We start from the raw sequence: 57,671 nt of genomic DNA on the forward strand, positions 1-57,671 counted from the left end.
TCAGATTCCTGGTTTATTAGGAACCACTCAAGATCCTGATGATTTTAACGTTACTTTTCACCATACTCAAGCAGATGCAGCTACAGGGAATTTACCGATAAGTTCTCCATATACAAACTCAAATACTACGGAAACCATTTTTGTAAGAATTCAACACAAAGCTACTTTCTGTGTAAATGACGATGCTACTTTTGATCTCATTGTAAATCCGTTACCAGACTTTACGGTCACTTCTCCTCAAATTTTATGTTTAAACGATACTCCTTTAACCATTGCTGTTGAAAACCCTGCAGCTATATATACCTATGAATGGAGAAATGCTGCTGGAAATTTAATCAGTACCAATGCAACTGCAGCTATCACCACGGGTGGAAATTATACAGTAACGGCCACCACCACAAACGGAACCAATTGTACAAGAACAGAAACAGTTGTGGTTACTGAATCGAATCCTGCAGTTTTAAATGCCAGTTTTGTAACGATTGTTGACGAAGGAAATAACATTGGAAGTGAAAACAACTTGTCTATTTTAGTAGATACAGTAAACAACGATTTAGGTTTGGGAGACTACCAATTCGCCCTTAGAAATGATGATGAGAACACCACGACTCCATTTCAAGATGCACCCATTTTTGAAGATTTAGAAGGCGGTATTTACACCATCATTGTAAATGATAAAAATGGTTGTGCGCCAGATGCTACTTTGCAAGTTTCTGTCATTCAATTCCCAAAATTCTTTACTCCAAATGGTGATGGAAAAAACGATACTTGGATTATTAAAGGCGCTAACAAAACATTTTACCCAAATGCGAGTATCAATATCTTTAATCGATTTGGTAAATTAGTGGCACAACTTCCAATCGATGGGCAAGGTTGGAACGGAACCTACAACGGAAAAAGACTTTCTTCTGATGATTATTGGTTTAACATCACACTAATTCCCGCAGATACCTCTAAACCAACCGTTCACAAAAAAGGAAATTTCTCGCTGTTGAGAAGGTAGTTTATTAGCTGTAACTATCTTATTTTAAAAACTCAAAATTTTAGCTTAATAAGAAAATAAAAATACAATTACAATCCGTATTTTTACACTATGGAATTTAAATTAGTCTCAGAATTTTCTCCTACAGGAGATCAACCACAAGCTATCAAAGAACTTTCTCAAAGTATCAATGATGGTGAAAAATTTCAAACCTTATTAGGTGTTACGGGTTCTGGTAAAACTTTTACGGTTGCAAATGTTGTAAAAAATGTAAAAAAACCAACCTTGGTTTTAGCCCACAATAAAACCTTAGCAGCACAATTATATTCAGAATTTAAACAATTTTTTCCTGAAAATGCAGTGGAATATTTTGTTTCTTATTATGATTATTACCAGCCAGAAGCTTACATTCCAGTGACAGGAACTTTTATAGAAAAAGATTTATCTATCAATGAAGATATCGAAAGACTTCGTCTAAGCACCACTTCTTCCCTACTTTCAGGAAGAAGAGATGTTTTGGTGGTTGCATCCGTTTCTTGTTTGTACGGTATTGGAAATCCTACAGAGTTCAAGAAAAATGTAATTCCAATCCAAGTCGGACAATTAATTTCAAGAACGAAGTTTTTACATCAACTAGTGCAAAGTTTGTATTCTAGAACAGAGCATGAAATAAAAAGTGGAACCTTTAAAGTAAAAGGAGATGTGGTGACAATTTATCCTTCTTATGGTGATAATGGCTATAGAATTCACTTTTTTGGAGATGAAATCGAAGAAATCGAATTGTTTGATTTAGAGAGCAATGCAGTAATCAATACCTTTAAAGAATTGAGTATTTATCCTGCAAACCTATTTGTTACTTCACCAGATGTATTACAAAATGCCATTCATCAGATTCAAGAAGACATGATGAAACAAGTCGATTTTTTCAATGAAATGGGAAAACACTTGGAAGCAAAAAGAATCAAAGAACGTACAGAATTCGATTTAGAGATGATTCGTGAATTGGGGTATTGTTCAGGAATTGAAAACTATTCTCGCTATTTAGACGGCAGATTGCCAGGAACAAGACCTTTTTGTTTGTTAGATTATTTTCCGAATGACTATTTAATGGTAATTGATGAAAGTCATGTTACAGTTCCACAAACCCATGCAATGTATGGTGGAGACAGAAGTAGAAAGGAAAATTTGGTTGAGTATGGATTCCGATTGCCTGCTGCTATGGACAATAGACCTTTAAAATTTGAAGAGTTTGAAGCCATTCAAAATCAGACCATCTTTGTTTCTGCAACGCCAGCAGATTACGAATTACAGAAAACAGAAGGTGTTTTTGTAGAGCAAATTATTAGACCCACAGGTTTATTAGATCCACCCATAGAAATAAGACCCAGTTTGAATCAGATTGATGATTTGATTGAAGAAATTCAGATTCGTGTAGAAAAAGACGAACGTACTTTAGTAACTACTTTAACCAAAAGAATGGCAGAAGAATTGACAAAATATCTTACAAGAGTAGATATTCGTTGTCGATATATTCATTCTGATGTAGACACTTTAGAGCGTGTAGAAATTATGCAAGACTTGCGTAAAGGTTTGTTTGATGTGTTGATTGGTGTAAACTTACTACGAGAAGGTTTAGACTTACCTGAAGTTTCTTTGGTTGCCATTTTAGATGCTGACAAAGAAGGTTTTTTAAGAAATGTAAAGTCTCTAACACAAACCGTGGGTAGAGCTGCGAGAAACGTGAATGGTTTGGCCATATTGTATGCTGATAAAATTACAGCAAGTATGCAAAAAACAATGGATGAAACAGATCGAAGAAGAGAAAAACAAATTGCATACAATACAAAACACAACATTACTCCTACTCAAATTAATAAAAAAATAGACGATACGTTAACAAAATCGGCAGTTTCTAGTTATCATTATGACAATGCAAAACAAGTGGCTGCAGAACAAGACTTACAGTATTTACCTAAAGAAGAGATAGCACAACGCATTCGTAATAAACGCAAACAAATGGAGGCTGCTGCTAAAGGTTTAGATTTTATTGTGGCTGCAAAATTACGTGATGAAATTGCTATTTTAAAGGAGAAAGCATAAATATTTAATTTGTTTTTTCTATTTCTTTTTATGAAATTTGCCAATGCTAACTATGCACTTAGTAACCATTTTTAGAATGTTATAAAACCAACTTAAAGTCTTTTAAAATGAAAAATAAAGTAGTTGATTTATTCGGAAATAAAGTAGTTCAGAATGCAGGTGTAAAGTATTCTGAATTATTAGAACAATTTATGGCACCGTTTTCAAATGACTTTAGGGATATGGAGTATCTTGAAGACATTTTTGAATTTGCAATAAATGCTTGGAATTTTGGAAATATGAAAGTTCTTGTACCACAAGAAAAAATTCAAAAGCCAACTGATTTAATAGAAGATATTGATATTGTTTTACTAAATAAAATGATTGATTATAAGGTGTCTGAATTTAGAGAACACACCAATTTTATTGTTGATTATGAATTAACTGAAACAAGTGCAGCCCCAATATTAAAGGTTCTTACACAAATTGAGGAAGATTACTTATCTAGTATGATAAATGCTTTGGAAAATGAAGTTTCTCAAAATGATTTTGAGGAAAATTATATCAATCGTGATGCTATTATTCTAAAACCAAAACAGCCATTTTTAGATTGGTATAATGGTTTGTATCCTGATGATGACTCTTCAGAAGAGGTTAAAGATCCTATTATTTATTTAATTGACGAAAAAAATGATGATGTAGAAAAATGGTTGAAAAAGAAATTTGATAAATTTTTTACGATGGTCTTAGGAGATTGGCATCTCAATAAAAAAGAATGGCCTCAAAGACGAAATTACAAAATGTTTAATCTTTGGTTTCGAGTTGAAACTGTTGAAATGATTTATGATTTAGAAAAAAGGCCCGTTTTAAAATAACAAGGCATTTCTTAAAACCTACACCTTCTTCATCCTCAATTGAATAATACTATCAATGAGTTTGCCTGCTTTTTTTTCATACAGAGCGTTGTCTTTTTTTGACCAAGTTTTTTTTGCATTTTTATTTACTCTGCTATTATTTAAATATTTTAACTCTTTTTGGAGTTTTTTAATGAGAGCATCAATATTTAGTTTTTTTGCAGTGGTTACTCCAAGTTTTTCTAAGTTTTTAGTTAAATTTTCAACATTCAATAAATAGCTTTTCTCTTTGGAATCAGACCATTTTTTTAAAATTTTTAATTTTTCTCGTTGCATTTCTAAAGCATTCAGTTTTGCTTTTATCTTTTTGATTAAAATGGTTTTATCCTGAGAAAATGTACTTATTTTAAAATCTTCCTTAAGAAAAACATCTGAAGCAGGTAAAGAGTTGGTTCCAAAAAAGAATAGGAAAATTGATAAAAATTTAAAAGTGAATTTCATAATATCTAAATATACTATTTTCAAGTCAAAAAATTAACCAAAAAAATACCTCACTATTTGCGAGGCATTTATTAAATATATTTTAAAGAAAACTTTAAGAAGCTTCTAGAACTTCTTGTACTTTATCAGCAGCTTCTTGAAATTCTGTAGCAGAAATAATTTCCATTCCAGAATTATCTATCAATTCTTTTGCTTCTTTAGCGTTTGTACCTTGTAAACGACAAATAATTGGCACATTAATTTTGTCTCCCATGCTTTTATAAGCATCTACAACACCTTGTGCAACTCTATCACAACGAACAATACCACCAAAAATATTTACTAAAATTGCTTTTACATTTTTATCTTTTAAAATAATCCCAAAAGCAGTTTCTACTCTTTGTGCATCTGCGGTACCACCAACATCTAAAAAGTTAGCAGGCTCACCACCAGATTCTTTAATCAAATCCATCGTTCCCATTGCCAAACCAGCTCCGTTTACCATACAACCAACGTTTCCGTCTAAATCTACATAGTTTAAACCCGCAGCTTTTGCTTCTACTTCAATTGGATTTTCTTCACGTAAATCGCGCATTGCTGCATAATCTCTATGTCTAAATAAAGCATTTTCATCTAAAGAAACTTTAGCGTCTACCGCCATAATTTTAGAATCTGAAGTTTTTAAAACTGGATTGATTTCAAACATTGAAGAATCTGAACCAATGTATGCTTTGTATAAGTTCGTAACAAACTTTGTCATTTCTTTAAAAGCAGTACCAGATAACCCTAAATTAAAAGCAATTTTACGTGCTTGAAAAGGCATGATCCCTAATAAAGGATCTATTTCTTCCGTAAAAATTAAATGTGGCGTTTCTTCAGCAACCGTTTCAATATCCATTCCGCCTTCCGTAGAATACATAATCATATTTTTTCCTGTTGCTCTGTTTAACAACACTGACATATAATATTCTTCTGGCTCAGAATCTCCAGGATAATAAACATCTTCACAAACTAAAACTTGATGTACTTTTTTTCCTTCGGCAGAAGTTTGTGGTGTAATCAACATCATACCAATAATATCATTGGCAATATTTTCTACTTCTTGTAGGTTTTTAGCCAACTTTACGCCTCCACCTTTTCCACGACCACCTGCATGCACTTGTGCTTTTATAACATGCCAACCTGTACCCGTTTCTGCGGTTAATTGTTTTGCTGCATCTACAGCTTCTTTATGATTACTTGCCACAATTCCGCGTTGTATGCTAACCCCAAAACTGTTTAAAATTTCTTTTCCTTGATATTCGTGTAAGTTCATCCTATAAATGTTTTAAAACGGTCACAAAAATACAAATTCAGAAGTTATTTACTGCCATCTTTCGAATAAAAAAAATTAGAAGTCTTTTGAAATTCCTTTAAGAAATCTTTAACACTCTTTTTTTGTAACACTTCAAAAATTAAGATGTCTTTCATACAATTAACACAATTTTGTGAAGTGCCTTTTACAAGGTTAAATACTTTCGCAAGGTATTTACATACAACCAACCCAAATTACATGTTTAAACGAATTTTATTCCTACAATTTGTCATATTGACTGCATTTCATACCCAAGCTCAAAACAATAAGAATCGAAAAAAAGTTGCCACAACCAGAATTGCTAAAACCCCAAAAATAGACGGAATCTTAAATGACGATGCTTGGAAGAATGCAGAAAAATTAACAGATTTTGTTATTTTTAGACCAGACAATGGTGTTGCTGTTAAAGGAGCATACCAAACAACGGTAAAAGTTATTTATGATGATAATGCCGTTTATATTTCTGCAGTTATGTTAGATCCAGATGCTGTCAATATTCCTCAAGAATTTGCTGTAAGAGACAATTTTAGTCAGGCAGATTTCTTTTTAGTAACTATAAATCCAAATGATGACGGTCAAAATCCGTTTGAGTTTATCGTTCAATCTACGGGGAACCAAGCAGATGCAAAAGTTTCTAATGGAAATGAAGATTTTAACTGGAGTGCTGTATGGGAAAGTGCGGCTAAAATAACAGACAATGGTTGGAATGTTGAAATAAAATTACCTTACAGAGCCATTCGTTTTGCAAACAGACCTATACAATCTTGGGGATTCAATTTTCATAGAAGGTTAGAAAGATTGAATGAACAACACACTTGGACGCATATAGACAATGCTGTTGGAAGATGGACGCAGTATGATGGTTTGGTAGAAGGTTTTACGAATCTAAAGCCACCAACAAGATTAAATTTATACCCTTACGCATCAGCAACAGCTGTTTCTTTTGACGGTGAAACAAACTATGATTATAGTGTTGGTATGGATTTAAAATATGGAATAACAGACAACTTTACGTTAGATGCAACTTTAATTCCAGATTTTAGTCAAGTAGGTTTTGACAATGTAGAATTAAATTTAGGTCCTTTTGAACAACAATTTACAGAACAACGTCAGTTTTTTACGGAAGGTACAGAGCTATTTAATAAGGGTAATTTATTTTATTCTAGAAGAATTGGAGGTTCTCCTATAGATCAGTTTTCAAGCGAAAGAAGAAATGATGAAGCATTTGATAACAATACAAAAATAAACGATGAACTTGTAAATCCGCCTGAAAAAGTAACCATGTTAAATGCAATAAAAGTTTCAGGTAGAACAAAAGGTGGCTTAGGCATTGGTTTTTTTAACGCCATCACAGAAAAAGCAACTTCTAATATAGAGAGAACAACACAGACCATTGTTGGTTTAGACACCATTGCTACAAAAAGTAATTACCAAACTGTTTTAAACCCTTTTACCAATTACAATATTGTAGTATTAGATCAGCAATTTAATCAAAATTCAACTGTATCTCTTATCAATACAAATGTTACCAGAGATGGTCGTTTTAGAGACGCAAACGTAACTGCATTAGATTGGCATATAGAAACAAAGGACAGCAAATACAATGCAGATGGTTCTTTTAGAATGAGTGCTATTTCTGATGATGTAAACGACCAAAATACGGGTTATACGTTCGATAATAGTTTTGGTTACAATTCTGGTCATTGGAGCTGGGAACTTGGCTATAATTTTACAAATAAAGACTTTAATCCGAATGATTTAGGAATTCAATTCGGTAATGACCAACAGACCATTTATGGGAGCGCAGGTTGGCGAACACTACAGCCTACAAAAAGGTTTAATAGGTACCGTTTTAACTTTTACAATCAAGCAAACTTTCAACATTTTTCTGGAGCTTTTACGGGCTACAATGCTGGTTTTAGTGCTAGTGCACAAACGAAAGAACGTTTTACATTTGGTGGAAATTTAAATTATGGCACCAGAAAAAGAGATTATTTTGAACCAAGACAAGGCACCACGAGTGGTATTTATTTTAAAAGACCAGAAAGGATGAACGTAAATGGCTGGATCTCTACAAACTCACAAAAAAAATTAGAAGTAAATGCAGATGTTTATTTTACAGGATATACAAATCATCCGCAAGAAGGTTATGGTTTTGGTGTAAGTCCAAGATATCGATTTACAAATAAATTTTCTTTACAATACAGATTGAGTTATAACAAGACCTACAATGACCAAGGGTATGTAGATGAAGATGCGAACAATGTTATTTTTGGTCAAAGAGATCGAAAAGACTATTCAAATATCATTTCTGGTACCTATAATTTTAGTACGAATTCATCCTTGTCATTAAGTTTTAGGCATTATTGGAGTGATGTCGCTTACAACGGATATTACAATCTAAATGATGATGGATCTTTAGCCAAAAATGCAAACTATACTGGTGAAGATGTTAATTTTAATAGTTGGAATTTAGATTTAAATTATTTTTGGCAATTTGCACCAGGAAGCCAATTGATTGTTTTTTATAGAAATTCTATCTTTGATGCAAACAATAACTCAGGTTTAGATTTTTACGAAAATTTAGAAAACTTATTCAATCAACCAAATCAACATACTTTTTCTGTAAGATTTGTCTATTTTATAGACTACAATAGCCTAAAGAATATTTTTTAAACAATCGTTGATACATTTTTTTAAATTTGAATTTGAAATCAGAAGCACATCTATGTGTTTCTGATTTCTTTTTTATACTTTCGTCTACAAATTTAAAAGTATGATTGTTTGTAAGAATATTCACAAATATTATGGTGATGTAGAAGTTTTAAAAGGGGTCGATTTACATATTAAAAAAGGTGAAATTGTTGCCATTGTTGGTCCTTCTGGAGCAGGAAAAACAACACTTTTACAAATTCTAGGTACTTTAGACAAACCTTTAAAAGAACAAGATTTTGAGCTTTCTTTAAATACTATTTCATTAAAAAACTTATCCGATAAAGAATTATCTTCCTTTAGAAACAATCATATTGGTTTTATTTTTCAGTTTCATCAATTACTACCAGAGTTTACCGCTTTAGAAAATGTGTGTATTCCTGCGTTTATTGGTAAAAAATCGAAAACAGCAACGGAGAAAAAAGCCTTAGAAATTTTAGAATTCTTAGGTTTGTCTCACAGGATTCATCACAAACCAAATGAGCTTTCTGGCGGTGAACAACAGCGTGTAGCCGTTGCTAGAGCTTTAATAAACAATCCTTCGGTTATTTTAGCAGATGAACCCAGTGGAAATTTAGATAGCGAAGCTGCTAAAAATTTACATGAATTATTTTTTAAACTTCGTGACGAATTTGGCCAGACGTTTGTTTTGGTGACTCACAATGAAGAACTTGCAGCAATGGCAGATAGAACATTAACCATGAAAGATGGTAAAATTATTTAATTAAAAAATCTTCCAAACTCTGCCCCGAATTTTTTATTGTTTTCTTAAAAAATAAAAGGTTCTATTTGTGTAACAAAAATTGCTTTTATACAACTAATGTGTAAACTTTATTATGAAGAAAACTTTCCAAAATTTATTAGCATACTTAAAAAATCCTGTTTTAGAAAAAGACACAACTACAGATGTAAAGTATCGATTTAAAATATTTTTAAACATTCTTGTCATTAGTATTTTAACAGGCATCATTATCTCTCCTATTTTTGCACTTTTCGAAGAACTAGATTGGATCAGTATGGATAACCACAAGGTAGAAGCCATGTTTGAAGGAATGAGTAAACTTCAAGTCATTTTACTAGGTGCAGTAGTTGTGCCTATTATTGAAGAAGTTATTTTTAGAGGCCCCATTACTGCTTTTAAAAAACCAAAACCCTTTAAAATAGCCTTTTACTTTTTTGCTCTGTTATTCGGTTTTGTGCATATTACAAATTTTGAAATGACCACAAGCATCCTTTTATTAGCACCCATATTGGTTTTACCTCAAATACTGGTTGGTGGTTATTTTGGTTATATTAGAGTGCGATTTGGACTGCAATGGTCTATGCTTTTGCATGGTACTTATAATCTTTTCTTTATAGCACTTAGTTTTATTCCAGAATTTTAAAATATGAAAAAATCTGAATTGAAGGAATTTTTAGATGAGAAAGTAATTCTTTATAACAATCCTAAATTTATTGAATCAGATCCTATTCAAATTCCGCATTTATTTTCAAAAAAAGAAGACATTGAAATTGCTGGTTTTTTAACGGCAATTATTTCTTGGGGAAACCGAACGATGATTATTAGAAATTCATTGAAAATGATGGAATTACTAGACCATTCTCCGCATGATTTTATTTTGAATCATCAAGAAAAAGATTTAAAAAGTCTAGAAAATTTTGTACACAGAACTTTTAATTATATTGATTTACAGCAATTTATAAAATCGCTGCAACACATCTACACAAATTATGGTGGTTTAGAAAAAGTACTTTTAATTGAAGACAATTCTAAAACCTATCAAACTGCTATTCATCAATTTAAAAAGTTGTTTTTTGAAGTTGAACACCAACCGAGAACACAAAAGCACATTTCTGACCCTTTAAAAAACTCTGCAGCCAAACGTATCAATATGTTTTTACGTTGGATGGTAAGAAACGACAAAGCGGGTGTAGATTTCGGAATTTGGAAATCCCATCATCCAGCAAACTTATCTTGTCCATTAGACGTGCATTCTGGCAACGTAGCAAGAAAGCTAAAGTTGCTACTGAGAAAACAAAACGACTGGAAAGCAGTTGCTGAATTGGATAAAAATCTTCGAAACTTAGACAAACTAGATCCCGTAAAGTACGATTTTGCTTTATTCGGTTTAGGTGTTTTCGAAAAGTTTTAATTAGAAGTTAACAACAGTTTTTAAATCCTTTTTTTTGTGATAAATTAGATTTCTTAAAATCATTTATTATGAAAAAAATAGTGTTTATTTTTTTACTCTTTTTTGGAATATCTTTAACCGCACAAGACCATAGAATCCCTTTAGACACAATTGTTGTCACTAAGAATGCTGTAGTAATCAAAGGAAAAACAGTTCCTTACAAAGTCATAACTGGTATGCAACCTGTGTGGAATGATGTTGGAGAAATTATCGCTTCACTCTATTATACATATTACAAAAGAACAGATGTAAAAAACACGGCTAAAAGACCAATAATCATGTCTTTTAATGGTGGTCCAGGTTCTGCTTCTGTTTGGATGCATATCGCATACACAGGTCCAAAAGTTTTAAAAATTGATGAAGAAGGATTCCCAATTCAACCTTATGGCGTGAAAGACAATCCGAATTCAATTTTAGATGTTTCTGATATTGTGTATATAAATCCAGTAAACACTGGATATTCAAGACCTGTTGTTGCAAAGGGAAAAAAATTAGACAAATCACTTTTTTTTGGAATAAATGCCGATGTAAATTATCTGGCAAGCTGGTTAAACACCTTTATCACAAGAAATAATCGTTGGGAATCTCCTAAATATATTATTGGTGAAAGTTACGGAGGTACAAGAGTAATGGGTTTGGCTGCCGAATTGCAAAATAAACAATGGATGTACTTAAACGGAGTAATTATGGTTTCTCCGGCAGATTATAAAGTATTAAGAACTGGTAGCTCTATAGATTATGCTTTAAACCTTCCTTATTATACAGCTGCTGCTTGGTATCATAAAATGTTACCTGAGAAATATCAACAACTAGATTTAAGTGAAATACTTCCGAAAGCAGAAGAATTTGCCATTAATATCTTGCTCCCCACAATTGCTAAAGGGGGTTTTATTAATGAAAGTGAAAAAATAGTGATTGCAAATTTATTTTCAGAATACTCTGGATTGAGTACTAAAGTAATTTTACAAAACAACTTAGAAGTTTCTCCAAGTTTCTTTTGGAAAGAGTTGTTAAGAGATAAAACAGGACAAACGATTGGTCGTTTAGACTCTAGATATTTAGGATTAGACAAGCGTGAAAGCGGTAACAGTCCTGATTACAATTCTGAATTAACCTCTTGGTTACATTCTTTTACACCAGCGATTAACTATTATATTAGAGAAGAATTAAACTTTAAAACTGATGTAAAATATAATGTTTTTGGATCAGTTTCACCTTGGGATAACAGAAACAACAATGTAAGAGAGGGTTTAAGGCAAGCAATGGCTCAAAACCCTTACCTAAAAGTATTAATACAATCTGGCTATTATGACGGTGCAACCACTTATTTTAGTGCAAAATATACGATGTGGAAAACAGATCCTAGTGGTAAAATGAAAGATCGATTCTATTTTAAAGGATACAGAAGTGGTCATATGATGTACCTTAGAAATGAAGATTTACAAAAAGCAAATAACGATTTAAGAACTTTTATAGAGAATAGTTTGTCGAACGGAAAATCTGCAAAATATTAAATAAATGCAATTTAAAAACCCTGAAGTTTTATACTTTTTAGCGCTACTAATCATCCCTATTTTAGTACATCTTTTTCAACTACAGAAGTTTGTAAAAATTCCTTTTACCAATGTTGCTTTTTTACAAAAATTGCAACAACAAACCCGCAAGAGTTCACGTATAAAAAAATGGCTAATTCTAGCCACAAGAATACTGTTATTTTTAGCGATACTTTTTGCTTTCGCTCAACCTTATTTTAGTAACAAAAACAGCAGTAAAAAACAACATAATTTTATATATTTAGACACTTCTTTAAGCACCAACACGAATGGCGAAAAAGGAAATTTATTAAAAATAGCCGCGCAAGAAATAATAGAAAATTCCGATTCTGAAAATGAATATTCTTTATTAACGAATACAGATTTCTATCAGAACATTCGTAAACCAGTATTAAAAAACATACTTTTAAATTTAGAAAATACCGCTAAAAAACTACCTTTAGAGACTGTTTTGTTAAAAATAGCGCAAGAGAATAAAAACAAAACTAACACTTTAAATAAAAATATATTAATATCTGATTTTCAGTATAATTACAATAAAAAGTTTACAAATGTAACACCTGCTATTTCTGCTATAAAACTCACATCTTCGCAAAAAAGTAATCTTTCTATCGATAGCGTTTTTATCAACAATACAAACACCAACAATTTTACTGTAAATGCAATCATTAAAAATCAAGGTGATAAAAAAGACAATGTGCCCATTGCTATTTTTAATGGAGAAACACTAATTAGCAAGCAATCCTTCCCTATTGATAAAGATACAGAAAAAACAATTCAATTTACAGTTCAAAAAACCTCTAATTTTTTAGGGAAATTAGAAATTTCTTTTAGCGACATTTTCTCATTTGACAACACTTATTACTTCACCCTTAATAACAAACAAAAAACAAGCGTATTAGCGATTGGAAATGATGCTGAGTTCTTATCAAGAATATACACTAAAAATGAGTTTGATTTTACAAGTTCATCACCTCAAAACATCAATTATAATTCCATACAAGAACAACAATTAATTGTATTGAATGGCTTAGAAACTATTCCTGAAATTTTATTGAAAAGTTTGGTAAATTTTGCTAAAAATGGAGGAAGCATTGTTTTAATTCCGAATGAAAAAATAGCTCTAAATTCTTACAATTTATTGCTTAAAAATCTAAATCTTGGTAAAATTGAAGCCCTAAAAAGAGATACTTTAAAGATTACCACAATCAACTATAAGCATCCTATATTTAAAAATGTGTTTTCTAAAAAGGTGACCAATTTTCAATATCCAACAGTGCAAAGCCACTACCCTATTTTAGGAAATATCTCCAAAATAGTTTCTTTTGAAAATAATACACCATTTATAAGTCAACTAGCAAATAGCAATGTGTATTATATTGCGAGTGCTTTAAATAAAAAAAATAGTAATTTTTTAAACTCTCCTTTGATTGTGCCTGTTTTTTATAATTTTGGAAAAATGAGTTTTCAATATCCAAAATTATCCTACAGCATAGACAAAGAAAATATCATTGAAATTGAAACGGCTTTAGGGAAAGACGATATTTTAAGAATTACCAATCTAGAAACCTCTTTTATTCCTTTACAACAAACTTTTCAAAATAAAGTAGTAATTACAACACAAGAACAACCTTTAAAAGCTGGTTTTTATGCTGTTTTAAAAGAGAATACAAACATTCAAGATATCGCTTTTAATTACCCCAAAGAAGAAAGTTTGTTACATTTTTTAGATTTAAATATCTTAAAAGAGACAAATGAAAACATCAGCATTGCTACCTCAATAAAAGATATTTTTAAAGAAATAGATAAAAATAATGAAGTTCATTGGCTTTGGAAATGGTTTTTAGCCTTGGCAATTGTATCTTTGTTATTAGAAATTTTGATTTTAAAATTCTATAAACCATGAGTACGCTTATAAAATCGGCAAAAATTATAGACCCTTCTAGCCCTTTTCATCAACAAACAAAAGATATTTTAATTCACGAAGGTATCATCAAAAAGATCGATACCAATATTCCATCAAAAAAAACATACACCATTGTAGAAAGAGAAAATCTACATGTTTCTTGTGGCTGGTTTGACACCAGCGTATCTTTTGGTGAACCTGGTTTTGAAGAACGTGAAACGATTAAAAACGGCTTAAAAGTTGCTGCAAAAAGCGGATTTACCGCAGTTGCAGTAAACGCAAATTCAAACCCAGTAATTGATAACAAATCTGCTGTGGAATTTCTAATTAACAAGGCGAATGGTTTTGCCACAAAACTGTTTCCTATTGCTGCTTTAACGAAAGAAAGTAAAGGTGTAGAAATGGCCGAATTGTATGACATGCAACAATCTGGTGCGATTGCTTTTGGCGATTATAAAAAACCAATTAGTGATGATAATTTGATGAAAATTTCATTATTGTACACTCAGAATTTTAATGGTTTAATTTTAAGTTTTCCTAAAAACAAAGCGATTGCTGGCGAAGGAATTGCACATGAGGGAGTCAACAGTACAAGATTGGGTTTAAAAGGAATTCCTGCATTGGCAGAACACATTCAAATTGCTAGAGATTTATTTTTATTAGAGTATACAGGAGGAAAACTACACATTCCCACCATTTCTACAGCGAAATCTGTCGCGTTAATTAAAGAAGCAAAGAAGAAAGGCTTGCAAGTTACTTGTAGTGTTACTGCGCATCACCTAACAATAACCGATAACGAATTGCATGCTTTTGATGGAAATTACAAAACGAATCCGCCATTAAGAACAAACACAGATTGTAAGGCCTTGCAAAAAGGAGTTAAAACAGGTGTCATCGATATAATTACTTCAGATCACAATCCGATGGACATTGAACACAAAAAAGTAGAATTTAGCGAAGCTAAAAACGGTACCATTGGCTTAGAATCTGCTTTTGGAGCAATCCATTCGGTTTTAAAATTAGAAGATTTTATTGAAAACATCACCTCAAAACCCAGAACTATTTTTGGGTTAGAGAACAGATCTATTTCCGAAGGAAGCAGCGCAGACATCTCACTTTTTAATCCTAAAGAAAATTATGTCTTTACAAAAAAACATATCTTATCTACTTCAAAAAACAGTGTTTTCATCAATAAAGAAATGAATGGGAAAGCTTATGGAATTTTTGCGAATAATCAATTGATATTAAATTCTTAAAACTATGGAAAACTATACTGCTAAAGAAGGTAAAACAGCTGCAATCATCAGTTATATTAGTATTATTGGAACTTTAATTGCGTTTGTTTTAAATAAAGATAAAAGAAACTATTTTACTAGTTTTCACATTCGTCAGAACATTGGAATCAACATTTTATATTTTGCCAATCAATGGATTGTGTATGAATATATTGGTAAAACTGTAGGTTGGATTTTTGGCGTTTTTATTTTTGTTCTTTGGATTGTTGGTTTTATTGGCGTACTAAAAAGTGAAGATAAATTAGTTCCTGTTTTGGGAGAGAAATTCCAAGAATGGTTTAAAAATATTTAAATAGATTTTATTTAGCATGAGTGACTTATATTATTTGGTTAGAACACCAAAAAAAGCATCAGAAAATCCACCTTTATTAATTTTATTACATGGTTATGGTAGCAATGAGCAAGATTTATTTTCTTTTGCAGAAGAATTACCTGAAGAATTATTAATCGTAAGCGCACAAGCACCTCTTTCTATGGGTTTTGGCAGTTATGCTTGGTATTCTATCAATTTTGATGATAAAGACGGTAAATTCTCTGACCTAAAAGAAGCTAAAGAATCTATTGATAAAATTGCTCTTTTTATTGACGATATCAAGAAAAAATACAATACCGATGCTACTAAAACCTTTTTGTTAGGTTTTAGTCAAGGTGCTATTTTAAGTTATTCTTTGAGTTTTTTCTATCCAAATAAAGTACAACATGTAATTTCTTTAAGCGGTTATATCAATACCGAATTACTGCCAAAAAACATCTCTAAAGAAATTACAACAGATTATTATTGCTCTCATGGCGCTGTAGACCAAGTGCTACCTGTAACTTGGGCAAGAAACTCAAAACCATTCTTAGATGATTTAGGTTTTGATAATGTGTATTCTGAATACAATGTGGGGCATGGTGTTGCACCACAAAATTTTCACAGCTTTAAAACTTGGATTCAAGCGCGGTTATAATTTGGTAACTTCGGAACTGATATATTTATAAAAATCGTAGATTTTTCAGTAGCTACCAACATGCAAAAAAAGAAAAATCAACACTTAACACATAACAATGAATACTTTCAATGACATAAAAGAATTGGTTACCGCTTTGAAAAGAGAGGAAAAACTGATATCTGAAATGTTTAGTAAAAGAAAATCCATAGACTACAGATTGAGTGATGCACTAGAACTGGTTGATTACGAAGAAAGTCGTATTGATAAGTTAATAGAAAAATCTGTAATAAGAGAAAACGGAGGCTTATTAGAGCTGGATGGTCAATTTTTGGAATTCTTTGAACAAGTACTTTATGTGAGTGAAGAAATTAACTTGTCATATATTGATGATAACATCAAGAAAATTAAGGAAAACATAGACTATTTTTTAAATGAGAATAACGAGAACAGAAAATATAGTTATCTGAGATTTATAAAAAAGACGTTCAGGAAAATGGGCATTATCACACTAAGAAGTGTGGTTGACTTAAGACGAAACATAGAAAACACCTTTAAAAACGAATCAAATTACAAAAACAAACAACTAAAGCTAGAAAACCTAGATGAAAAGAGAACGATAGTAACAAATTTGATACAGCAAACATTGACTCTAATCAACGAAGAAGAAATCACTTTTTTTAATAGAGCCTTAGATGAAGAATTGAGCAGAATTATTATTGAGTTAAAACATCAACTAGGAGAATGCTCACACAACCTAATTGAAATAGAAAAACAGATAATTGATTATTTAAATCAAATTAAACAGCAAGGGAAATTTTTAGAAAAATTACGAAAACTAAAATATTTGAAGGACAATTTTACTATCGAAGCCGAAACTGACGTTAGACAAATTATATCGAATAAAAATCACGTGATTTTTGAGGCAAGAGCAATTCAACCTTTAAACTTATCAATCGATTTTCTTAGAGAAAGTGAGAAAGCTTTTGAAGCAATTAAAAGAATTACTAAAAATCATAAAGATAGATTACTCTTAAAACCAGAAATAGCAGAGCGTATTTCTAACGAATTTCTTGAAAACAATATTGAGGAAGAAGTAATGATAAATCTTGAAGAAGTAAGAAATCGTTTCATTGCTACAAGTGATAATTTATTCAATTTTATTTTAAACTATGATTTTTTAAAAGATGTAGATTTTAATGAAAGAGTGACAATATTTTGTCAAATCATTTCACAATATGAGCAGGAACTACAAATAAAAGACAATTTCCAAATTACCAATGATGTTGAATACGCTATGGTATTTTCAAAATAAAATTTAATGTTTACAAAATATACATCAGAAATTTTTGACGTACTTCGCAAAGGACAATTCATCTGTTCAAACAGTCCTGATGATGAAATTCAAAAACTCTATAAGGTTTTAGAAGATTATGAAACCTTTGAAAATTTACACGAGTATTTTTATCAAATAAACTACATTTTAGAGCAAGGCAATGAATATTTCTATTTCAGTCGGGTAGAAAATAATGCAGACCTAGACAGAAAATTAGAAAAAGCATTTAATTGGATTGATATCTTAGATTTTTTTAAAACTTTTGATTCCTCTTTTGATGTAGGTTTTAGGTTCTCACCATCAGACATTGCCAATCAACTAAAAAACAATGCAGATTTAAAAACGAAACTAGAAAAATTAAAAAAAATAGGTGTTGATAAAAAAAGTTACTTGGATAGAATAAAAAAATTAATTGAAAAGCTTGAAAAGGATAATTTTATAACATTGGAAAACGAAATTTCAGAAACTTACAAAGTACTGACCTCTTTAAATTATTTAAAAGACATTATAACAACTATTAATATTCCAGAAGAAATAGATAATGAGATACCTGAATAAGATAGTTTTTATAAATAGTGCAAGAATTAAGTATTCCGAAATTGAAATAGATGGAAATGTTCATTTAATAGGAGACCAAGGAGCTGGAAAAAGCACATTACTTCGTGCAATTTTGTTTTTTTACAATGCAAATAAAACCAAGCTTGGTATACCTAGAGAGAAAAAGGGATTTGATGATTATTACTTTGAATTTGAGAACTCATATATAATCTACGAAATAATAAAAGACAACATTCCTTTTTGTGTTTTAGCTTACAAAGTAAATGGGAAAGTTGCATTCAGGTTTTTCAATTCTGAATATAAGAGACAATTTTTTATTGATAAAGATAATAGAGCTTTTGAAAGTTGGGATAAAATCAGAAATGCTTTTGGCAGAGACATATACTATACCAATTTAATAAAGAGTTATGAAGAGTTCCGTAGAATTATTTATGGAGATAATAATGGCTTAAAGCCTGAATTTAAAAAGTACGCTATAATAGAAAGCAAGCAATTTCAAAATATACCAAGAACTATTCAAAACGTACTTCTCAACACTAATTTAGAAGCAAAATTCATCAAGGACACCATCATAAATTCTATAAATGAGGAGGAATTTGTGATAGATATCGAAAACTACGCTAAGAATCATTTACGTGATTTTGAAACTCAAATTAACGACATTAAGATATGGTTCAAGGAAAATAGAAAAGGGCAGATTGTAATCAGAAAACAAGCCGACAAAATTATTGATAAATTTAGATTTTTCAATTTTCTAAAAAGAGAAAAGAAAGAATTAGCGTACGAACTGGCATCAAGATTGAATTACATAGAAAATGAAAAGCCAATTTTACATTCTAGTTTTTCAAAAGAAAATAATGAGCTTACCGAGCTTTCTAAAAAAAGAGAAAACTTGGCAAAAACGCATAGAAGAAGAGAACAAGATATTGTTTCTGATATAAAATTAATCACCACAGAGTTAGCAAAAGCTAAGCAAAAAAAGGAGGAATATGATAACCAAAATATCAATCAGATAATTTCAAAAGTTGCAAAGAAAGATTCTTTATTTAATGAGCAAAAGACTTTAGGAGAAGAAAAAAATCTACTAACCTCTAAATTCACAGAAATTAGCCAAAGATTCCAAGCGCTAATTTCCCAAATTCAAAATCGACAACAAGAGTTTGCCAATACAAACAATGCAGAAATCAACAAAATAAAAAGTGTTTTTGCAGATAATAAGACTGGAATTTCCGATGCTTATCAAAAGTTGATAAATCAAATTAAAGAAGAAAACAAAGATGAAGTAGGTAAAGGCTATAATAAGTTAGAAAAAATAAAAGAAAATGAAAATAGAGTTAAGAGAAGCAAATCAGAATTAAAACATAAAACCTTTTTTTCTTCGGAAATTAAAAAATGTGAAAACGATAAAAAAACTCTTGACGGCAAAACTTCAAGTTCAAAAATCATCATTGAAAATGCCACGAACCAAACGGCCACAATTCGAAAAGAATGGGAATTAGAAGCAAAGGAAGTAGAAAGAATTTATAACGCATCCGTTCAAAAAGAAAAAGAAAAAATTGAAAAATTAGCTTTAAAAATTGAGACCATTGATAACAAGATTCAACAAAGTAAATCTTCGCTCTATGGCTGGCTAAACGAGAATATTGATGATTGGCAAAACACTATAGGAAAAGTAATTGATGAAGACAACGTATTATTTAATACAGAGCTAAACCCTAAACTAATTGATAGCACTTCCACTACTCTATTTGGCATAGAGTTAAACTTAAACAGTTTAAAAAACAGTATTAAAACCGTCAAAGAATACAATCAAGAAATTGAGGAATATAAAAGTAAGATTGATGAAGTTAAAAATACTATTCAGCAACTTAATGTAAATAAAGACGATAGTTTACAAAAGCTAAAAACAAAGTTTAAGAAAAAACTAAACAGTCTTAAAGAACTTATTGCAGAAAATGAATACACAGTATCGCAAACTGAAGAAAAATTAAAGAAAAATAAGATTGATTTAGATGAATGGGTTTCAAAAGCTAAGTTGGAAAAAGAAGCTGTTTTACAAAAACTAGAAAATGACTTAGACGAGATTGCGTCAAAAAAGTTAAAAGCTCACGACAACCTTGAAGCTATTAAAAACGGAATAAAGCGTAAAATTAGTTTAAAAGAAAAGGAACGAGACTCTGAAATCAAATCTTTAGAAGATATTAAAAACAATACTATTTCCGAAATAAACACTTCTATTTCTAATGGTAAAGATGAATCAGATAAACGAATTCAAGAGTTAAAAAGAGAACAAACCTCAGAATTAGACAACAAAGGAGCTGACACGAAAAGACTCAATATTATTGATGATAGATTAAATAATATAGTAAAGGACTTAGATTACATAAAAGATAACGAAACCATTGTTATTGAATACAATAAAGATAAAAGAGAACTCTTTGATAATGTCCCTAAATTAAAAGTTGATAAAGCGAGTTTAGAAAAAAAGCAAGCTTCAATAATTAATGAACATAAAATTGAGTTGAATAAAATCAATACAAAATATTCTAAACAAGAAGATTTTGTGAAATCAATACAATCTAAAATTGATGAATTTGATGCTGACGAAAATAAATTTATTGAGTTTAAAGAAAAGTCAGAAACTTATAAAAGCGTTCAATTTTATTTTTCTGAGCCAATTATAAAAGTTGATGAGACAAAAACAGCTATCTCAATTATTGCAGAAATAAATGAGAAACACTATAAAGGAATTGAGACATTTAAAGAATTACAACAATCTACAAATGCCTTTATTGGTAATTTTGGCGAACAGAATATATTTAGTTTTAAAGTAAAACTAAATGATGACAAAGAGTTTTTGGACTTTGCATCTGACCTTAAAGAATTTATTGAAGAAGATAAAATTAACGAATATGAAAAACGTGTAAATGACCGATTCGCACATATCATTCACTTAATAGGTAGAGAAACAACTGAACTAAATTCTAAAAAAGGAGAAATTGAAAAAATAATTAAAAAAATTAATGATGATTTTGCTGGTAAAAACTTCGTTCAAGCCATCAAGGGAATGGAAATGAAAACTTTAGAAAGTTCTAATCCAATAGTGAAGTTATTGATTCAAATAAAAGAGTTTAATGACGAAAACAGTATTGCTCTAGGAGAAACAAATCTTTTTACTTCATCTGAAAGCAATTCCAAAAATCAAAAAGCTGTAGAGTTATTGAAACAACTAGTGAAAGAATTGATAAAGTCAAAAAGTACAATGTTAACGCTCTCAGAGTCTTTTGATTTGCAATTTAGAATAATAGAAAATGACAATGACTCTGGTTGGGTAGAAAAGCTTTCAAATGTTGGTAGCGAGGGAACAGATGTTTTAGTAAAAGCTATGATAAACATTCTACTTCTCAATGTTTTTAAAGATAGTGCGTCTAAAAAGTTCAAAGACTTTAAATTACATTGTATGATGGATGAAATAGGAAGACTTCACCCTAATAATGTGAGAGGGATTTTAAGATTTGCTAACGAAAGGAACATTTTACTAATTAATGGTTCACCAACAAGTCAAAATGCCACAGATTATAAATACACATATAAGCTTGCGAAAGAACAATCCAAAAGCAACACTAAAAAATACATCACAAAAATTAATCGATTGGTTAAAGTAAATACCAAAGTTCTTAATTAATGAAATTAACGTTAAAAATAGCGAAAGTATTAGTCCAATTAATCAATGGAGAATCCATTCCTAATCATTCTGCTAAAAGTAGGTTAATTGACCTTTTAGTTTCTGAGAACATCATATACAGAAAAGGAAAGCACAAAAAATCATTAGAATTAATAAATGAAAAGCATTTACACACCTATCTAGCAAATCAATTGCAAATTAATGACTTGAACAATTATATTTCAGCTTTAGTAAATGAAAGTTCAACTCGTGCTGAACTTGTAAAAATTACAACAGATTCCAAAAAATCAAAAGAGAGAGCTTTTAAAGGCTTTTTAGTGAATAGTTATAATAATATAAAAGCTAAACTAAATAATGAAGATATAATCATCAATCCAACTAAAGGAAGCTTTGTTTTTATATATGACTTTGAAACTTTCAAAATTCCAAAAGAGATAACGGTTATTGGAGTTGAAAACGCTAAAAATTTTAGTCAGATTCAAGAACAGAAATACTTGTTTGAAAATATAAACCCCTTATTCATATCACGTTATCCACAAAACCAAAATAAAGATTTTATTAAATGGATGAAATCTATCCCAAATAATTATCTGCATTTTGGAGATTTTGATATTGCAGGAATTGGGATTTACTTAAATGAATATAAAAAGCATTTGAGAAACAAAGCATCTTTTTTTATTCCAGAAAATATAAAAAGCGATTTAAGAATTAATGGTAATAGAGAACGATTTGACAACCAAAAAATCAACTTTAAAGTTAGCGATATAAGGGAATCGAACGTTTTAAAATTAATTGAAATAATCAAATTAGAAAAAAAAGGTCTAGACCAAGAATATTACATTTAAACGAATAGCCAACGCTGAAAGCCATACGCATCTATCAACAAAAAACTCAAAAATCTATTTTTTAAAACCAAAATTCAATAAAAACGCTATCTTCTTTTAAACTATCTTTGCATTAAAAATAAACAATGCAGTTTTCTGATTTTCCTTTCAACAAATCTATCTTAAAAGCTGTTGCTGAAGAAAGGTTTCAAACCCCCACTTTAGTTCAACAAAAAACGATTCCTTTAGTTTTAGATAAAAAAAATGTGATTGTTTCTGCACATACAGGAACAGGAAAAACGGCTGCTTTTGCATTGCCAATTATTCATTTGTTATTAGCAAATCAAGAAGCAGATAAAACCAAAAAAAAGATAAGATCTTTAATCATTACACCTACACGTGAGTTGGCGATTCAGATTTTAGAAAACTTTAAAAGCTTTAGCAAACATACAGAATTAACTGCTACTGCCGTTTTTGGTGGTGTCTCTTTAGAACCTCAAAAAGAAATCTTAGCGGCAGGCGTAGATATTCTAGTGGCAACTCCTGGAAGATTGATCGACTTACAAATGCAAGGAAACATAGACCTAAGTGCTATAGAAATCTTTGTTTTAGATGAAGCCGATTTAATGCTAGACATGGGTTTTATAAAAGACATAAAAAAGATAGAAGCATTATGTCCTAAAAAGAAGCAAACGTTACTTTTTTCTGCTACCATTCCTGAAAAAATAGTGGAATTGGCAAATAAAGTGCTTAAAAACCCTGTAAAAGTAGAAATTCACCCAGAAGAAACCACAGCTAAGAATATTGGTCAGTTGTTGTATTACCTCCCGAAAAAGAACAAAACAGACCTGTGTTTGCATTTGTTGAGAAATACCATCAATGGAAGAATTATCATTTTTAGGCGTACAAAATTTGGTGTTGATAAATTAGAAGAAAGTTTGGTTAAAAACGGATACAAAGCGACGAGTATTCATGGAGATAAAACCCAAGGTGTAAGAAACAAAGCCATTGAAGATTTTAAAGACAAGAAAGCACATATTTTAATCGCAACAGATGTTGCCGCACGTGGAATTGATATTACAAACGTAGATGCGATTATTAATTTCGACATTCCAAATGTTGCCGAAACCTACATTCATAGAATTGGTAGAACGGGTAGAGCAGGAAAATCTGGAATCGCTTTTTCTTTTTGTTCTCCAGATGAAAACGCGTACATTAAAATTATTGAAGCTTTGATTGAAAAACCAATTAAGGTAATTACAGAGCATCCTTATATCATCTCTAAACCAAAGCATACAAAACAGCAACCCAATACCGTTAGCAAGCATAAAAAAGGAAGAAAATCTGAAGCTTCTAAGAAGAAAAAGAAGCGTTGGTATTAAGTAATTTTATTTTTGTCTACGTCTGAAAAATAGAACTTTACTAGCGTCGATTATAAGTCACATATACTAAACTTATTTCCGTATTAGGATGCAATTCTGTAAATTGGTGTTTCATTAGATAGACAACAGCATGGAAGAAAATTTAAAAACCATAGATAATTATTTAGACAACCATTATATACATCGAAGTAATTGGTTAAGAGCAGCTGTTCTTGGGGCAAATGATGGCATTTTATCAACCGCGAGTCTTGCTATTGGTGTAGCTGCAGCAAGTGATTTTAGAGAACCCCTCATTTTAGCAACAGTAGCAGGTTTGGTTGCAGGTGCTCTATCGATGGCAGCAGGCGAATATGTTTCTGTGAGCTCTCAAACAGATGTAGAAAATGCAGATATAGCACGTGAAAAACAAGAATTAGAAGAGACTCCTGAAATTGAACTACAACTGCTTGCTAAAATATACGAAAATAGAGGTTTAAAGAAAGAAACAGCGTTGGTAGTTGCTAAAGAACTGACAGCATACGATGCTTTAGGAACTCATATTAGAGATGAATTAGGAATTAATGAGATAAACCAAGCGAACCCCATACAAGCTGCTTTTGCCTCTGGTGCTGCATTTACTGTTGGTGGTATTCTTCCGCTGATTGTTGTGTTGTTGCTACCGCTTCAAAATATGGAATATTATTTATATGGTTCTGCTATTCTTTTCCTAATTATTTTAGGAGGACTTGCCGCTAAAGCAGGCGGTTCAAATATTGGAAAAGCGGTGCTAAGAATTACATTTTGGGGAACAGTCGCGATGGGATTGACCGCTTTGGCTGGACATCTATTTAATGTAAACGTTGGGTAAAATTGCTAATTTACTATAAATTCAAACCTATTTTCTCAATGAATTCAGCGGCAGTGTAAGGCTTAGAAATAACAGCTACAAAACCGATTTCTTTATACCTGTCTAAATCTTCTGGAGTGGTGTTTGCCGTTAAGGCTAAAAAAGGAATTTCTTTATTTTCTTTAGCAAATTTATCTTTTTGTTGCACCAATTGTTCGCCAGTAATATTTGGCATGTGAATGTCTAATAAAACAAGGTCGAAAACTCTTGTTTTAAGAACATGCAAGGCTTCTAAGCCATCTTTTACTAAGGTAACCGCTACATCCTCTTTTTTTAGAATATGCGCTACAATGGTTTGATTCAGCGCATCATCATCTGCCACCAATATATTGGTTCCTTTCAGGATTTTTTTAGGGAAATTTTCTTCTTTTTTTATTTTTATCTTCTCAGAAGAAATCACTTTTAAAAACGGAATTTCTATTTTAAAAATAGTTCCTTTATCCAATTCGCTTTTTACCGAAATGTTGCCATTCATGGCTTTTAAAAGTCGTTTTACAATAGACAAGCCTAAACCTGCACCTCCAAAAACGCTATGATCGGTTTTTTTGTTTTGTTGATATTCATCAAAAATTCTAAAAGCTTGTGACTCGGTCATCCCTCTTCCAGAATCTTGAATTTCGAAAGAGATATTCATCAACTTTTCATCTTCAGAACTGCATTTTAGTTTTAAAGAAATAATTCCTGTTGTTGTAAACTTTAATGCATTAGACACTAAGTTAGATAGTATTTGATGGATTCTTACATCATCTCCTAAAACGGTTTTAGGGATTTTTTCTGAAATCTCAAAAACTAATTTTATAGCAGTATTTTTATTTTGAAATTGATAGTTTTGTATACAATTTTCTGCAATTTTTTTAAGGTTTATTGGAGAATTCACCAATTCTAACTTGCCCGCTTCAATTCTAGACAAATCTAAAATATCATTCACAATTACTTTTAAATTTCCCCCAGAAATTGATAGATGTTTGGTGTATTCTTTTACATTTTCATTAATTTGTTCATCACTAATCATTTCAGAATATCCTAAAATAACATTTAAAGGATTTCTAATTTCATGACTCATCATTGCTAAAAAACGAGACTTTTCTTCATTGGCCTTGTCTGCAATTTTGCGAAGTTTTTCTAATTCGGTGTTTTTTTCTGCAAGTTCTCTTTTGATAAAAAAAATATCGTTTCTATGCTGATTTAATTGTGCTACAAACTTGTAAACATTGGTTCTATTATGAATTAAAACCGTAATATTATCATCATTTTTAAACAGCTCAATATCTACATTGTATTCTTTTGAATTGGAAATGATTAACATTCCTTCTAATAAAAAAGGCGTATGGGGTTCTAAAGCCTCTAAAGTTCCTTCTAAGAAAGGGCAAGCTTTATAAATGGATGCTTGAAGTTTGAATTCTTTTTTAACAAATGTTCCTGCGATTATGTTTTGAATCACTCCAAAGAAATTGGTCGTGATTTGAATAAAAACATCTTCTATTTTTGCAGGTATCAAATTTTGTTATTTTATAGCTTGAGAGGCCAATTCTAAAAATGCATTTTCTACATTTTCATCTTCTTTAGCACTTGTAATTAAGTCAATATTTACTGAAACTCTTTCCACAACAAGTTGCAGTTCTTCTTGAGTTAGTAAATCCTTTTTATTCCCAACAATCGTAATATTTTGCAGTCCAGAAAGTGTTTTTATACTTTCTAAATGATGGTCAATATTTAAATAGGTTTCTATTCTACTTACATCGAAAACAAACATGGCTGCACTGGCTCCTAAAAAATAAGCTTTGGGTATTTTTTCGTCTCCACTGGTTCCTGCAACATCCCAAATAAGCAATTTTATTGCTGTATTTTCATATTGCACAACTTTTGCACTAACTCTAACGCCAATGGTACTAATATAATCTTCAGCAAACTGGTTGAGTACGAATCTTCTAATTAATGAAGTTTTTCCAACACCAAAATTACCAACTAATAAAACTTTTTTAGCTATCATTCATTTGAGTCTATAAAATGCCTTTCTATCAAAGCGTTTAATTTTACTTCATCTGATAAATAACTGCGATCTCTCAAAATAATTTCTGCTAAATTATCTACAGTATCGGCCAAATTATCTTTAAATGCCAAGGTTGCAACACCAGAAGTGGCAATCGCAATATAAATAGATTTAAAATTCTTTATGGTTAATTGAAAATTATCGAATTTGATATCTTCTAAATTCTGGTGCTCCTTTGAAAAAGCATCTTCAGCAAAAGATTTGATAGCTGTGAGCATGCCAGAAACCATGTCTTTATCTGCAATACTACCTCTTGTGTAATTTCCTACAAGTAAGCCAGAATCCTTTTCAATCACAAAAACTTCTTCTATAAAGGGTTCAAATACTTGTTCTAAAATAACACCTGCATCATAATTTTTTCCTTTTAAAAAACGAGCAACGATTTGTTGCACAGAAAATTTTTCTTTAACGGTTCTATTGATACTATCAGATAATTTTGTGATTTCACTCACAATAGACTTCTTAATCAATTTCCCCATAATTGGGTACAAAGCTTCTACAACTTCATCTTGAGAGTCTCTAATTTGAATTTTTATAGTTTCTGTGATGGTAGGACCAAAATATTCTGGAAAATTTATTCGAAGATCTTCAATTTTTTCGTCTACAAGAGGTTGTACTCTTTTAGATAATTTTTCTCTTAAAATAATTTCTTCACTAAGTGCAGCAAATTTTTCTCTATCATCTACCAATAAAAGTTCTCTGAGCAACTCAAAACGATTGTCTTTTTTGTTATCTTCAGTTTGCTTTTTCATCTATTCTTGCAACATCATTGCAATTTTTTCTAAAGCTTTACCTAGTTTTTTTCTATCTGCTTTTTCATCGTCTAAATCTGCCAACCTTTTATTTAAGTCGTCATTTAAATCTTGAAATTTATGTTCCATTAAACTTTCTAAGTCTGCTAATTTATTTTCTAAATCAGATACAGCATCTCCTAAGTTTTTCTGAGTTTCGTTTTGTAAGTCTTTAATTCTATTGAAAACATCTTCAAATTCAGAATTATATTGCTGAATATTTTCACCAAATATTAAGTCTCTAACCGCAGCAATTCTACTATCTACTATTTGTGCTGCTACTTCTGGAGCTTCGTTTTTTTCTGATTTTTTTTCCATGTATTTTAGTTAAGTTGATTTTATGGTAATGCTTGTTTGGTTATACAGTCTAAATTTATAGCCTATATGAACAAATATACATTAAAATATAATTATTAAGATTCTAAGCCTTAATTTTTAAACCATCAAAAGCTAAAAAAACGTTTTTAGGTAGCTTTTTAGACACTTCCTTATGAAAACCCAATTTGTGACTAATGTGGGTAAAATATGTTTTTTTTGGTTGCAGTTCTTTAACAAACGCTAGTGCTTCTTTTAAATTAAAATGTGTTGGATGTTCTTCTTCTCTTAATGCATTTATAATCAAAACATCTAAGTTTTTTAGTTTCTTTTGTTCTTCCAAAGAAATGGTTTTCACATCTGTTAAATAGGCAATATTCTGAATTCTATATCCTAATATTGGTAAATCACCATGCATTACTTGAACAGGTGTTATTTGTATATCTTTTAAAAAAAAAGAATGCTCCTTTACAACGTTTGTTACAACACTTGGCGCTCCTGGGTATCTATTTTCTTTACAAAAAATATATTGAAAACGTTGTTCTAAACTCTCTAGTGTTTGTTTATTTAAATAAATGGGCATCTCTCCTATTTTATAACAATACGGACGCAGATCATCTAAACCTGCTGTATGGTCTGCATGTTCATGTGTAAACAAAACCCCATTAATTAGTTGTACTTTTTCTCGAAGCATTTGCTGTCTAAAATCCGGACCACAATCTATTACATAAGTACAATCTTGCCAAGAAATTAAGATCGAAGAACGCAAACGTTTGTCTTTAACATCAGTAGATAAACAAACAGGATGGTTGCTAGCAATCATTGGTATGCCTTGCGAAGTACCTGTTCCTAAAAAAGTAATATTTAACAGTTTTTTATCAATATTCATTCTAACAAAAATAAGATAAAAATTGACTGATGGCACAGTTAATGTGTACATTTGTTCTATATATAAAAATCGATGTATGGCAATTTCTTTAAAAGGAGATCAAAAGATAAGTAGTGTACCAACTACAAAAAGCAAAGCACTTAGAATTAATTTAAACTCAGATATTTACGGAACTTTTGCAGAAATTGGCGCAGGTCAAGAGACAGCACGAAATTTTTTTAGATCGGGTGCGGCTTCTGGTACAATTGCGAAAGCAATGAGTGCTTATGATAAAGATTTTTCTGATGCTATTTATGGTATTGAAGAAGACAGGCGCTATGTTACACAACCACGTCTTAAAAAAATGCTAGGTCACGAAATCGATTTAATTGAAGACAGATTAAGCAGAGCAAAACATCCTGATAAATTATTTTTTAGTTATGCTAATACGGTAACTACCATTGATTTTGCTAAGAAATTTAAAGGTCATGGTTGGGTAGGAATCCGATTTCAATTAGATCCTTTAGAAGATTATAATGAAATTATTCTACATCTCCGTTTTAAGGAAACTGATGCTCGTTTGCAACAAGAAACATTGGGTGTTTTAGGTGTAAACTTATTGTATGGTGCATTTTATTTAAATGACAATCCTAAAGAACTGGTAAAATCTTTTTACCACAATGTAACCAATGACCAACTAGAAATTGATATGATTAATTTCTCTGGCCCTCGTTTTATGTATGTAGACAATCGTTTGATGAGTTTACAATTGCTTAAAAATGGCATGACCAATGCTGTAATGTTTGGTCCTGATGGAAATAACCTATTACCAGCACAAGTTTTATACAAAAAAAACATATTGGCATTAAGAGGTAGCTTTAGACCAGTTACCAAAGTAAATATGGATATGTTTGAGAAGTCTAAAAGGCTTTTTTTAGATGAAAAAAAGGTAAAAGAAGAAAATACACAAGTTATTTTTGAAATTACATTGAGTAATCTTTCTGCTGAAGGAAAAATTAACGAAAGAGACTTTTTAGATAGAGCAGAATTACTGTGTTCTTTAGGACAAAATGTAATGATTACCAGTTTTCAACAATACTTTAAATTGGTAGAATACTTTAGCGAATTTACCAAAGAAAGAATGGGACTTGCCATGGGTGTTTACAATCTCATTCAAATATTTGATGAAAAATACTATCGCAATTTAAGTGGTGGTATTTTAGAGGCTTTTGGAAAACTTTTTTACAGAGATTTAAAAGTATACATGTATCCGTACCATGACCAAGCTTCTGATGCATATATAAATAGCGAAAATCTAAAAGTACACCCGAGAATGAAAGAATTGTACAAATTCTTTAAAAACAACGGTAGACTTGTAAATATTGATGATTTTGATAAAGAGATTTTAGATATTTTCTCTAGAACTGTTTTAAAAATGATTGTAGAAGGTAAAGAAGGTTGGGAAGACATGTTGCCTGAAGGCATTGCAGATACTATCAAACAAAAACGTTTGTTTGGGTATTCTAGAACCAGAGTAAAAAAATAATTTTTTACTTTTAAACCTTTGAGAGTATATTTTGTCTAACTAAAAAAAATTACTTGACAGATGAAATAGTTTTAGTTGAGCAACTTAAAAATGTTGTGACAAGAGAAAAAGCGTTTCGAGAATTAATTTCTCTGTACAAGAAACGCTTGTATTGGCATATCCGTAAAATTGTAATTTCTCATGACGATGCAGATGATGTTTTACAAAATACATTTATAAAGGTTTATAAAAATATACATAAATTCAATCAACAAAGTAAATTGTTTTCTTGGATGTACCGAATCGCAACCAATGAGGCTATTACTTTTATCAACAAACGTGCAAAAGAAAGAAATGTAGATATTTCTGAAATGCATGATCAATTGGCGTCTAGTTTAGAAAATGATGTGTATTTTTCTGGAGATCAAATTCAATTGATTTTACAAAAAGCCATTGCAAGATTGCCTCAAAAACAACGCTTGGTTTTCAATATGAAATATTTTGATGAATTAAAGTATGGTGAGATGTCAGAAATCTTAGAAACTTCTGTTGGCGCATTGAAAGCCTCTTATTTTCATGCAGTTAAGAAAATAGAAAATTACATAAAAAACAAAACAGATTAAACCTTTTATAAAAAAAAAGGTCTAAATAGTAATATGAAAAACAATATTGAAAATAGCGAAGAATTCTTAAAATCGGTACTGAATAAGTCCACCGGTTTTACAACTCCTAAAAATTATTTTAGCGAGACAGAAGATCGTTTTTCAATGTTTCTTATGGAAGATAAATTGTCAAACACAAAAAGCTTTAAAACTCCCGACAATTATTTTGACAAACTAGAAGATAAAATTTTAGAAAGAACATTCCTTAAAAAAGAGACCAAGGTTATTTCTTTAAAAGATAGATTGTTTAAATACATTCCTATCACCGCAGCAGCTTCTGTAGTTCTATTTTTAAGCATTAATTATTTTAGCATTAGTACTACTTCAAACAAAGTTAATTTCGATGCTATAGCCCAGGCTGATATAGAAAATTGGATTTTTGACAATTCAACGGATTTATCTGATGAGGATTTTGTAGCCGTACTAAATAATGAAATTGTAAATGAGAATGATTTTGCATTTACAAGTTTAGAAAATGATATTATTGAAGATTATATTATCTCTTCAGAGAATATCTCTTTATTAAACGAAATATACTAATATGAAAAAATACTTATTTATTTTAACCCTATTCCTAACAGCTTTCTATTCACTTGGACAAACGCATCAAGAAAGTAGAAAAAAAATTAAAGCGCTAAAAATAGCGTATTTAACAGAGCAATTAAATTTAACTTCTTCAGAAGCTGAAAAATTTTGGCCTATCTATAATTTGCATGAAGAAAAATTAAACCTTTTAAGAAATAAGGATCGATTAGAAATAAGAAAAAAAATAAAAGAAGCTGGAAGCTTAGACAATCTAAAGGAAGCTGAAGCAAAAAAATTTGTGCTTTTAAAGATAAGTTTAGACAAAAAAATGCTTTTAGAAAAAGAAGATTTTTTTTCTAAAATCTCTAAATTTTTACCTTATAACAAAATATTAAAACTTCATATTTCTGAAAGAGATTTCGCAAGAAAATTGATGAAAAAATATGGAAAAGGTAGAAAAAACGAAGAATAATGGTATAATAGAAACAATTTAAAGAGGCGAATTTGCCTCTTTTTTTATTTTATCAAATTCAAACAAACTGACAGTTCTGGCTTATTTACGATAAAACTTCGCAACCAAATTGTAAGTTCGTTAATTTCATGAGGTAACAATCTACGTAAAGCTTTGTTTAACTCTTTACAAAACAAATCTGAATTAAAACTTACTTTTTTTAAAACAGTTTTTGTGTACTCGAACATTGCTCTAGCCATAATATGTATTATAGTTTAATTGTATAACGTAAATGACACTGCATTTAGTATAATGAATCAAATTTAACAAAAAAAACCATCAACTTTTTGTTGATGGTAGTTAAAAATTTGTTTAAAAAATGTTAAGATTAGATCTTGTTAATTCTTTCAACTAAAGCTGTAGCTTTTGTTTCTAAGTCTGCACTTATTTCGTTGTAATGTGCTTTTTTGTTCTCAACACCTTTTTGGTTAACTTTTGCGATTAAAACATCAAACGTAGTTATCGTTTCATCTATAATTGCTTCTACTTCTTTATTATCTCCTTTAGGATCTACTTTCTCAGTTACATAACCAATAATGTCTCCTAATGTATAATTAATATCTTTTTTTAAGTTTTTTATGCTTGCCATAATTTGTTTTATTTTTAAAGGTACAAATTTAGTTTATTTATTTAAATGAGCGCTATAAGATCTTTGATATTTCTTAAGGTATTATAAGCTGTTTTTTGCTGTTCTTCTAAAGAAATTTCTTCATGAATCCAAGTGGTATGAAAAGGAATGTGAATTGCAGAAGAACCTATCTTTAATACGGGCAACACGTCTGACTTTAAAGAGTTACCAATCATTAAAAATTCAGCAGGTTTTACATCTAAATGTTGTATTAATTTTAAATAATCTTTTTCTTTTTTATCGCTCATTACTTCTATATGATGAAAGTAATTCAACAAATTAGATTTGGCTAACTTTTTTTCTTGATCGAGTAAATCTCCTTTCGTAGCAACAATTAATTTGTATTTTCCTTGTACTTTTTTTAAAACTTCTTCTACTCCATCAATCAATTCTATTGGTTTTTCTAACATTTCTTTACCAATGTTTAGAATTTTTTCAATAATTTCTTGTGGTAATTTATAGTTAGAAAGTTCTAAAGCACATTCTATCATAGAAAGCACAAAACCTTTGATTCCGTAGCCGTAGATTGCTAAATTCTTTATTTCAGTTTTAAATAATTCTTGGTCAATTTTATTTTTGGTTTCGTATTTAGAGAGTAGTTGCGCAAATTTTTCTTCTGCTTCTCTAAAATAAGTTTCATTTACCCACAAGGTATCATCAGCATCAAAAGCAATTACTTTTATCTCTTTTAACATGTTTAAAGATTTAAATGTTTTTTTGCCTTCTCTAAATCTTCAGGCGTATCGATACCTACAGCTTCTACGGCTGTCTCTACCATTTTTATTTTTTTACCAATTTCTTGATATCTAATCGCTTCAATTTTTTCTGAGGCTTCTAAAGGTGTCATGGGTGTTTTGTAAAAGTCTAACAAAGCCTGTTTTCTAAACGCATAGACACCTTTGTGTTTGTAATATTTTACATGAATATTTTGATCTCTATGATACGGAATAACACTTCTAGAAAAATAAATTGCCAAATTGTCTACATCTGTAATTACTTTTACATTATTCGGATTCTCTATATCTTCTTTATTAGTAATTTCTACTTTTAAGGAAGCCAAATCTATTCGTTTGTAGGTATCTTGTTTAAAGACGTCTATAAGTTTAGAAAGCGAAACTTTATCTATAAAAGGTTCATCTCCTTGAACGTTTATCACAATATCTGTATCAATATTTTCTACAGCTTCTGCAATTCTATCAGAACCACATTCGTGTTTCTTAGTACTCATAATGACTTTTCCCCCAGCATTCGAAATATTTTCTTTGATAATTTCTGAATCTGTTACTACATAAACTTCATCAAAAAGGTTTGTATTTAATGCCGCTTCATACGTTCTTAGAATGACTGTTTTACCTCCTAAATCTTTCATTAATTTCCCTGGAAAACGAGATGCACTATAGCGTGCAGGGATCATTGCAATAATTATCATAAACCTGTTGTATATGCATCAAAGATAATATTTAAATGGATAGCGTTAATATTTTCACAAATTTTTTATAACTTTGAACGAACAAAAAAAATAAATTATCATGAGAAGTATTTTGTGGCTTGTAGCCGTAGTTTGTATTATTATTTGGGCTTTAGGATTTTTAGGAGTTGTTCCTGGAATTGCGACTGGTAATTTAATTCACATATTATTGGTGATTGCAATAGTAGTTATATTGTATAATATAATATCTGGTAGAAAAGCTTTATAAGGAATTACGGAACCGAGTTTTTTTTAACTCGGTTCTTTTTTTTTCAGTTCTTTTTTTAACTTAGCTTTTATCATAATAAAATACTGAAAAGAGAAATATCTTTAAGAATTATTATTTCTTTAAGATAAAAAATGCTATTCTTTTTCTAAATTTGTTTAACAATTAACTATAAATAATAAACAAAATGTCATCAAGTAAAATTATCATAAAAAATGCAGTATTAATTACACTTTTAATTGGAGGTTACTTCTTCTTATGTAAACTCTTGGGGCTTGAAGAAAATCCATATTTAAGATTTTTGAATTTAGGTTTTGTTTTATTCGGAATTTATTTATCAATCAAGGAAAGTGTTACTAAAAATCATGAAAAACAATACATTACAAATTTAGGAATAGGTATTAGAACTTCTGCTTTAGCCGTTTTTCTATCTATTATTGGAGTTGTGATTTACATTAAATTTATAAATCCAGAATTTATAACTGTTATGAATAATTCTTTCTTGATAGGTGGAAACTTATCGCTGTCAGAAATTGTAATTACGTTAGTTATCGAAGGAATGGCATCTTCATTTATCGGTGCATTCATCATTATGCAATTTTATAAAAATCCTGATAAGTTAGAATCTGCAAAATAAAAAAACTCCCAAATGGGAGTTTTTTTTATAGAATTTTTTTAAATTATTGTTTATTTAAAGCTTCATCACTTGATAATAATGCGAAAAATTTATCTAAATTAGGAAGAATTACAATTCTAGTTCTTCTATTTTTCGCTCTATTTTCACTAGATGTGTTTTCTGCCAATGGCAATGAAGAACCTCTACCAGAAGCAATCAATCTACTTCCTTCGATATTGTATTTGTTTTCTAAAAGTCTAACAATAGAAGTGGCTCTTTTTACGCTCAAATCCCAATTATCCTCTAAAACAGCAGTATGTATGGTTCTAGAATCTGTATGCCCTTCAATCATTACATCCATACTTGGTTCAGATTTTATAATTTCAGACAATCTTTCAAGCAAATTATAAGCCCCTCTTTTAACACGGTAACTTGCCGTATTAAATAATAATTTATCAGAAACTGAAATCATCACCACAGTTTGATCGATGTCAATATTAATATCATCAGAATCTTTTAGGTCTAAGGTATTGACAGATTTTTTTAAATTGTAGGAAACAGCAAGATTTAACGAATCTTTTAATGTTTTAGCTTTGGCTAAAAGAATTGGATCTACTTTTACCAGCGTTTCATTCATACGTTCTCTTGTTTTATTAGAAATCACGGCAACGTTGCCAATCATATCTAACTTCATGTCGTTCTCGTCTTTTAAAGAGACATTATCACTTTTAAGAGCGTTAATTTTCTCATTATAGTTATCAACTCTTTTTTCAATTTTTGCAAATTTTGCTTCTAACGCTTCTTTCTCTAAAACTGTTTTTTGAAGATTTCCACGAGTATTATTGTATTTTTGTTCTAATTCAAGGTACTTTTTCTTCGAAACACAAGAAGTTACCGTTAGAAAAACAATTGCAAATGGTAAGATTACTTTTTTCATTTTTTAGGGTTTTATAGTTACAAATAAAACGTAAAAAATAGTAATGTAGTATGTATTTATTTTTTGCTAACATTTATTGGAAAAAAATTAACCCTAAAAACAAAAAAAAAACCATAAGGGAGATTTCTTATGATTTTTAATAAAATGTATTAAAAAAAATTATTTCAATGAATTCAAACTCCCAATAATCGTTTCAATCTTCGCCAAAGTATCTGCTTCTTTTTTACGCTCTAATGCTAATACTTTTTCTGGGGCATTAGATACAAAACGCTCATTAGATAATTTCTTTTGAATACCAACTAAAAAACCTTGCGCTCTTAAAAGCTCTCCAGATAATTGCTCAATTTCTGCTTCAACATCTATATCTTCAATAGAAATTGGTACAAAATATTCATTTGATTTTACTCGAAATGATGCACCTTCTACTTTTTCTGAAACAATTTTTATTGTTGATGTATTTGTTAATTTTTGAATAACTGAATCAAATTCTTTTAAGCTTTTATCATTGTCAATTACAAATAATTCTACTTCGTCTTTAAAAGAGATGTTTTTATCTTTTCGAATGGTTCTAATTCCTGAAACTACACCTGTTGCAACTTCAAAATTTGATATAATTTTTGAATCAAATGCTGTAATTGCTGGATATTTCGCAATAATTAAAGCTTCTTCGGGAGTTCTATCTGCTATATATTGCCAAATTTCTTCGGTTAAAAATGGCATAAATGGATGTAGCACTTTTAAATTATTTTCTAAAACTTCTAAAACAGCGTCAAATGTCTTTTTATCAATGGGCTGTTGATATGCAGGTTTTACAATTTCTAATAACCATGAAGAAAAATCGTCATTGATCAATTTATAGATGGCCATTAAAGCATCAGATAAACGGTATTTAGAAAAATGATCTTCTATTTCTGCCAACGTTTTTTGAAACTTCGCTGCATACCATTCTAAACCTATTTTTGCTGTTGCTGGCTGCTCTAAAGTAGCATCAACTTCCCAACCTTTTATCAAACGGAAAGCATTCCAAATTTTATTTGCAAATCCTTTTCCTTGCTGGCATAAATCTTCGTCAAACATTAAATCGTTTCCAGCAGCAGAACTTAGCAATAATCCTACTCTTACGCCATCTGCACCATATGCTTCAATGAGTTTTAATGCGTCTGGAGAATTTCCTAAAGATTTAGACATTTTACGTCTTTGCTTGTCTCTAACCAAACCTGTTAAATACACATTCTGAAATGGTTTTTCACCTTTGTATTCATAGCCAGCAATAATCATTCTAGCCACCCAAAAGAATAAAATATCGGGTCCTGTTACCAAATCATTGGTTGGGTAATAGTATTTAATTTCTTCGTTTTCTGGATTTCTTATGCCGTCAAAAACAGACATTGGCCATAACCAAGAGGAAAACCAGGTATCAAGTGCATCTTCATCTTGACGTAAATCTTCTATTTTGAATTCGGCTAATTTAGATTTAAAATTCGCTTTTTCTTTTAAAATTTCAAAAGCGGCTTCTCTACTCTCTGCAACCACAAAGTCTTCTTTTCCGTCTCCGTAGAAATACGCAGGAATTTGCTGTCCCCACCAAAGTTGACGGGAAATGTTCCAATCGCGAATGTTTCCTAACCAATGACGATAGGTATTTTCAAATTTCTTTGGATACAAGTTGATTTCTGGATTGTCTCCTAAAACAGCTTCCATAGCAGGTTTTACCAAATCTTCCATCTTTAAAAACCATTGATCTGACAATTTGGGTTCTATCACAGCTTTGGTTCTTTCTGAAGTTCCTACTTTATTGGTATGAACTTCCGTTTTTACTAAAAAGCCTTTTTCTTCTAGTTCTTTGGAAATTTCTTTACGAACTACAAACCTGTCTTTTCCTTGATAATGCAATCCGAAGGAATTTAAAGAAGCATCATCATTAAAAATATCGATGACTTCTAATTTGTGCTTGTCTCCTAAGTTTTTATCATTTTCATCATGTGCTGGTGTAACTTTTAAACAACCTGTACCAAATTCAACATCTACATATGCATCTTCAATAATTGGAATAATTCTTCCACAAAGTGGCACAATAGCTTTCCTTCCTTTTAAATGCATAAAACGGGCATCATTTGGATTGATACAAATGGCTGTATCCCCAAAAATAGTTTCTGGTCTTGTGGTGGCTATCGTTAAAAACTCAGCCTCCCCTAATCCCTCCGAAGGAGGGGAACTCTCACTGTTATGCTGAACGTCTTCCTCAATTCCCCCTTCGGGGGTTAGGGGGCTTATTTTGTATTTTAAATAGTATAAATTCCCTTGTCTTTCTTCATGAATTACCTCTTCATCAGACAATGTTGTTTTTGCTTCAGGATCCCAATTTACCATTCTGTAACCTCGATAAATTAAACCTTTGTTATATAAATCAACAAAAACCTTAATCACAGATTCAGACATTTCTGGATCCATGGTAAAAGCAGTTCGTTCCCAATCACAAGAGGCGCCTAACTTTTTTAATTGCTCTAAAATTTTTCCTCCATATTCATCTTTCCAGTCAAAAGCGTGTTGTAAAAATTCTTCTCTTGTCAAGTCGTTTTTACTAATTCCCTGCTCTTTTAACTTTGCCACAACTTTTGCTTCTGTAGCAATAGATGCATGATCTGTTCCTGGAACCCAACAGGCATTTTTACCCAACAAACGTGCACGCCTAATTAGTACATCTTGAATGGTATTATTCAACATGTGCCCCATGTGTAATACTCCTGTTACATTTGGTGGTGGAATTACAATTGTATAGGGCTCTCTTTCATCTGGTGTTGAATGAAAATAATTATGTTGAATCCAATAGTCATACCATTTGTCTTCTACTTTGCTTGCATCATATTTAGATGGAATTGTCATACTTTGGAATAGTTTTTGAAATATCGTTCGCAAAAATACAAAACTCTAATTTGTAGAAGAAAATTAGTCGTTGATTTTTTAAAACAAATTATTAGTCTTAATTTTACATTCTAAAATATTAGTTATGAAAGCTTTCGGATCATTTTTAGTTATTTTTTTAATTACTTTTTCTTTACATGCACAAGAATTTAAATTTGAAAAAGAAACCATCGATTATGGAAAAATAGTAAAAGGTTCTAATGGTGAACGAACTTTTGTTTTTACAAATATTGGTGATGCACCTTTGATTATTAAAAACATACAATCTTCTTGTGGGTGTACAGTACCAGAAAAACCAGAAAAACCAATTATGCCTGGTGAAAAAGGAGAAATAAAGGTTTCTTATGACACCAAAAGACCAGGAGGCTTTTCTAAACAAATTACTATTTTTTCGAACGCAAAAACACCTAGAAAAGCATTAAAGATTAAAGGTTTTATTTCCAATAGTATTTCTTTGGAAAAAGAAAAAAGCATGCTTTCCGATAGTTAAATTTTCTTTTCTAAGCGAAACTGAAAAGTCTTAGAGATACCTTCTCTTAATATTGAGAACCTTATTCTATTATTTTCTTTTTCTTGAAGTTTATGTATAATATCGTTTAAACTATACGAATGCGCAGGTTTTCGGTTTATGCTTATAATTACATCTCCTGCTTTTAAGCCTGCTCTATCTCCAGCCGAATTTTTAACGACTGCTTTAATTATATAAGAGGGTTTAAATTTATAGGAAAAATTTGTAACAAAAGAAATTGTATTATTACTATCTACTTGGTTGTTGTAAGAATCTCTAGAGATCTTGGTAACTTCTTCCTTTACCAATTTCTTGCCATTATAAATAATATCTAAACCGCTCATATTGTAATTAAAACCTTTTTTAAAAGAACCATTTTTTTTAAGCATAATTTGCCTATTTGAGTAATCTAACCAAACGATAAATCTTTTTAAAACATTACCTCCTATACTCCCATTTCTATCTTTAAATTTTCTCGCATTTACAGTAGATGTTGTGTCTAAAAAAGAAACTGTTGGATGCTCAATTTCAAAATTTCCTAATTTTAACTTAGGAATTCTACTTCTGTTCCCATAAATGGGCCCACTTAATCCTTCTCCTAAAATATCATTAAAATATCTTATAGGAGTTTGTATTTCTTCTTTAGAATCTTCGAAAAGCCAAATAGCATCACTTCCGCCAGAATCTACTAGCATTTTTACTTTTGTTAATTTATTACCAATAGTGTCTAACTGTACATTTATAGTTACAAATGGCTTTTTTCGATAAAACTGAATGGGTAAAACCTCGCATTTCCTACATTTTTTATACGTATATTTTGCAAGATTATAAAAATCTATTTTTTTTCGCTTATAATTAATTTTAACTATAAAATTTTTAAACAGATTATAACCAATAATTCCGTGAATTGTGGTTCCCATTCTACTAGATAAATCAAAGAAATCTTTTAGAATTACATAAACAGATTCATTATAGCCCACCAAGCCATTTATTTTCATTTTATTATTTTTAGATAGAATGGCATCTACAGGTTCGCCATCTCCAAGACCTCTTAAAAATATTTTTTCAGGATTTAGAAGACCAATACTATCATTTTCAGAAAGATTAAAAATAATTGTTTTGCTTACACCAGTATCTAAAATAAAAGATAATTTTCGACCATTAATTTCAACTGGTATTACAATTAAGTTATTTATCAACTTAAAAGAAAGTCTTTGTTTTATCTTAGATTTATCTTGAAAACGAAATCCGTTTTGAGAATGTATATTTGCTATTATGCAAAAAAACAGTATTAAAAAGAGGTGTTTTTTTATATTCAAGTGTGTATATTTTCTGTTATTTATAAAAATACAATATATGATTTTTAAAAATTAGCTTTTAGGAAAAATTTAACCTTTAAACTTTCAATAATAAAATGCATCATATAAAATATATTTTGCAAATTTGCATAGATAAATTTTAGAAAAAAATAATATGCCTTCAATATCTAGAAAAGGAATACAAATGCCAGAATCTCCAATTAGAAAATTGGTGCCATATGCAGAAGATGCTAAAAAAAGAGGAGTGAAAGTTTTTCATTTAAATATCGGTCAGCCAGATATTAAAACGCCACAAGTAGCCTTAGATGCGGTTAAAAACAATACCATAGAAACACTTTCTTATGCACGTTCTGAAGGTTCTGAAGCATATAGAACCAAATTGGCAAAATATTACGTAAACAATAACATTCCTGTAATCGCAGATAATATTGTAGTAACTACAGGTGGTTCTGAAGCGTTGCTTTTTACAATTGGTAGTATTACAGATCCTGGTGATGAAATTATAATTCCAGAACCTTTTTATGCAAACTACAATGGTTTCTCTACGGCTTCTGGTGTAAAAGTGGTTCCTGTAATTTCTAAGATTGAAGACAATTTTGCCTTACCAAAAATTGAAGATTTTGAAAATTTAATCACCTCTAAAACCAAAGCAATTTTAATATGTAACCCTGGAAATCCAACGGGTTATTTATATTCTGAAGAAGAAATTGAAAAATTAAAAAAGATTGTTCTAAAACACGATTTATTTTTAATTGCAGATGAAGTTTATAGAGAATTTGCGTATGATGGCTTAAAACACACCTCTGTTTTATCTTTAGAAGGTTTAGAAGAAAATGCTATTGTTATCGATTCCGTTTCTAAACGTTACAGTATGTGTGGCGCTAGAATTGGTTGTATTGTTTCTAAAAATAATAATTTTATAAAAACAGCTATTAAATTTGCACAAGCAAGATTAAGTCCACCAACCTATGCCTTAATTGCTAGTGAAGCTGCTTTAGATACGCCACAATCTTATTTCGATGATGTTATTAAAGAGTATGTGGCTAGAAGAAATACGTTGATTAGCGAGTTAAAAAAAATAGATGGTGTAAAAGTTGCGAATCCGAAAGGTGCTTTTTACTGCGTAGCAGAATTGCCAGTTAAAGATTCAGATAATTTTGCACAGTGGATGTTAGAAAGTTTCGCTCACAACAACGAAACGGTCATGGTTGCTCCCGCTAGCGGATTTTACTCGACGCCAGGTGAAGGTAAAAATCAAGTAAGAATTGCGTATGTTTTAAATAAAAATGATTTAAAACGTTCTGTAGCAATTTTAGCAGCAGCTTTAAAACAATACCCTAATTAGTTGACTATTCAACAAAACATATCATTAAAAAACTACAATACGTTTGGTATTTCTGTAAATGCCAAACGCTTTGTTGCTGTTACTTCTGTTTACGAACTACAACAACTTTTAAAAGTAGAAAAAGACTTGTTTTTGCTTTCTGGTGGAAGTAATATGTTATTGACAAAAAATATTGAAAAATTGGTGGTTCACTTAGATATCAAAGGAATTTCAATTGATAGAGAAGATGCTAATTTTGCTTATTTAACAGTAAATGCTGGCGAAGATTGGCACGAATTTGTGTTGTATTGTATTTCTCAAAATTATGGCGGAATTGAAAATTTATCTCTAATCCCTGGCAATGTTGGCACTTGTCCTATCCAAAATATTGGCGCTTATGGCGTTGAAGTAAAAGATACCATTACCAAAGTGGAAGGTCTGGATATTGAAACCGAACAATTGATGTCTTTTTCTAATGAAGCGTGTAACTTCGGATATCGAAATTCTATTTTTAAAAATTCACACAAAGGAAAAATTATTTTAACTTCTGTTGGTTTTAAATTGACAAAAAAAGACCACAAATTAAATACTACTTACGGAGCAATTGAAACTGAATTAACTTCAAAAAACATTCAAAAACCAAGTTTAAAAGATGTTTCTGATGCAGTTATTGCCATCAGAAAATCGAAACTTCCAGATCCAAAAGAAATAGGAAATAGTGGTAGCTTTTTTAAGAACCCAGTAATTTCTGAAACTCAATTTTTAGAGCTTCAGAAAGAATTTCCAAAGATACCAAGCTATAAAATTTCTGATACTGAAATAAAAGTACCTGCAGGTTGGCTGATAGAGCAAAGTGGTTTTAAAGGAAAAAGGTTTGGCGATGCTGGCGTGCATGAAAAACAAGCGCTGGTTCTTGTAAATTACGGAAATGCTTCTGGTGAAGAAATTTATCAATTGGCACAAAAAATTCAAAAAACAGTTTTCAATAAATTTGGTATTTCTTTGGAAATTGAAGTGAATATAATTCAATAAAAAAGCCTCATCAAAATAAATGATGAGACTTCTCAAAACCAACCCCAAATTTTATTTATTCTTTTTTTAATGTTTTAATATCTGCAATTAACTGCAACACAGAGATTTTATTTAAGCCATTATAAATACCTCTAATGTGTTTGTTTTTATCTATTAAAATAAAATTTTCTGTATGAAGAAAATCATCTAAACTTTTTGGTTCTCCTAAATTTTCTTCTACAAAATAAGCGTTTCTACCTAAATCATAAATTTCTTTTTTATCAGCAGTAACTAAATGCCAATTCTTTAGAATATTTTTATCTAAAGCATATTTTTTAAGTTGGGCAACAGAATCTATTGTAGGTGTAACTGAATGTGAAAGCAATAAAACTTCATCGTCATTTATAAATGCTTGCTGAACCAAATCCATATTCGTGGTCATTTTTGGGCAAATTCCAGGGCAAGTTGTAAAGAAAAAATCAGTTACGTAAATTTTATTCTCAAAAGTTTTATGAGAAATTGTTTCACCATTTTGATTTGTTAAATTAAAATCTGGTATTTTATGGAATGACTTGAGTTTATCATTTTTTGGAGCAATCCAATGTGGTGTAAAACTAGCTTCGTTATAAAAAGGAAGCACATCTACTCTACTTTCATTTTTTTGCGATTCTTTACATGCAATCCAACTCATTACTGATAAGAAAAGGATCATTTTATTTTTCATATTTTATATTTTCATCTTCCAAACCATAACAAAGAGCTGTCTTTTTAAGTCCAAAAATTCTACCTTCTTTGGCTTCGTAATTGGCATATAAAGCGCCATTTTTTCTATATGCTTGTTGTAATCCTTCTTCCTTTCCTTGGCTTAAATTCAGTTTTTTATAAAATTCTCCAGTAGCATACCATTTCTTTTGCTCTCCGTGAGCTTTCCCTTCTCTATAATTTAATTGTGCAATTAAATTGTGTGAAGGGTCTGAAGACCATATTTTTTTTTCTCCATGTAATTTCCCTTGATGATAATTGGTTACATTTTTTAAATGACCATCTGAAAACCATTGAATAGCTTTGTTTTGTTTTTTTCCGTTTAAGATTCCGAATTTTTCTTTTAATGAATCTTCTTTATAGTAACTCAAAGCAAAGCCTGAAAAGGGTTCATTATTTAGAGTCCATAATGATATTTTATGATTGTATTTTAAAGCAGATTTTAAAATTTCTACTTTTGGTACTTCAAAAGTTTTCTCAATTTTATTACTGTGAGATAACTTCTCGGTTTGTTTGTTACAACTTATAAATAGAACGGTTAAAAACAATAATGTCCAAAATTTTAGTTTCATCTTAAATGTTTTAGCTCTTTAACTCGTTTTTAGAAAAAACCACTTAAATTAAAAAAATAAAAGTGGTAATTTCCTTTATGCTATGTTTTGTTTATGTTACAAAATACTATTAGGAGTTCCTTGTAAATCTACGGCAAAAAGTGCAATTATAGAACCTAAATAAAATTCATTAATAATATGATAGTGGTAAAATTCTTTACCATCACTATGTTGGGTAGATGAAGTATGAGCACCAGAAACATCTAAATCTGTTGGGTAATTTCCTGTTGAATTACATTTTCTACCATAGATTAAAAAACCGTCAGCCATAATACCCACCAATTTCTCATCATTATGAGAAAGCACTGTATTATTCTCTGGAACATCATAAGATTCTATATGATAATGATAGCCACTTGGTCCATTATGAGCTCCAGCATAATCAAACGTTTCGACTATTTGTTCTTCTATTGGGCGATTATCACCTTCTGTATCATTAAAAATAGGAACTCCTGTTACAGAAATACCAATTGGACCTAATCCTGTAGCTGTGCTTGAAGAAGCTATTTCTGGGGCAGCAGAAACAGTAACTGTTAAACTACGATTTCCAATACGACCTGGCGTTTGAGCAAGCGCCACAACAGGATCAATATGTAATGGATGTGTTTCCTCCCAATACGGAGAGGTATGATTAGGCTGTCCGTTTGTTTCAATGGTAATCTGGTCACCATCAAATGAAATAGTTACTGCATCAGGATTAAATTCATCAAATGCAGATACAGGTGTACTGATTTCAGTAGTTGTTGTAATGGTTTCATCTTCTTTACTGCAAGAAAATAATACGAATGAACTGAATGCTATAAAAGCTAATTTTTTGAAATTCATAATTGCTATTGAGATTAATTTTATATTTAGATGTATTTTTAATTAAATACTTGCGCCAGAGTATGTCTTTTTTTAAAAAAACTTCGCAATTTCTCACGAAGCTTTTCAACAATCAAACTCAAACTATTATTTTAAGTAATTTTCTACCGCTGTTTTTCTTGAGGAAACATGTGTTTTCAATTGACTAACAGCTGTTTGAAATTCTGAACTGTTATTCAAAAAGGTATAACCAGAAATTTCTGAAGTTGCAAAAGGTTCTAATAAAGAAGCGTAAGATGTATATAAAGCTTGTAAGGTAGTTTCATTGAAAGCCCCTTCAATTACTTCCTTTAAATAGGTCTCGTATTTTGCATTATACAGCTCATCTTGATATAAATATCCAATTAATGGCCATTCAGCAGCATTTAATCCGGAGAAATCTAAAGGTAAAGAACCTTCCCTTTTACCTTCTTGCAACGCTTCGTTATGGTCCCAAGGAATCCAAATTAATTTACTGGTATCTGGATTATTATATAAAAAATAGTTGTGCGTCATCCTTCCATAGGTGTCCCAATTTTGAACAATTGTGTTTACAGCTAAATATTTTAAAAATACATCAGTATCTAAAACCGCCTCTAAATTTGTTCTCCAAGTTGTTGGATCGGTTGTTCTTGTTGCATCGTGTAAAACTGATAGTAAATTAGAAACGTCTGTAAAATCTGCATCATCTTCATTTGTTTTCTTTACATACTCGTCTTCATCAAAAGTGCCTGCAGCAAAAGAGGCCGCATCTCCGTCTGGCTTGTATAAATTACCCCCATCATCAGAAAATTGTGTATCTAAAACGGTGTCATCTACTTCTTCTACTAAAGTATACACGCCAAAATATTTTGGCCCTTCTCCATGATCTACATAAAGCGTATAAAAAGCGGTATGAGAAGCAACCAAACCTGCGTTTCTAAAAACATCTGTTGCCACTTTTTCTCGTAGCATAGATTTGTCATCATAGTTATTTTTAAGACTTAACTTTTTAAAACCATAAAAACGCTGATTTTTTATTTGCGGATAATCATCTTCAAATTCATCGAAATCTAATTTGAATGATAATTTTAGAATGCCATTTCTCCAACTAGATTGTAAGCTTGAATTTCCTTTAAAACGCAAACCAACTCTATACCATTCTTTGCCTTCGTAAAATACTTCTCCTGGTACAAAAATTGGATTCTCATCAGTTTCTACCAAACCTTGATTTCCTCCAGTAGCACCAAAAGTACCATAGGTTGCAGTCATATCATCTAACATACTTTGCCAACGGGCTGCTGTAATTACAAAATCGAGTCTTTTTACAGTATTGTCTTTAAAAACCTCCTCAAAATTGGGGGCTACATCTTTCGTATGTGTTTCTGTAGTCCAATCTGTGGCAATAAAATCTGTGTCATCTATCACAATTTCTTCTTCCTCTTCGAGCACTTCATTAATAGTATCTTCTTTTGAACATGCAACTATACTACATACTAAAAGTGTAAACAATAATATTGTTTTTAAATCTTTCATAAAGTTTATTTTAAGTTGATTGTAATTCTTTTTAGTTTCTTGGTCTTTCTTTTCTTTCTGGTTTTGGTGCGTTTTTCAATTCTTTTTTGGTGATAAAACCATCTTCATCGGTATCTATTTTTTTAAAATCTTTTTTTAAACGACCTTTCGCTTCTTTTAACGAAATTTTATTATCTTCATTTGTATCTAAGTCTTTAAATATTTGTTTTACAGAGGGTGGTCCTTTTGGTCTTTCTTCATTAGTATCTTCTTGGGCAAAAGCTGTTGTAGACATCATTAAAATGAGTACGAAAGCTCCAATAATTTTACTAGCTAATTTTTTCATGTTTAAATATTTTTAAGTTTATAAAAGTTTAGATGCTGACTGTTTTTTTTACTTGCGTTCGTTAACTTTACTTTAACAAAAAAGCCTTATTAACGCATTAATAAAGCTTTTTTATAGATGCTCTCAAATCTATATTTTTGAATAATATTTTTTTAAGAATTTCTAGATAATCTTTTTATATTTAAAATAGGACTTTTAAAATTATCTTGGTGGTGGTCTTCCTTCTTCACCTCTTGGAGGACGATTTTCACCATTTCTTCTCGGTGGTTTTCTTTCTCCTCCTCTTAGTGCTTTTTTAATAATTTTATCAAAAACTTCTACTTGTTCAGGAGTACATAATTTTCTTACTTCACTAAAAAAACGAAATACCTCTGCCTCTTTCTTTCCTTCTAAGGCACCTATTTTAGTAGTTAAAGAATCTGTATTAAAATTTGTTTTAGAAAAAGAATTGAATAAAAGATCTTTTTGAAGCTGTACTTCTTTATCAACACTCATCATAAAGTCTCTGCGAGTACGATCTAATTCTTTGAATTTTTCTTTTTGAGCATCAGAAAAATTCAATTGTTCTGATAAGAAATTTCTTTGTGGATATTCTTGCTTTCTTTCATGTGGTTTATCAATCAACATAAAAATTAAGAACCCATTGAGTAATACTAACAAAATTAGTAATGTTGGTAATAATTTTGATTTCATCATCTTTAATTTAAAATAGAATTACTGGTAGGTTGTAAAGCGTATTCCTGCGCAAAAGTATCTATAGCTGTATTAGTACTTTCTACTGAAGTATACGCATAAAAAATAGCCGTTGTATTTAATATTAAAATAAAACCCAAAGTTGCTAATTGTAACTGCGGAGTAAACCATGAAAATACAGACTGCTTTGCTACTTTCTCAGCTTCTATTTTCTTTAAAACCTTGTGCTTAAAAAAAGAATTCACTGCTACTTTTTCGATAGTTTCTAATACTTGAAACGTGTTAGATACTTGTTTTTGTATATGTTCTTTATTTTTCATTTCTGTTTGTTGCTAACAAATAATTGATAATTATTTAGATGCTATAAAGTCTAAAAACTTGCAAAAGTTAACTTTTTTTTGAAAATAATTTTTATGTTATCTCTAAACTTCATTACTAAAAATCAATATATATGGCTATTTAAAATTTTTCATTTTTATAAAAAAGCTCTAATTTATGCTGCAATCCTTTCTTTGCTCTAAACATTATAGACTCTACAGATGACAAACTTTTACCCGTAATTTCTACAATTTCTTGGTAGCTTTTACCGTCAATTTTTGCCAACGTAAAAATAACTCTTTGGCTTTCTGGCAAAGTATTAATGGCTCTAAAAATAATTTCAGATTTTTCTTTATTTTCTAATAAAACACCTGGATGATTTACTTCTGTAAAATAGCTGGTTTTATCTAATGGAATTTCGTTTCCTAAAATAGTTTGCATAAAAGCAAAACGCTTTTTCGTGTTTTTTCTTCGGATGAACTCTAAGCACTTATTAGTAGCAATTTTATAAATCCAGGTAGAGAGTTTGGCATCTCCTTTAAATTTAGAAATGGATTTAAAAACCTCTAAAAAAACTTCTTGCGCAACATCTTCTGCATCTTCTTTGTTCGGAATAAAAGAAATGCATGTGCCAAAAACCTTCTGCTGATAATCATCTAGAAGTTGACTAAAAGCGGCTTGGTTTCCCAGCCGTAATTTGTTTATAAAGTTTTCTTCGTTCAACAATTTAGTCTTTCTAAAAAAGTAAACATACAAAAATTGTGAATAATTAAAAGAAAAGCAGAGAGATTTTATATCTTTGCAAAAGAATTAGACATTATGAAATTATTACTTTTAACATTCGCTTTGCTAGGAATTGCTATTGCAGGAATTGCTATTAAAATTTGGGCCAAAAAAGATGGTAAATTTGCTGGAACTTGTGCAAGCCAAAACCCAATGTTAAATCAAGAAGGTGAAACTTGTGGTTTTTGTGGAAAAACAGCAGACCAATTTGAAGATTGCGCTGAACCACAACATAATTAATCTTTTTTTATTTCGATGATAACCCCTGTGCTTTTCTACGCTTTTGTAGCTTTTGCAATCATTCAAATTATTTATTACCTCCTTTTTTCCACCTTTCTTTTTGATCATAAAAAACAGTTAAAACATTCTTTAGAGATTCCTATTTCTGTAATTATCTGTGCAAAAAATGAATCTGATAACCTACAACAATTTCTTCCCTCAATCTTAGAACAAGATTATAAAGATTTTGAAGTTGTTCTTATAAATGATGCTTCTTCAGATGAAACGCTTCAAATTATGAAGAATTTTAAAGAAAAATTTTCAAATATCAAAATTATTGATGTTGAAAACATTGAAGCTTTCTGGGGAAATAAAAAATACGCACTTACTTTAGGAATTAAAGCTGCCAAACACGAGCATTTACTATTTACAGATGCAGACTGCAAACCCGTTTCTAAGCATTGGATTTCTGAAATGAGTCAGTCTTTTTCTTCGGAAAAAACAATCGTTTTAGGCTATGGAAAATATCAGGAGAAGAAAAATTTTGTAAATCTATTTGTACGTTTCGAAACTTTACTAACGGCAATTCAATATTTTAATTACGCAAAATTAGGGGCGCCTTATATGGCGGTAGGTCGTAATTTGGCTTATACAAAATCTGAGTTTTTTAAAGTAAAAGGGTTTATAAATCACATTAAACTAAAATCTGGTGATGATGATTTATTTATACAAGAGACCGCAACTAAAGAGAATACAACTATGTGTATCTCAGAAAATAGTTTTACAAGTTCTTTAGCTCCAGAGACTTTTAAAGAGTGGTTTCGTCAAAAAAGAAGACATATTTCTACAGCCAAATATTATAAATTTCAACATCAATTATTCTTAGCCTTCTTTTTTATTTCTAAATTTTTCTTTCTTCTTTTAGGTGTTCTATTATTTCTCTTATGTTCTTGGAAAATCATACTACCAATTGTGCTCTCCTATTACATTGTACAATTTGTGGTGGTTGGTATATCAGCAAAAAAATTACAAGAACCACAAGTTATATATCTACTCCCTTTTTTAGAAATAGGTCTTTTATTATTTCAATTTAGTATATTTATCACTAATTTGATTTCAAAACCAAATCATTGGAAATAAACAATACCAAATTAGAAATTAGTATTTCAAAAGCTAAAAACGGAAGTCAATCTGCTTTTAGTTTTTTATTGGATGCTTTTTGGCAAGACGTTTATAACTATCAGTTAAAACGCACAAAGAGCGAAAATGATGCAGAAGATATTGCCATTCAAACATTCTCTAAAGCTTTCGATAAAATAAACACTTTTGATGAAAAATATAAGTTTAAAACTTGGCTAATTACTATTTCTAAGAATATTCATATAGATGAATTGCGGAAGAAAAAAAAATCACTTTCAGTAGAAACCTCTAAAGAACAAGAAGAAAAAGTCTATTTAGTGGTTGATGAAAATCCTACGCCAGAAGATAAAATTATTAGAGAACAAAATTTAGCGAAATTGCTGAAAGACATCAAACAATTAAAACCTAAATACCAAGAAATTATTCATTTACGTTATTTTCAAGAATTAAGCTATAAAGAAATTTCTGAGCACATTAAAGAACCTATGAACAACGTAAAAGTAAAATTATTACGTGCTAAAAAGTTGTTGGCAGCCATTATTAAAACTTCTTAAATAGTGAAAAAATCCTTCTTGCAATCTTTAGGACCCGGTTTGTTATTTGCAGGTGCAGCAATTGGTGTTTCACACTTGGTGCAATCTACAAGAGCTGGCGCAGAATTTGGTTTCGGATTAATTTGGGCCTTGCTATTGGTACATATTTTTAAATACCCTTTTTTTCAGTTTGGTCCACGGTATGCAGCAGCAACAGGAGAAACCCTGTTAGACGGTTATAGAAAATTGGGCAAAGGCGTTTTAGTAGCCTATTACATTTTGAATTTTGCAACCATGTTTACCATTCAAGCAGCGGTAACTATTGTAACTGCGGGTTTGGCATCACAACTTTTTGGTTTTACAGATGATTTGGTTGTATGGTCTACAATGTTATTGTTTATGAGCGTTCTTTTTTTAGTCATCGGGAAATATAAATTGCTAGATAATTTAATGAAATACATTATTGTTATTTTAACTATTAGCACAATTGCAGCAGTTTCCGTGGCATTATTTAGCACAAAAGAAGTTTTTGATGTTACACAAATTATTCCTTCAGGCGCAGTAGAACTCACTTTTTTAATTGCTTTTTTAGGTTGGATGCCTGCCCCTTTAGATGTATCTATTTGGCATTCTATTTGGTCTGTAGAGAAAGACAAAACTACTGTTGTTAAAACAAAAAGAACAGAAGCAATTTTTGATTTTAATATCGGGTACGTTAGTGCACTTTTTTTAGGAATCTGTTTTTTATTGTTAGGTGCTTTAGTGATGTATAAATCTGGTGAAGTATTTTCTAACAAAGGAGGTGATTTTGCGGGGCAACTAATTAGTTTGTATACGAAAAACCTAAGTGAGTATTCTTATCTACTTATTGCCATAGCAGCGTTTACCACCATGTTTAGTACAACCATTACTACGCTAGATGCTTCGCCAAGAGCGATGCATAGAACCTCTAAAATTTTATTTAAGAAATCTTTTAAATATGGGTATTGGTTTTGGATTCTTTTCTTATTTGCTGGTACTTTTCTAATCTTAAAATATTTTATGAACAATATGGGATTGTTGGTTAAGATTGCAACCATCTTATCTTTCTTAACAGCACCATTTTACGCCATTTTTAACTACAAGTTGATTACTGGAAAACATACGCCAAAAGAACATCAACCAAATATCTATTTAAAAATTTTAAGCATTGTAGGAATTGTCTTTTTAATAAGTTTTAGTATTTGGTTCTTGATGAATATATAAAATAATTGTTTATATTTATACTTTAAAATTTCATATATATGAATAGAATACATATTATTTATGAATACGACGCTATCATTGAAAAATTGGCAGAAGATATTAAGAACAGTGATTTTAAAGTTCAATATTTTTTGAAGCTATTGAATTTAAAAAGCAGTTTTTTTTATAAGAAAATCCGTGAAAAGAGATTTACCAGTGAAGAATTAAAATTAATTTCTAAAGATTTATATCCTGATGAATTTCAAGATTACAAAGAGGAATTAATCAATAAATTAATTGAAAAATCAAGACAAGAAATTAAAGAGGGTAAGGTTTCAAATTTTGAAGATATTTTACAAGAAAGTAAAATCAAATATGGAATTTTATAATATTATTTCTTCTAAATTATCTGAAAAAACCTACCAAAATAATATCGATTATTTAGAAGAATTTTGGACGGTTAATGAAATCATCAATTTCATTAAAAAAACAGAAGAAGTAATAACAATTCTAAAAACTTCACCAAAGACCTTCAAAAAGTATAAAAATCATAAAAGTATTCATCAAATAGTCATTTTAAAACAAATTACTTTATTTTATGAAATCAACGGAAAAAATGTAGCGCTTTTAATTTTCTTTAATAATTATCAAGACCCTAATAAAATTAAAAAATTACTAGAAGAATAAAATTTAGTTCTTTTTATAAATCTATACTCTTATTTTAAATAACTAAACCACCCTGCACTAAAAGTGCAGGGTGGTTTAGTAATAAGGACTGAAAGTCCTTTCTTTTCTTACTCAAGTATAAAATCCGAATTATCATCGTTATCTTTCCTTCTGTGATGTTCCAAATACTCATTTACCATCTTGTCAGTTATATTCCCACTACTCCAAACACCATATCCTGATGCCCAGAAATGATTTCCCCAATATCTTTTTTTCAAAGAAGGAAATTCCTGTTGAAGTCTCCGAGAAGAACGACCTTTCAAACTCTTTACAATTGAACTTATATTAAGTTTCGGAGCATATTCGATATGTATATGAACATGGTCTGAACTAACAACTCCTTTCAATATTTCAATACCTTGAGCCTCGCAAACTTGAATTAGAAGTTCTCGACATCGGATTTGAAGATCACCTTTAAGAACTTTATATCTATATTTGGTCGACCAAACTATATGACAGGTCAAACGACTAACTGTATGTGAACCTTTTCTTATATTTGAACTCATAAATGCGAATGTATAGATTTTTTCGCATTACTAAAGTACTGCAATAAAATTGCAGGGTTTTAGACCCTAATTTGAGACCAATAAAATGATTTTAAATCAAATCTGCGCGTCAGGAAAAGATAACTTTATTTCTGAATTGACTAAAAAGTTTAGTCAAAGGAAGAAAGAAATTCTTGGTTCAGATAATGTATCCGAAAAAGAAAAAAAAGCAGAAATTCTTGCGCTAGAAAAATGGTATCATTGGAAAAGAAAACTGGCTGAATACTGTAACTTTTAACTTTTTATTTCTGTGTTTTACTTCGTATCTTTGCACTCTAATAAAGAATGAAAATGGCTGTAGACTCTGTAATCCTTCCTGAAAGACCTAAAAAACCAAAATGGTTACGTGTAAAATTACCTGTTGGTAAAAAATACACTGAATTAAGAGGTTTGGTAGACAAATACAAGTTAAACACTATTTGTGCAAGTGGTAGTTGCCCAAATATGGGTGAATGTTGGGGAGAAGGAACTGCAACATTTATGATTCTTGGAAATATTTGTACACGTTCTTGCGGATTTTGTGGTGTAAAAACTGGAAGACCAGAAACGGTAGCATGGGATGAGCCAGAAAAAGTAGCGCAGTCTATAAAAATTATGAGCATCAAGCATGCTGTAATTACTTCTGTAGATAGAGACGATTTAAAAGATGGTGGTTCTATTATTTGGGCAGAAACTGTGGATGCAATTCGCAGATCAAACCCCAATACAACTTTAGAAACTTTAATTCCAGATTTTCAAGGAAACACCAAACAGATAGATCGAATTATCGCAGTGCATCCTGAAGTAGTTTCTCATAACATGGAAACGGTGAGAAGATTAACTCGTGAAGTTAGAATTCAAGCAAAATACGATAGAAGTTTAGGTGTTTTAAAATACTTAAAAGAAAACGGAATGCGAACAAAAACTGGACTGATGTTAGGTTTAGGTGAAACTGAAGAGGAAGTAATTCAAACAATGAAAGATTTACGTGCAGTAAATTGTGATATTATTACCATTGGTCAATACTTGCAACCTACAAAAATGCATTTACCGCTAAAAGAATTTGTAACACCAGAGCAGTTTAAGAAATACGAGACCTTAGGTTTAGAAATGGGCTTTATGTACGTAGAAAGTGGTCCTTTGGTTCGTTCTTCTTACAAAGCACATAAACACGCTAAATAATACTTTTAAATTGATAATAATTGAATTAAAATTAAGAATAATTAGCAATAAAATATAATATAAATTAACGATTCTCATTTGAGAATCGTTTTTTTATTAAGTAAATATAAAAATTCCAAAACTTTACCATCTCCAATATAAAAAAGTGTTTTTGGCACGATGCTTGCAAAATAAAAAATGAAAGCAACTTTGTAAACTGCTTTCATAGTGTAAATTATTTGAATTAGTTAGTTGATTAAAAAAACCATCTCCCTGAGATGGTTTTTTGTTTAAATAATTATAATTGTTCTTTTTGAATTTCTTTGGCAATCTTTTCAACTTCATCTAAAACTCTTAGCAGATTACCATTCCATAATTTTTCTATTTGATTTTCTGTATAACCTCTTTTTACGAGGTCAACTGTAACATTTAAAGTTTCAGAAGCATCATTCCATCCTTCTACTCCTCCTCCTCCATCAAAATCTGAACTGATTCCTACATGATCTATTCCAATCTTTTTAACCAAATAATCGATATGATCTATAAAATCGGAAACATTTACAGCAACAGGAAGATTTTTCATTGATTTCGTTTTTTCTTTAACAAGGTCTTTCATCCTAATAAAAGTTTCTATGTAAGCATCTCGTTCTTTACCTAAAGGCAGTTTCATAACTTCTTTCATAGACATCCATTTCGCGCCTAAAGAATCCATTATTTTTTTTTCAACTTCCTTTAAAGCTTCATCTCTCGCTTCATTTTTTTCAATATTCAAATAGCCACTAAAAGCAACCGCTTGCACAACACCACCATTTTCTTTTATCCAACCTAATTGTTCATCATCTAAATTTCTGCTGTGATTGCACAACGCTCTTGCAGAAGAATGTGATGCAATTAAAGGAGCTTTAGATAATGCAATCATATCTTTCATCGCTTTTTTTGACGGATGCGAAACATCAATCATCATTCCCCATTTGTTCATTTCTTTGATTACTTGCTTTCCTAAATCACTTACGCCATCGTGTAACCAAATACCATCTTCTTCGCCAGTATTTGAATCACAAAATTGACTATGACCGTTGTGTGATAGTGACATGTATCTTGCGCCTAAATCGTAAAATTCTTTTACTCTGCTAATATCTCTACCTAAAGGATAGGCATTTTCCACACCAATCATAGCAACTTTCTTTCCCGAAGCATATATTTTTCTAGCTTCTGCCGATGTAACTGCCAATCCAATTCTATCTGGAGCAGTATCTTTTGTTAGTTTGTGAATGGCTTCAAACTTACTTATCGCATTTTTATAGGCTTTATCATAACCTTCTTCATTTAATTCTCCTTGCCCCGTATACACAATGAAAAAAGCAACATCTAAACCACCTTCTTCCATATTGGGTAAGTTTACTTGATTGGTTAATTTTTGAGTATAATTAATACTATCTGTAAAATTGGCAACGTTTATGTCTACATGTGTATCTAAAGTCATTACTTTCTTATGAATACGTTCCCCTTTCATAACTAAGCTTTCTTCTTTTTTTGTTTCTTTACAAGAAATTAGCATCAATGAAATTGCAAGAATTTTAAGATATTTCATAATTTTAGTTGGTTCGATTTTGCTTTAAAGATAAGAATATTTTAAAACTCAAAAACCATCTCTTATGAAGTTTCAGAAGAGATGGTTTTGTTTTATCCCAGAAAGGGTTTAGAACCCTTTCTGGGCTATAATTTACATCGCACTAATAATATCATATTTTGTAATAATATGATGATTTCCGTTTTCTAAATCAACCAAAACAGCTTGATTCTCTTTTGTAATCAATTTAGAAATTTCATCTAATTTCGCGGTCTTTTTTACAATAGGATATGGTTTTCCTAAAATATCTTTAATTGGTCTGTCTGCAATATTTTTATCGGCTATAAAATGATGTAACAAAACAGCTTCATCTATAGAACCTACCAAACCATCTGCATCTTTTACAGGAATTTGCGATATCTTAAAAGCTTTCATTCTCTCTATGGCATGAGAAACCAATTCTTCTGTTTGAGCCGTTATTAAAGGCTTATCATCATGACTTTTAATTAAATCTGCAGCAGTTTTAAATTCTTCTTCTATAAAACCTCTATCACGCATCCAGTCGTTGTTAAACATTTTACCCACATATCTACTTCCATGATCATGAAATAAAACCACAACAACGTCATCTTTAGTAAAATGCTCTTTTAATTGCAACAGTCCTTTTAAAGCGGCACCAGCAGAATTTCCTAAAAACATACCTTCTTCTTTTGCCAATCTTTGTGTGTAGATTGCTGCATCTTTATCTGTTACTTTTGTAAAGCCATCAATAACACCAAAGTTTACATTTTTGGGTAAGATATCTTCACCAATGCCTTCTGTGATGTATGGATAAATCTCGTTTTCATCAAAAATACCTGTCTCATGATATTTCTTAAATACAGAACCATAGGTATCAATTCCCCAAATTTTTATATTCGGATTCTTCATTTTTAAATAACTTCCAACGCCAGAAATGGTTCCACCCGTTCCAACGCCAACCACAAAATGAGTCACTTTTCCATCGGTTTGTTCCCAAATTTCTGGACCCGTGCTTAAAAAATGTGCTTTACAGTTACTTGGGTTGTCATATTGATTTACATACCAAGAGTTTGGTGTTTCTTCTCCCAAACGTTTAGAAACCGAATAATAAGATCTCGCATCATCTGGCTCTACATTTGTAGGACAAACTACCACTTCTGCACCAACAGCTCTTAAAATATCTATCTTTTCTTTAGACTGTTTGTCTGCCATTACAAAAATACATTTGTATCCTTTTACAATTGCCGCCAACGCCAAACCCATTCCTGTGTTTCCTGAAGTTCCCTCAATAATGGTTCCTCCAGGTTGTAAGCGTCCGTCTGCCTCTGCATCATGTATCATTTGCAACGCCATTCTATCTTTTACCGAGTTTCCTGGATTAAAAGTTTCGTATTTAGAAAGCACCAAACAAGGCAAATCTTTGGTTAAAACATTCAATTTTACTAAAGGTGTGTTTCCAATAGTTTCTAATATATTTTCTGCGTAGTTCA

Annotated in this window: 60 protein-coding genes (1 of these 60 running past the window's edge); 35 read left to right on the forward strand and 25 right to left on the reverse strand. The window is 30.6% G+C overall.

Annotated elements, in window-relative coordinates:
* The 3 genes from Q0998_RS14050 to Q0998_RS14060 form a co-directional block, all read left to right on the forward strand.
* A partial coding sequence (locus Q0998_RS14050) for a T9SS type B sorting domain-containing protein (RefSeq protein WP_299670822.1) occupies positions 1-1,003 on the forward strand: 1,003 nt, incomplete at its 5' end.
* 90 nt (positions 1,004-1,093) lie between these two features.
* A complete protein-coding gene (gene uvrB, locus Q0998_RS14055; RefSeq protein ID WP_299670824.1) occupies positions 1,094-3,082 on the forward strand; it encodes an excinuclease ABC subunit UvrB in 1,989 nt (662 codons plus the stop codon).
* 107 nt (positions 3,083-3,189) lie between these two features.
* On the forward strand, positions 3,190-3,936 hold the full coding sequence (locus tag Q0998_RS14060; RefSeq protein WP_299670826.1) for a hypothetical protein: 747 nt from the start codon (positions 3,190-3,192) through the stop codon (positions 3,934-3,936).
* A gap of 18 nt (positions 3,937-3,954) precedes the next feature.
* On the opposite strand, the gene Q0998_RS14065 is transcribed toward Q0998_RS14060, so the two are convergent.
* Together Q0998_RS14065 and sucC are read right to left on the reverse strand one after the other, a co-directional pair.
* Positions 3,955-4,251 carry a hypothetical protein gene (locus tag Q0998_RS14065; protein WP_299670828.1) on the reverse strand — a complete coding sequence of 99 codons (297 nt, stop codon included), beginning with the start codon at positions 4,249-4,251 and terminating at the stop codon, positions 3,955-3,957.
* A 259-nt stretch (positions 4,252-4,510) separates the two neighbouring features.
* Positions 4,511-5,710, reverse strand: a complete 1,200-nt coding sequence (gene sucC / locus Q0998_RS14070; RefSeq protein ID WP_299670830.1) for an ADP-forming succinate--CoA ligase subunit beta — start codon at positions 5,708-5,710, stop codon at positions 4,511-4,513.
* Positions 5,711-5,854: 144 nt separating this feature from the next.
* Between sucC and Q0998_RS14075 the strand changes: the two genes are divergently transcribed.
* The 15 genes from Q0998_RS14075 to Q0998_RS14145 all read left to right on the forward strand — a co-directional run bounded on the left by Q0998_RS14075 (position 5,855) and on the right by Q0998_RS14145 (position 24,968).
* Entirely contained in the window at positions 5,855-8,425 is a 2,571-nt protein-coding gene (locus Q0998_RS14075) for a DUF5916 domain-containing protein (RefSeq protein ID WP_299670832.1), read from the forward strand.
* Between the two features lie 100 nt (positions 8,426-8,525).
* Entirely contained in the window at positions 8,526-9,185 is a 660-nt protein-coding gene (locus tag Q0998_RS14080; protein WP_299670834.1) for an ABC transporter ATP-binding protein, read from the forward strand.
* A 112-nt stretch (positions 9,186-9,297) separates the two neighbouring features.
* Positions 9,298-9,846, forward strand: a complete 549-nt coding sequence (locus Q0998_RS14085) for a CPBP family intramembrane glutamic endopeptidase (RefSeq protein WP_299670836.1) — start codon at positions 9,298-9,300, stop codon at positions 9,844-9,846.
* 3 nt (positions 9,847-9,849) lie between these two features.
* Positions 9,850-10,614 (forward strand): TIGR02757 family protein, encoded by a 765-nt coding sequence (locus tag Q0998_RS14090; protein WP_299670837.1) that lies wholly within the window; start codon positions 9,850-9,852, stop codon positions 10,612-10,614.
* Positions 10,615-10,682: 68 nt separating this feature from the next.
* Positions 10,683-12,167 (forward strand): carboxypeptidase, encoded by a 1,485-nt coding sequence (locus Q0998_RS14095; RefSeq protein WP_299670839.1) that lies wholly within the window; start codon positions 10,683-10,685, stop codon positions 12,165-12,167.
* 4 nt (positions 12,168-12,171) lie between these two features.
* Positions 12,172-14,112 (forward strand): BatA domain-containing protein, encoded by a 1,941-nt coding sequence (locus Q0998_RS14100; RefSeq protein WP_299670841.1) that lies wholly within the window; start codon positions 12,172-12,174, stop codon positions 14,110-14,112.
* Complete coding sequence (locus tag Q0998_RS14105; RefSeq protein WP_299670843.1) at positions 14,109-15,368, forward strand: dihydroorotase; 1,260 nt, start codon at positions 14,109-14,111, stop codon at positions 15,366-15,368. Before Q0998_RS14100 ends, Q0998_RS14105 begins: the two co-directional genes overlap by 4 nt.
* A 4-nt stretch (positions 15,369-15,372) precedes the next feature.
* Positions 15,373-15,699: a hypothetical protein gene (locus tag Q0998_RS14110; RefSeq protein WP_299670845.1), complete on the forward strand. Its 327-nt coding sequence runs from the start codon at positions 15,373-15,375 to the stop codon at positions 15,697-15,699.
* A 16-nt stretch (positions 15,700-15,715) separates the two neighbouring features.
* Positions 15,716-16,357, forward strand: coding sequence for an alpha/beta hydrolase-fold protein (locus tag Q0998_RS14115; RefSeq protein WP_299670847.1), 642 nt, complete (start codon positions 15,716-15,718; stop codon positions 16,355-16,357).
* A gap of 97 nt (positions 16,358-16,454) precedes the next feature.
* Positions 16,455-17,651 (forward strand): hypothetical protein, encoded by a 1,197-nt coding sequence (locus Q0998_RS14120; protein WP_299670849.1) that lies wholly within the window; start codon positions 16,455-16,457, stop codon positions 17,649-17,651.
* Between the two features lie 6 nt (positions 17,652-17,657).
* On the forward strand, positions 17,658-18,230 hold the full coding sequence (locus Q0998_RS14125) for a hypothetical protein (protein ID WP_299670851.1): 573 nt from the start codon (positions 17,658-17,660) through the stop codon (positions 18,228-18,230).
* On the forward strand, positions 18,214-21,915 hold the full coding sequence (locus Q0998_RS14130) for an ATP-binding protein (RefSeq protein WP_299670853.1): 3,702 nt from the start codon (positions 18,214-18,216) through the stop codon (positions 21,913-21,915). Before Q0998_RS14125 ends, Q0998_RS14130 begins: the two co-directional genes overlap by 17 nt.
* Positions 21,915-22,760 carry a hypothetical protein gene (locus tag Q0998_RS14135; RefSeq protein WP_299670855.1) on the forward strand — a complete coding sequence of 282 codons (846 nt, stop codon included), beginning with the start codon at positions 21,915-21,917 and terminating at the stop codon, positions 22,758-22,760. Before Q0998_RS14130 ends, Q0998_RS14135 begins: the two co-directional genes overlap by 1 nt.
* Before the next feature lie 125 nt (positions 22,761-22,885).
* The gene (locus Q0998_RS14140) at positions 22,886-24,121 is read left to right on the forward strand and encodes a DEAD/DEAH box helicase (RefSeq protein ID WP_299670857.1); all 1,236 of its coding nucleotides are present in this window, start codon (positions 22,886-22,888) and stop codon (positions 24,119-24,121) included.
* A gap of 130 nt (positions 24,122-24,251) precedes the next feature.
* Positions 24,252-24,968, forward strand: a complete 717-nt coding sequence (locus Q0998_RS14145; protein ID WP_299670859.1) for a VIT family protein — start codon at positions 24,252-24,254, stop codon at positions 24,966-24,968.
* Positions 24,969-24,981: 13 nt separating this feature from the next.
* On the opposite strand, the gene Q0998_RS14150 is transcribed toward Q0998_RS14145, so the two are convergent.
* From Q0998_RS14150 to Q0998_RS14170, 5 genes are all read right to left on the reverse strand, one after another.
* Positions 24,982-26,505: an ATP-binding protein gene (locus Q0998_RS14150; protein ID WP_299670861.1), complete on the reverse strand. Its 1,524-nt coding sequence runs from the start codon at positions 26,503-26,505 to the stop codon at positions 24,982-24,984.
* A gap of 6 nt (positions 26,506-26,511) precedes the next feature.
* Complete coding sequence (locus Q0998_RS14155) at positions 26,512-26,997, reverse strand: Rab family GTPase (protein WP_299670863.1); 486 nt, start codon at positions 26,995-26,997, stop codon at positions 26,512-26,514.
* Positions 26,994-27,809, reverse strand: a complete 816-nt coding sequence (locus Q0998_RS14160; RefSeq protein ID WP_299670865.1) for a cell envelope biogenesis protein OmpA — start codon at positions 27,807-27,809, stop codon at positions 26,994-26,996. Before Q0998_RS14160 ends, Q0998_RS14155 begins: the two co-directional genes overlap by 4 nt.
* On the reverse strand, positions 27,810-28,166 hold the full coding sequence (locus Q0998_RS14165) for a hypothetical protein (protein ID WP_299670867.1): 357 nt from the start codon (positions 28,164-28,166) through the stop codon (positions 27,810-27,812).
* Between the two features lie 103 nt (positions 28,167-28,269).
* The gene (locus tag Q0998_RS14170; RefSeq protein WP_299670990.1) at positions 28,270-29,052 is read right to left on the reverse strand and encodes an MBL fold metallo-hydrolase; all 783 of its coding nucleotides are present in this window, start codon (positions 29,050-29,052) and stop codon (positions 28,270-28,272) included.
* Between the two features lie 76 nt (positions 29,053-29,128).
* Here Q0998_RS14170 and Q0998_RS14175 point away from each other — a divergent pair, with 76 nt between their 5' ends.
* From Q0998_RS14175 to Q0998_RS14190, 4 genes are read left to right on the forward strand one after another with little or no spacing between them, the layout of a single operon-like run.
* Positions 29,129-30,577: a TonB-dependent receptor gene (locus Q0998_RS14175; RefSeq protein ID WP_299670869.1), complete on the forward strand. Its 1,449-nt coding sequence runs from the start codon at positions 29,129-29,131 to the stop codon at positions 30,575-30,577.
* 53 nt (positions 30,578-30,630) lie between these two features.
* The gene (locus Q0998_RS14180; RefSeq protein ID WP_299670871.1) at positions 30,631-31,179 is read left to right on the forward strand and encodes an RNA polymerase sigma factor; all 549 of its coding nucleotides are present in this window, start codon (positions 30,631-30,633) and stop codon (positions 31,177-31,179) included.
* Positions 31,180-31,212: 33 nt separating this feature from the next.
* Positions 31,213-31,758: a hypothetical protein gene (locus Q0998_RS14185; RefSeq protein WP_299670873.1), complete on the forward strand. Its 546-nt coding sequence runs from the start codon at positions 31,213-31,215 to the stop codon at positions 31,756-31,758.
* A 1-nt stretch (position 31,759) separates the two neighbouring features.
* Positions 31,760-32,215 (forward strand): sensor of ECF-type sigma factor, encoded by a 456-nt coding sequence (locus Q0998_RS14190; protein WP_299670875.1) that lies wholly within the window; start codon positions 31,760-31,762, stop codon positions 32,213-32,215.
* 44 nt (positions 32,216-32,259) lie between these two features.
* Here Q0998_RS14190 and Q0998_RS14195 read toward each other — a convergent pair whose 3' ends face one another.
* The 4 genes from Q0998_RS14195 to kdsB all read right to left on the reverse strand — a co-directional run bounded on the left by Q0998_RS14195 (position 32,260) and on the right by kdsB (position 34,311).
* Positions 32,260-32,454: a hypothetical protein gene (locus Q0998_RS14195; RefSeq protein WP_299670877.1), complete on the reverse strand. Its 195-nt coding sequence runs from the start codon at positions 32,452-32,454 to the stop codon at positions 32,260-32,262.
* Positions 32,455-32,582: 128 nt separating this feature from the next.
* Positions 32,583-32,843 carry a hypothetical protein gene (locus Q0998_RS14200; protein WP_299670879.1) on the reverse strand — a complete coding sequence of 87 codons (261 nt, stop codon included), beginning with the start codon at positions 32,841-32,843 and terminating at the stop codon, positions 32,583-32,585.
* Between the two features lie 41 nt (positions 32,844-32,884).
* Positions 32,885-33,577, reverse strand: a complete 693-nt coding sequence (locus Q0998_RS14205) for an HAD family hydrolase (protein ID WP_299670881.1) — start codon at positions 33,575-33,577, stop codon at positions 32,885-32,887.
* Positions 33,578-33,579: 2 nt separating this feature from the next.
* Positions 33,580-34,311 (reverse strand): 3-deoxy-manno-octulosonate cytidylyltransferase, encoded by a 732-nt coding sequence (gene kdsB / locus Q0998_RS14210; protein WP_299670883.1) that lies wholly within the window; start codon positions 34,309-34,311, stop codon positions 33,580-33,582.
* A gap of 100 nt (positions 34,312-34,411) precedes the next feature.
* Between kdsB and Q0998_RS14215 the strand changes: the two genes are divergently transcribed.
* Together Q0998_RS14215 and Q0998_RS14220 are read left to right on the forward strand one after the other, a co-directional pair.
* The gene (locus tag Q0998_RS14215; RefSeq protein ID WP_299670885.1) at positions 34,412-34,579 is read left to right on the forward strand and encodes a lmo0937 family membrane protein; all 168 of its coding nucleotides are present in this window, start codon (positions 34,412-34,414) and stop codon (positions 34,577-34,579) included.
* 184 nt (positions 34,580-34,763) lie between these two features.
* Positions 34,764-35,213: a hypothetical protein gene (locus tag Q0998_RS14220; RefSeq protein WP_299670887.1), complete on the forward strand. Its 450-nt coding sequence runs from the start codon at positions 34,764-34,766 to the stop codon at positions 35,211-35,213.
* Between the two features lie 43 nt (positions 35,214-35,256).
* Here the strand turns inward: Q0998_RS14220 and Q0998_RS14225 are convergent, their stop codons facing one another.
* Positions 35,257-36,129 carry an OmpA family protein gene (locus tag Q0998_RS14225; RefSeq protein ID WP_299670889.1) on the reverse strand — a complete coding sequence of 291 codons (873 nt, stop codon included), beginning with the start codon at positions 36,127-36,129 and terminating at the stop codon, positions 35,257-35,259.
* 159 nt (positions 36,130-36,288) lie between these two features.
* Positions 36,289-39,012 (reverse strand): valine--tRNA ligase, encoded by a 2,724-nt coding sequence (locus Q0998_RS14230; RefSeq protein WP_299670891.1) that lies wholly within the window; start codon positions 39,010-39,012, stop codon positions 36,289-36,291.
* A gap of 124 nt (positions 39,013-39,136) precedes the next feature.
* Here Q0998_RS14230 and Q0998_RS14235 point away from each other — a divergent pair, with 124 nt between their 5' ends.
* Positions 39,137-39,541: a DUF1573 domain-containing protein gene (locus Q0998_RS14235; RefSeq protein WP_299670893.1), complete on the forward strand. Its 405-nt coding sequence runs from the start codon at positions 39,137-39,139 to the stop codon at positions 39,539-39,541.
* Here Q0998_RS14235 and Q0998_RS14240 read toward each other — a convergent pair.
* Positions 39,538-40,758, reverse strand: a complete 1,221-nt coding sequence (locus Q0998_RS14240) for an aspartyl protease family protein (protein ID WP_299670895.1) — start codon at positions 40,756-40,758, stop codon at positions 39,538-39,540. The two genes, Q0998_RS14235 and Q0998_RS14240, sit on opposite strands and share 4 nt — an antisense overlap.
* Before the next feature lie 274 nt (positions 40,759-41,032).
* On the opposite strand from Q0998_RS14240, the gene Q0998_RS14245 reads away from it, so the two are divergent.
* Positions 41,033-42,223, forward strand: a complete 1,191-nt coding sequence (locus tag Q0998_RS14245) for a pyridoxal phosphate-dependent aminotransferase (protein WP_299670897.1) — start codon at positions 41,033-41,035, stop codon at positions 42,221-42,223.
* Complete coding sequence (gene murB / locus Q0998_RS14250) at positions 42,224-43,234, forward strand: UDP-N-acetylmuramate dehydrogenase (protein ID WP_299670899.1); 1,011 nt, start codon at positions 42,224-42,226, stop codon at positions 43,232-43,234. It begins immediately after the preceding gene.
* A 55-nt stretch (positions 43,235-43,289) separates the two neighbouring features.
* On the opposite strand, the gene Q0998_RS14255 is transcribed toward murB, so the two are convergent.
* The 8 genes from Q0998_RS14255 to Q0998_RS14290 all read right to left on the reverse strand — a co-directional run bounded on the left by Q0998_RS14255 (position 43,290) and on the right by Q0998_RS14290 (position 49,003).
* Positions 43,290-43,937, reverse strand: coding sequence for an SCO family protein (locus Q0998_RS14255; RefSeq protein WP_299670901.1), 648 nt, complete (start codon positions 43,935-43,937; stop codon positions 43,290-43,292).
* The gene (locus Q0998_RS14260) at positions 43,927-44,547 is read right to left on the reverse strand and encodes a hypothetical protein (protein ID WP_299670903.1); all 621 of its coding nucleotides are present in this window, start codon (positions 44,545-44,547) and stop codon (positions 43,927-43,929) included. The genes Q0998_RS14255 and Q0998_RS14260 overlap by 11 nt, the downstream gene beginning before the upstream one ends.
* A gap of 96 nt (positions 44,548-44,643) precedes the next feature.
* Positions 44,644-45,411: a YHYH protein gene (locus Q0998_RS14265; protein WP_299670905.1), complete on the reverse strand. Its 768-nt coding sequence runs from the start codon at positions 45,409-45,411 to the stop codon at positions 44,644-44,646.
* A gap of 126 nt (positions 45,412-45,537) precedes the next feature.
* Positions 45,538-46,944, reverse strand: coding sequence for a CotH kinase family protein (locus Q0998_RS14270; protein ID WP_299670907.1), 1,407 nt, complete (start codon positions 46,942-46,944; stop codon positions 45,538-45,540).
* Between the two features lie 31 nt (positions 46,945-46,975).
* A complete protein-coding gene (locus tag Q0998_RS14275; RefSeq protein ID WP_299670909.1) occupies positions 46,976-47,269 on the reverse strand; it encodes an EF-hand domain-containing protein in 294 nt (97 codons plus the stop codon).
* A 201-nt stretch (positions 47,270-47,470) separates the two neighbouring features.
* The gene (locus Q0998_RS14280; protein ID WP_299670911.1) at positions 47,471-47,965 is read right to left on the reverse strand and encodes a hypothetical protein; all 495 of its coding nucleotides are present in this window, start codon (positions 47,963-47,965) and stop codon (positions 47,471-47,473) included.
* A 2-nt stretch (positions 47,966-47,967) separates the two neighbouring features.
* Complete coding sequence (locus Q0998_RS14285) at positions 47,968-48,282, reverse strand: hypothetical protein (RefSeq protein ID WP_299670913.1); 315 nt, start codon at positions 48,280-48,282, stop codon at positions 47,968-47,970.
* Positions 48,283-48,421: 139 nt separating this feature from the next.
* Positions 48,422-49,003 carry an RNA polymerase sigma factor gene (locus Q0998_RS14290; RefSeq protein WP_299670915.1) on the reverse strand — a complete coding sequence of 194 codons (582 nt, stop codon included), beginning with the start codon at positions 49,001-49,003 and terminating at the stop codon, positions 48,422-48,424.
* A gap of 96 nt (positions 49,004-49,099) precedes the next feature.
* On the opposite strand from Q0998_RS14290, the gene Q0998_RS14295 reads away from it, so the two are divergent.
* From Q0998_RS14295 to Q0998_RS14320, 6 genes are read left to right on the forward strand one after another with little or no spacing between them, the layout of a single operon-like run.
* Positions 49,100-49,303: a membrane or secreted protein gene (locus Q0998_RS14295; RefSeq protein WP_299670917.1), complete on the forward strand. Its 204-nt coding sequence runs from the start codon at positions 49,100-49,102 to the stop codon at positions 49,301-49,303.
* Positions 49,304-49,318: 15 nt separating this feature from the next.
* Complete coding sequence (locus Q0998_RS14300) at positions 49,319-50,422, forward strand: glycosyltransferase (protein WP_299670919.1); 1,104 nt, start codon at positions 49,319-49,321, stop codon at positions 50,420-50,422.
* Positions 50,413-50,976, forward strand: a complete 564-nt coding sequence (locus tag Q0998_RS14305) for a sigma-70 family RNA polymerase sigma factor (protein WP_299670921.1) — start codon at positions 50,413-50,415, stop codon at positions 50,974-50,976. The genes Q0998_RS14300 and Q0998_RS14305 overlap by 10 nt, the downstream gene beginning before the upstream one ends.
* Before the next feature lie 3 nt (positions 50,977-50,979).
* Positions 50,980-52,200 (forward strand): Nramp family divalent metal transporter, encoded by a 1,221-nt coding sequence (locus tag Q0998_RS14310; protein ID WP_299670923.1) that lies wholly within the window; start codon positions 50,980-50,982, stop codon positions 52,198-52,200.
* Positions 52,201-52,238: 38 nt separating this feature from the next.
* Positions 52,239-52,568: a hypothetical protein gene (locus Q0998_RS14315; protein ID WP_299670925.1), complete on the forward strand. Its 330-nt coding sequence runs from the start codon at positions 52,239-52,241 to the stop codon at positions 52,566-52,568.
* On the forward strand, positions 52,555-52,866 hold the full coding sequence (locus tag Q0998_RS14320) for a type II toxin-antitoxin system RelE/ParE family toxin (RefSeq protein ID WP_299670926.1): 312 nt from the start codon (positions 52,555-52,557) through the stop codon (positions 52,864-52,866). The genes Q0998_RS14315 and Q0998_RS14320 overlap by 14 nt, the downstream gene beginning before the upstream one ends.
* 107 nt (positions 52,867-52,973) lie before the next feature.
* Here Q0998_RS14320 and tnpA read toward each other — a convergent pair whose 3' ends face one another.
* A complete protein-coding gene (gene tnpA, locus Q0998_RS14325; RefSeq protein WP_299670928.1) occupies positions 52,974-53,411 on the reverse strand; it encodes an IS200/IS605 family transposase in 438 nt (145 codons plus the stop codon).
* An 85-nt stretch (positions 53,412-53,496) separates the two neighbouring features.
* Between tnpA and Q0998_RS14330 the strand changes: the two genes are divergently transcribed.
* Both Q0998_RS14330 and lipA read left to right on the forward strand, forming a co-directional pair.
* Positions 53,497-53,688, forward strand: a complete 192-nt coding sequence (locus Q0998_RS14330; protein ID WP_299670930.1) for a hypothetical protein — start codon at positions 53,497-53,499, stop codon at positions 53,686-53,688.
* A gap of 53 nt (positions 53,689-53,741) precedes the next feature.
* Positions 53,742-54,611 (forward strand): lipoyl synthase, encoded by an 870-nt coding sequence (gene lipA / locus Q0998_RS14335; RefSeq protein WP_299670932.1) that lies wholly within the window; start codon positions 53,742-53,744, stop codon positions 54,609-54,611.
* Positions 54,612-54,888: 277 nt separating this feature from the next.
* Here lipA and Q0998_RS14340 read toward each other — a convergent pair whose 3' ends face one another.
* Together Q0998_RS14340 and Q0998_RS14345 are read right to left on the reverse strand one after the other, a co-directional pair.
* A complete protein-coding gene (locus Q0998_RS14340; protein ID WP_299670934.1) occupies positions 54,889-56,181 on the reverse strand; it encodes a dipeptidase in 1,293 nt (430 codons plus the stop codon).
* 132 nt (positions 56,182-56,313) lie between these two features.
* A protein-coding gene (locus tag Q0998_RS14345) for a pyridoxal-phosphate dependent enzyme (RefSeq protein WP_299670935.1) crosses the window boundary here: on the reverse strand, positions 56,314-57,671 show its 3' portion. Its footprint extends 1 nt past the window's final position; only the last 1,358 of its 1,359 coding nucleotides appear in the window; only part of the start codon is in view: it crosses the right edge, with 2 bases visible at positions 57,670-57,671; it ends in the stop codon at positions 56,314-56,316.

The organism is uncultured Polaribacter sp. (assembly GCF_947501385.1).
Lineage (GTDB): Bacteria > Bacteroidota > Bacteroidia > Flavobacteriales > Flavobacteriaceae > Polaribacter.

Bases quoted from the DNA above. Each gene is read 5' to 3' on its own strand.
- uvrB (WP_299670824.1), top strand. From the start codon at position 1,094: ATGGAATTTAAATTAGTCTCAGAATTTTCTCCTACAGGAGATCAACCA.
- Q0998_RS14060 (WP_299670826.1), top strand. From the start codon at position 3,190: ATGAAAAATAAAGTAGTTGATTTATTCGGAAATAAAGTAGTTCAGAAT.
- Q0998_RS14065 (WP_299670828.1), bottom strand. From the start codon at position 4,251: ATGCAACGAGAAAAATTAAAAATTTTAAAAAAATGGTCTGATTCCAAA.
- sucC (WP_299670830.1), bottom strand. From the start codon at position 5,710: ATGAACTTACACGAATATCAAGGAAAAGAAATTTTAAACAGTTTTGGG.
- Q0998_RS14075 (WP_299670832.1), top strand. From the start codon at position 5,855: ATGTCTTTCATACAATTAACACAATTTTGTGAAGTGCCTTTTACAAGG.
- Q0998_RS14080 (WP_299670834.1), top strand. From the start codon at position 8,526: ATGATTGTTTGTAAGAATATTCACAAATATTATGGTGATGTAGAAGTT.
- Q0998_RS14085 (WP_299670836.1), top strand. From the start codon at position 9,298: ATGAAGAAAACTTTCCAAAATTTATTAGCATACTTAAAAAATCCTGTT.
- Q0998_RS14090 (WP_299670837.1), top strand. From the start codon at position 9,850: ATGAAAAAATCTGAATTGAAGGAATTTTTAGATGAGAAAGTAATTCTT.
- Q0998_RS14095 (WP_299670839.1), top strand. From the start codon at position 10,683: ATGAAAAAAATAGTGTTTATTTTTTTACTCTTTTTTGGAATATCTTTA.
- Q0998_RS14100 (WP_299670841.1), top strand. From the start codon at position 12,172: ATGCAATTTAAAAACCCTGAAGTTTTATACTTTTTAGCGCTACTAATC.
- Q0998_RS14105 (WP_299670843.1), top strand. From the start codon at position 14,109: ATGAGTACGCTTATAAAATCGGCAAAAATTATAGACCCTTCTAGCCCT.
- Q0998_RS14110 (WP_299670845.1), top strand. From the start codon at position 15,373: ATGGAAAACTATACTGCTAAAGAAGGTAAAACAGCTGCAATCATCAGT.
- Q0998_RS14115 (WP_299670847.1), top strand. From the start codon at position 15,716: ATGAGTGACTTATATTATTTGGTTAGAACACCAAAAAAAGCATCAGAA.
- Q0998_RS14120 (WP_299670849.1), top strand. From the start codon at position 16,455: ATGAATACTTTCAATGACATAAAAGAATTGGTTACCGCTTTGAAAAGA.
- Q0998_RS14125 (WP_299670851.1), top strand. From the start codon at position 17,658: ATGTTTACAAAATATACATCAGAAATTTTTGACGTACTTCGCAAAGGA.
- Q0998_RS14130 (WP_299670853.1), top strand. From the start codon at position 18,214: ATGAGATACCTGAATAAGATAGTTTTTATAAATAGTGCAAGAATTAAG.
- Q0998_RS14135 (WP_299670855.1), top strand. From the start codon at position 21,915: ATGAAATTAACGTTAAAAATAGCGAAAGTATTAGTCCAATTAATCAAT.
- Q0998_RS14140 (WP_299670857.1), top strand. From the start codon at position 22,886: ATGCAGTTTTCTGATTTTCCTTTCAACAAATCTATCTTAAAAGCTGTT.
- Q0998_RS14145 (WP_299670859.1), top strand. From the start codon at position 24,252: ATGGAAGAAAATTTAAAAACCATAGATAATTATTTAGACAACCATTAT.
- Q0998_RS14155 (WP_299670863.1), bottom strand. From the start codon at position 26,997: ATGATAGCTAAAAAAGTTTTATTAGTTGGTAATTTTGGTGTTGGAAAA.
- Q0998_RS14160 (WP_299670865.1), bottom strand. From the start codon at position 27,809: ATGAAAAAGCAAACTGAAGATAACAAAAAAGACAATCGTTTTGAGTTG.
- Q0998_RS14165 (WP_299670867.1), bottom strand. From the start codon at position 28,166: ATGGAAAAAAAATCAGAAAAAAACGAAGCTCCAGAAGTAGCAGCACAA.
- Q0998_RS14170 (WP_299670990.1), bottom strand. From the start codon at position 29,052: ATGAATATTGATAAAAAACTGTTAAATATTACTTTTTTAGGAACAGGT.
- Q0998_RS14175 (WP_299670869.1), top strand. From the start codon at position 29,129: ATGGCAATTTCTTTAAAAGGAGATCAAAAGATAAGTAGTGTACCAACT.
- Q0998_RS14185 (WP_299670873.1), top strand. From the start codon at position 31,213: ATGAAAAACAATATTGAAAATAGCGAAGAATTCTTAAAATCGGTACTG.
- Q0998_RS14190 (WP_299670875.1), top strand. From the start codon at position 31,760: ATGAAAAAATACTTATTTATTTTAACCCTATTCCTAACAGCTTTCTAT.
- Q0998_RS14195 (WP_299670877.1), bottom strand. From the start codon at position 32,454: ATGGCTAGAGCAATGTTCGAGTACACAAAAACTGTTTTAAAAAAAGTA.
- Q0998_RS14200 (WP_299670879.1), bottom strand. From the start codon at position 32,843: ATGGCAAGCATAAAAAACTTAAAAAAAGATATTAATTATACATTAGGA.
- Q0998_RS14205 (WP_299670881.1), bottom strand. From the start codon at position 33,577: ATGTTAAAAGAGATAAAAGTAATTGCTTTTGATGCTGATGATACCTTG.
- kdsB (WP_299670883.1), bottom strand. From the start codon at position 34,311: ATGATAATTATTGCAATGATCCCTGCACGCTATAGTGCATCTCGTTTT.
- Q0998_RS14215 (WP_299670885.1), top strand. From the start codon at position 34,412: ATGAGAAGTATTTTGTGGCTTGTAGCCGTAGTTTGTATTATTATTTGG.
- Q0998_RS14220 (WP_299670887.1), top strand. From the start codon at position 34,764: ATGTCATCAAGTAAAATTATCATAAAAAATGCAGTATTAATTACACTT.
- Q0998_RS14225 (WP_299670889.1), bottom strand. From the start codon at position 36,129: ATGAAAAAAGTAATCTTACCATTTGCAATTGTTTTTCTAACGGTAACT.
- Q0998_RS14230 (WP_299670891.1), bottom strand. From the start codon at position 39,012: ATGACAATTCCATCTAAATATGATGCAAGCAAAGTAGAAGACAAATGG.
- Q0998_RS14235 (WP_299670893.1), top strand. From the start codon at position 39,137: ATGAAAGCTTTCGGATCATTTTTAGTTATTTTTTTAATTACTTTTTCT.
- Q0998_RS14245 (WP_299670897.1), top strand. From the start codon at position 41,033: ATGCCTTCAATATCTAGAAAAGGAATACAAATGCCAGAATCTCCAATT.
- Q0998_RS14255 (WP_299670901.1), bottom strand. From the start codon at position 43,937: ATGAAAAATAAAATGATCCTTTTCTTATCAGTAATGAGTTGGATTGCA.
- Q0998_RS14260 (WP_299670903.1), bottom strand. From the start codon at position 44,547: ATGAAACTAAAATTTTGGACATTATTGTTTTTAACCGTTCTATTTATA.
- Q0998_RS14265 (WP_299670905.1), bottom strand. From the start codon at position 45,411: ATGAATTTCAAAAAATTAGCTTTTATAGCATTCAGTTCATTCGTATTA.
- Q0998_RS14270 (WP_299670907.1), bottom strand. From the start codon at position 46,944: ATGAAAGATTTAAAAACAATATTATTGTTTACACTTTTAGTATGTAGT.
- Q0998_RS14275 (WP_299670909.1), bottom strand. From the start codon at position 47,269: ATGAAAAAATTAGCTAGTAAAATTATTGGAGCTTTCGTACTCATTTTA.
- Q0998_RS14280 (WP_299670911.1), bottom strand. From the start codon at position 47,965: ATGATGAAATCAAAATTATTACCAACATTACTAATTTTGTTAGTATTA.
- Q0998_RS14285 (WP_299670913.1), bottom strand. From the start codon at position 48,282: ATGAAAAATAAAGAACATATACAAAAACAAGTATCTAACACGTTTCAA.
- Q0998_RS14295 (WP_299670917.1), top strand. From the start codon at position 49,100: ATGAAATTATTACTTTTAACATTCGCTTTGCTAGGAATTGCTATTGCA.
- Q0998_RS14300 (WP_299670919.1), top strand. From the start codon at position 49,319: ATGATAACCCCTGTGCTTTTCTACGCTTTTGTAGCTTTTGCAATCATT.
- Q0998_RS14315 (WP_299670925.1), top strand. From the start codon at position 52,239: ATGAATAGAATACATATTATTTATGAATACGACGCTATCATTGAAAAA.
- Q0998_RS14320 (WP_299670926.1), top strand. From the start codon at position 52,555: ATGGAATTTTATAATATTATTTCTTCTAAATTATCTGAAAAAACCTAC.
- tnpA (WP_299670928.1), bottom strand. From the start codon at position 53,411: ATGAGTTCAAATATAAGAAAAGGTTCACATACAGTTAGTCGTTTGACC.
- Q0998_RS14330 (WP_299670930.1), top strand. From the start codon at position 53,497: ATGATTTTAAATCAAATCTGCGCGTCAGGAAAAGATAACTTTATTTCT.
- lipA (WP_299670932.1), top strand. From the start codon at position 53,742: ATGGCTGTAGACTCTGTAATCCTTCCTGAAAGACCTAAAAAACCAAAA.
- Q0998_RS14340 (WP_299670934.1), bottom strand. From the start codon at position 56,181: ATGAAATATCTTAAAATTCTTGCAATTTCATTGATGCTAATTTCTTGT.